52 protein-coding genes and 1 tRNA gene (2 of these 53 running past the window's edge) are annotated in these 56,756 nt (G+C 73.5%); 17 read left to right on the forward strand and 36 right to left on the reverse strand.

The genetic code is table 11. The annotated features are described in order from the left end of the window. A protein-coding gene (locus FHX75_RS29065; RefSeq protein ID WP_154943685.1) for an MMPL family transporter crosses the window boundary here: on the forward strand, positions 1 to 658 show its 3' portion. It extends 1,469 nt beyond the left edge of the window; the window shows 658 of its 2,127 coding nt (coding positions 1,470-2,127); its start codon lies beyond the left edge, outside the window; the stop codon is at positions 656 to 658. Between the two features lie 204 nt (positions 659 to 862). Here the strand turns inward: FHX75_RS29065 and FHX75_RS29070 are convergent, their stop codons facing one another. Then, positions 863 to 2,221, reverse strand: a complete 1,359-nt coding sequence (locus tag FHX75_RS29070) for a DedA family protein (protein WP_154943687.1) — start codon at positions 2,219 to 2,221, stop codon at positions 863 to 865. Positions 2,222 to 2,355: 134 nt separating this feature from the next. Here FHX75_RS29070 and typA point away from each other — a divergent pair, with 134 nt between their 5' ends. Further along, the gene (gene typA, locus FHX75_RS29075) at positions 2,356 to 4,224 is read left to right on the forward strand and encodes a translational GTPase TypA (protein WP_154943689.1); all 1,869 of its coding nucleotides are present in this window, start codon (positions 2,356 to 2,358) and stop codon (positions 4,222 to 4,224) included. Between the two features lie 82 nt (positions 4,225 to 4,306). On the opposite strand, the gene FHX75_RS29080 is transcribed toward typA, so the two are convergent. After that, on the reverse strand, positions 4,307 to 4,966 hold the full coding sequence (locus FHX75_RS29080) for a class I SAM-dependent methyltransferase (protein WP_154943691.1): 660 nt from the start codon (positions 4,964 to 4,966) through the stop codon (positions 4,307 to 4,309). A 71-nt stretch (positions 4,967 to 5,037) separates the two neighbouring features. Between FHX75_RS29080 and FHX75_RS29085 the strand changes: the two genes are divergently transcribed. After that, positions 5,038 to 5,904: a serine hydrolase gene (locus tag FHX75_RS29085; RefSeq protein WP_154943693.1), complete on the forward strand. Its 867-nt coding sequence runs from the start codon at positions 5,038 to 5,040 to the stop codon at positions 5,902 to 5,904. An 11-nt stretch (positions 5,905 to 5,915) separates the two neighbouring features. On the opposite strand, the gene FHX75_RS29090 is transcribed toward FHX75_RS29085, so the two are convergent. After that, positions 5,916 to 6,713, reverse strand: a complete 798-nt coding sequence (locus FHX75_RS29090) for a tyrosine-protein phosphatase (RefSeq protein ID WP_154943695.1) — start codon at positions 6,711 to 6,713, stop codon at positions 5,916 to 5,918. A gap of 44 nt (positions 6,714 to 6,757) precedes the next feature. On the opposite strand from FHX75_RS29090, the gene FHX75_RS29095 reads away from it, so the two are divergent. Beyond that, positions 6,758 to 7,855, forward strand: coding sequence for a mandelate racemase/muconate lactonizing enzyme family protein (locus tag FHX75_RS29095; protein ID WP_154943697.1), 1,098 nt, complete (start codon positions 6,758 to 6,760; stop codon positions 7,853 to 7,855). Positions 7,856 to 7,913: 58 nt separating this feature from the next. Then, complete coding sequence (locus tag FHX75_RS29100) at positions 7,914 to 8,828, forward strand: C40 family peptidase (RefSeq protein ID WP_154943699.1); 915 nt, start codon at positions 7,914 to 7,916, stop codon at positions 8,826 to 8,828. Between the two features lie 64 nt (positions 8,829 to 8,892). Here FHX75_RS29100 and FHX75_RS29105 read toward each other — a convergent pair whose 3' ends face one another. From FHX75_RS29105 to pnuC, 3 genes are all read right to left on the reverse strand, one after another. Further along, entirely contained in the window at positions 8,893 to 9,891 is a 999-nt protein-coding gene (locus FHX75_RS29105; protein ID WP_154943701.1) for a TerC family protein, read from the reverse strand. Between the two features lie 369 nt (positions 9,892 to 10,260). Further along, complete coding sequence (locus FHX75_RS29110) at positions 10,261 to 11,349, reverse strand: AAA family ATPase (protein WP_246158808.1); 1,089 nt, start codon at positions 11,347 to 11,349, stop codon at positions 10,261 to 10,263. 41 nt (positions 11,350 to 11,390) lie between these two features. Then, entirely contained in the window at positions 11,391 to 12,044 is a 654-nt protein-coding gene (gene pnuC / locus FHX75_RS29115; protein WP_154943703.1) for a nicotinamide riboside transporter PnuC, read from the reverse strand. A 103-nt stretch (positions 12,045 to 12,147) separates the two neighbouring features. On the opposite strand from pnuC, the gene FHX75_RS29120 reads away from it, so the two are divergent. Further along, complete coding sequence (locus tag FHX75_RS29120) at positions 12,148 to 12,441, forward strand: antibiotic biosynthesis monooxygenase family protein (protein ID WP_154943705.1); 294 nt, start codon at positions 12,148 to 12,150, stop codon at positions 12,439 to 12,441. 185 nt (positions 12,442 to 12,626) lie between these two features. On the opposite strand, the gene FHX75_RS29125 is transcribed toward FHX75_RS29120, so the two are convergent. The 4 genes from FHX75_RS29125 to uvrB form a co-directional block, all read right to left on the reverse strand. Next, the gene (locus tag FHX75_RS29125; protein WP_154943707.1) at positions 12,627 to 13,547 is read right to left on the reverse strand and encodes a helix-turn-helix domain-containing protein; all 921 of its coding nucleotides are present in this window, start codon (positions 13,545 to 13,547) and stop codon (positions 12,627 to 12,629) included. A 126-nt stretch (positions 13,548 to 13,673) separates the two neighbouring features. After that, positions 13,674 to 14,042 carry a VOC family protein gene (locus FHX75_RS29130; RefSeq protein WP_154943709.1) on the reverse strand — a complete coding sequence of 123 codons (369 nt, stop codon included), beginning with the start codon at positions 14,040 to 14,042 and terminating at the stop codon, positions 13,674 to 13,676. 24 nt (positions 14,043 to 14,066) lie between these two features. Further along, the gene (locus tag FHX75_RS29135; RefSeq protein WP_154943711.1) at positions 14,067 to 14,915 is read right to left on the reverse strand and encodes a helix-turn-helix domain-containing protein; all 849 of its coding nucleotides are present in this window, start codon (positions 14,913 to 14,915) and stop codon (positions 14,067 to 14,069) included. A gap of 11 nt (positions 14,916 to 14,926) precedes the next feature. Further along, positions 14,927 to 17,035 (reverse strand): excinuclease ABC subunit UvrB, encoded by a 2,109-nt coding sequence (uvrB, locus tag FHX75_RS29140; protein ID WP_154943713.1) that lies wholly within the window; start codon positions 17,033 to 17,035, stop codon positions 14,927 to 14,929. Positions 17,036 to 17,353: 318 nt separating this feature from the next. Here uvrB and FHX75_RS29145 point away from each other — a divergent pair, with 318 nt between their 5' ends. Then, a complete protein-coding gene (locus FHX75_RS29145) occupies positions 17,354 to 19,003 on the forward strand; it encodes a hypothetical protein (protein WP_211364636.1) in 1,650 nt (549 codons plus the stop codon). A 4-nt stretch (positions 19,004 to 19,007) separates the two neighbouring features. Here the strand turns inward: FHX75_RS29145 and coaE are convergent, their stop codons facing one another. Next, positions 19,008 to 20,189, reverse strand: a complete 1,182-nt coding sequence (gene coaE, locus FHX75_RS29150; RefSeq protein WP_154943933.1) for a dephospho-CoA kinase — start codon at positions 20,187 to 20,189, stop codon at positions 19,008 to 19,010. Positions 20,190 to 20,390: 201 nt separating this feature from the next. Then, positions 20,391 to 21,881, reverse strand: coding sequence for a 30S ribosomal protein S1 (rpsA, locus tag FHX75_RS29155; RefSeq protein WP_088961211.1), 1,491 nt, complete (start codon positions 21,879 to 21,881; stop codon positions 20,391 to 20,393). A 440-nt stretch (positions 21,882 to 22,321) separates the two neighbouring features. Between rpsA and FHX75_RS29160 the strand changes: the two genes are divergently transcribed. From FHX75_RS29160 to FHX75_RS29170, 3 genes are read left to right on the forward strand one after another with little or no spacing between them, the layout of a single operon-like run. After that, positions 22,322 to 23,125 carry a class I SAM-dependent methyltransferase gene (locus FHX75_RS29160; protein WP_154943715.1) on the forward strand — a complete coding sequence of 268 codons (804 nt, stop codon included), beginning with the start codon at positions 22,322 to 22,324 and terminating at the stop codon, positions 23,123 to 23,125. A gap of 58 nt (positions 23,126 to 23,183) precedes the next feature. Next, positions 23,184 to 23,405, forward strand: coding sequence for a hypervirulence associated TUDOR domain-containing protein (locus tag FHX75_RS29165; protein ID WP_154943717.1), 222 nt, complete (start codon positions 23,184 to 23,186; stop codon positions 23,403 to 23,405). Beyond that, entirely contained in the window at positions 23,392 to 23,826 is a 435-nt protein-coding gene (locus FHX75_RS29170; protein WP_154943719.1) for a DUF3140 domain-containing protein, read from the forward strand. Before FHX75_RS29165 ends, FHX75_RS29170 begins: the two co-directional genes overlap by 14 nt. 97 nt (positions 23,827 to 23,923) lie before the next feature. On the opposite strand, the gene polA is transcribed toward FHX75_RS29170, so the two are convergent. From polA to FHX75_RS29210, 8 genes are all read right to left on the reverse strand, one after another. Beyond that, positions 23,924 to 26,623 (reverse strand): DNA polymerase I, encoded by a 2,700-nt coding sequence (polA, locus tag FHX75_RS29175; RefSeq protein WP_154943721.1) that lies wholly within the window; start codon positions 26,621 to 26,623, stop codon positions 23,924 to 23,926. Positions 26,624 to 26,761: 138 nt separating this feature from the next. Beyond that, the gene (locus FHX75_RS29180; RefSeq protein ID WP_154943723.1) at positions 26,762 to 27,475 is read right to left on the reverse strand and encodes an ABC transporter ATP-binding protein; all 714 of its coding nucleotides are present in this window, start codon (positions 27,473 to 27,475) and stop codon (positions 26,762 to 26,764) included. Continuing rightward, on the reverse strand, positions 27,462 to 28,403 hold the full coding sequence (locus FHX75_RS29185; protein ID WP_154943725.1) for an ABC transporter ATP-binding protein: 942 nt from the start codon (positions 28,401 to 28,403) through the stop codon (positions 27,462 to 27,464). The genes FHX75_RS29180 and FHX75_RS29185 overlap by 14 nt, the downstream gene beginning before the upstream one ends. Beyond that, positions 28,396 to 29,553 (reverse strand): branched-chain amino acid ABC transporter permease, encoded by a 1,158-nt coding sequence (locus tag FHX75_RS29190; RefSeq protein ID WP_154943727.1) that lies wholly within the window; start codon positions 29,551 to 29,553, stop codon positions 28,396 to 28,398. The genes FHX75_RS29185 and FHX75_RS29190 overlap by 8 nt, the downstream gene beginning before the upstream one ends. Beyond that, positions 29,550 to 30,533, reverse strand: coding sequence for a branched-chain amino acid ABC transporter permease (locus tag FHX75_RS29195; RefSeq protein ID WP_154943729.1), 984 nt, complete (start codon positions 30,531 to 30,533; stop codon positions 29,550 to 29,552). Before FHX75_RS29195 ends, FHX75_RS29190 begins: the two co-directional genes overlap by 4 nt. Positions 30,534 to 30,597: 64 nt before the next feature. Then, entirely contained in the window at positions 30,598 to 31,746 is a 1,149-nt protein-coding gene (locus FHX75_RS29200; protein WP_154943731.1) for a branched-chain amino acid ABC transporter substrate-binding protein, read from the reverse strand. A gap of 251 nt (positions 31,747 to 31,997) precedes the next feature. Then, positions 31,998 to 33,170, reverse strand: coding sequence for a hypothetical protein (locus FHX75_RS29205; RefSeq protein WP_154943733.1), 1,173 nt, complete (start codon positions 33,168 to 33,170; stop codon positions 31,998 to 32,000). 54 nt (positions 33,171 to 33,224) lie between these two features. Further along, a complete protein-coding gene (locus FHX75_RS29210; RefSeq protein WP_154943735.1) occupies positions 33,225 to 33,845 on the reverse strand; it encodes an ANTAR domain-containing response regulator in 621 nt (206 codons plus the stop codon). A gap of 93 nt (positions 33,846 to 33,938) precedes the next feature. Between FHX75_RS29210 and FHX75_RS29215 the strand changes: the two genes are divergently transcribed. Both FHX75_RS29215 and FHX75_RS29220 read left to right on the forward strand, forming a co-directional pair. Next, positions 33,939 to 34,012, forward strand: a tRNA-Leu gene (locus tag FHX75_RS29215). Further along, a complete protein-coding gene (locus FHX75_RS29220) occupies positions 33,988 to 34,797 on the forward strand; it encodes a transcriptional regulator (RefSeq protein WP_246158810.1) in 810 nt (269 codons plus the stop codon). The genes FHX75_RS29215 and FHX75_RS29220 overlap by 25 nt, the downstream gene beginning before the upstream one ends. 71 nt (positions 34,798 to 34,868) lie before the next feature. Here the strand turns inward: FHX75_RS29220 and FHX75_RS29225 are convergent, their stop codons facing one another. Further along, a complete protein-coding gene (locus FHX75_RS29225) occupies positions 34,869 to 36,044 on the reverse strand; it encodes a trans-sulfuration enzyme family protein (protein ID WP_154943737.1) in 1,176 nt (391 codons plus the stop codon). 83 nt (positions 36,045 to 36,127) lie between these two features. Here FHX75_RS29225 and FHX75_RS29230 point away from each other — a divergent pair, with 83 nt between their 5' ends. Together FHX75_RS29230 and FHX75_RS29235 are read left to right on the forward strand one after the other, a co-directional pair. Next, the gene (locus FHX75_RS29230; RefSeq protein ID WP_088961197.1) at positions 36,128 to 36,607 is read left to right on the forward strand and encodes an Lrp/AsnC family transcriptional regulator; all 480 of its coding nucleotides are present in this window, start codon (positions 36,128 to 36,130) and stop codon (positions 36,605 to 36,607) included. 98 nt (positions 36,608 to 36,705) lie between these two features. Beyond that, positions 36,706 to 37,701: an LLM class flavin-dependent oxidoreductase gene (locus FHX75_RS29235; RefSeq protein WP_211364637.1), complete on the forward strand. Its 996-nt coding sequence runs from the start codon at positions 36,706 to 36,708 to the stop codon at positions 37,699 to 37,701. 180 nt (positions 37,702 to 37,881) lie between these two features. On the opposite strand, the gene FHX75_RS32065 is transcribed toward FHX75_RS29235, so the two are convergent. Continuing rightward, positions 37,882 to 38,082 (reverse strand): rhamnogalacturonan lyase family protein, encoded by a 201-nt coding sequence (locus tag FHX75_RS32065; RefSeq protein WP_425463546.1) that lies wholly within the window; start codon positions 38,080 to 38,082, stop codon positions 37,882 to 37,884. 20 nt (positions 38,083 to 38,102) lie between these two features. Here FHX75_RS32065 and FHX75_RS29240 point away from each other — a divergent pair, with 20 nt between their 5' ends. Next, complete coding sequence (locus tag FHX75_RS29240) at positions 38,103 to 39,536, forward strand: pyridoxal-dependent decarboxylase (protein WP_246158813.1); 1,434 nt, start codon at positions 38,103 to 38,105, stop codon at positions 39,534 to 39,536. Between the two features lie 377 nt (positions 39,537 to 39,913). On the opposite strand, the gene FHX75_RS29245 is transcribed toward FHX75_RS29240, so the two are convergent. From FHX75_RS29245 to FHX75_RS29295, 11 genes are all read right to left on the reverse strand, one after another. Next, positions 39,914 to 40,891: a sulfite exporter TauE/SafE family protein gene (locus tag FHX75_RS29245; protein WP_154943741.1), complete on the reverse strand. Its 978-nt coding sequence runs from the start codon at positions 40,889 to 40,891 to the stop codon at positions 39,914 to 39,916. Positions 40,892 to 41,009: 118 nt separating this feature from the next. Next, positions 41,010 to 41,480 (reverse strand): RrF2 family transcriptional regulator, encoded by a 471-nt coding sequence (locus tag FHX75_RS29250; protein ID WP_154943743.1) that lies wholly within the window; start codon positions 41,478 to 41,480, stop codon positions 41,010 to 41,012. Positions 41,481 to 41,537: 57 nt separating this feature from the next. Then, entirely contained in the window at positions 41,538 to 42,419 is an 882-nt protein-coding gene (locus FHX75_RS29255) for an acyl-CoA thioesterase (RefSeq protein ID WP_154943745.1), read from the reverse strand. After that, positions 42,416 to 43,864: a pyruvate kinase gene (gene pyk / locus FHX75_RS29260; protein ID WP_154943747.1), complete on the reverse strand. Its 1,449-nt coding sequence runs from the start codon at positions 43,862 to 43,864 to the stop codon at positions 42,416 to 42,418. The genes FHX75_RS29255 and pyk overlap by 4 nt, the downstream gene beginning before the upstream one ends. 227 nt (positions 43,865 to 44,091) lie before the next feature. Continuing rightward, positions 44,092 to 45,474 (reverse strand): FAD-binding oxidoreductase, encoded by a 1,383-nt coding sequence (locus tag FHX75_RS29265; protein WP_154943749.1) that lies wholly within the window; start codon positions 45,472 to 45,474, stop codon positions 44,092 to 44,094. A 108-nt stretch (positions 45,475 to 45,582) separates the two neighbouring features. Beyond that, on the reverse strand, positions 45,583 to 45,948 hold the full coding sequence (locus FHX75_RS29270; protein WP_154943751.1) for a YciI family protein: 366 nt from the start codon (positions 45,946 to 45,948) through the stop codon (positions 45,583 to 45,585). A 232-nt stretch (positions 45,949 to 46,180) separates the two neighbouring features. Beyond that, entirely contained in the window at positions 46,181 to 46,981 is an 801-nt protein-coding gene (locus FHX75_RS29275) for a lipase family alpha/beta hydrolase (protein ID WP_154943753.1), read from the reverse strand. Between the two features lie 214 nt (positions 46,982 to 47,195). Continuing rightward, positions 47,196 to 47,588: an effector-associated constant component EACC1 gene (locus FHX75_RS29280; protein ID WP_154943755.1), complete on the reverse strand. Its 393-nt coding sequence runs from the start codon at positions 47,586 to 47,588 to the stop codon at positions 47,196 to 47,198. A 13-nt stretch (positions 47,589 to 47,601) separates the two neighbouring features. Continuing rightward, positions 47,602 to 49,815, reverse strand: a complete 2,214-nt coding sequence (locus FHX75_RS29285; protein WP_170285503.1) for a M48 family metalloprotease — start codon at positions 49,813 to 49,815, stop codon at positions 47,602 to 47,604. A 463-nt stretch (positions 49,816 to 50,278) separates the two neighbouring features. Beyond that, positions 50,279 to 50,542, reverse strand: coding sequence for a DUF6244 family protein (locus FHX75_RS29290; protein ID WP_154943759.1), 264 nt, complete (start codon positions 50,540 to 50,542; stop codon positions 50,279 to 50,281). A gap of 114 nt (positions 50,543 to 50,656) precedes the next feature. After that, positions 50,657 to 50,902: a winged helix-turn-helix domain-containing protein gene (locus FHX75_RS29295; RefSeq protein ID WP_088961183.1), complete on the reverse strand. Its 246-nt coding sequence runs from the start codon at positions 50,900 to 50,902 to the stop codon at positions 50,657 to 50,659. Between the two features lie 453 nt (positions 50,903 to 51,355). Here FHX75_RS29295 and FHX75_RS31050 point away from each other — a divergent pair, with 453 nt between their 5' ends. Beyond that, a complete protein-coding gene (locus tag FHX75_RS31050; RefSeq protein ID WP_170285504.1) occupies positions 51,356 to 51,529 on the forward strand; it encodes a hypothetical protein in 174 nt (57 codons plus the stop codon). A gap of 202 nt (positions 51,530 to 51,731) precedes the next feature. Here FHX75_RS31050 and FHX75_RS29300 read toward each other — a convergent pair whose 3' ends face one another. Together FHX75_RS29300 and FHX75_RS29305 are read right to left on the reverse strand one after the other, a co-directional pair. Beyond that, positions 51,732 to 52,415, reverse strand: coding sequence for a hypothetical protein (locus tag FHX75_RS29300; RefSeq protein WP_154943761.1), 684 nt, complete (start codon positions 52,413 to 52,415; stop codon positions 51,732 to 51,734). Next, a complete protein-coding gene (locus tag FHX75_RS29305) occupies positions 52,416 to 54,953 on the reverse strand; it encodes an FtsK/SpoIIIE domain-containing protein (RefSeq protein WP_154943763.1) in 2,538 nt (845 codons plus the stop codon). It lies immediately after the preceding gene. A gap of 191 nt (positions 54,954 to 55,144) precedes the next feature. On the opposite strand from FHX75_RS29305, the gene FHX75_RS29310 reads away from it, so the two are divergent. Next, positions 55,145 to 56,557, forward strand: coding sequence for an alkaline phosphatase PhoX (locus FHX75_RS29310; RefSeq protein ID WP_154943765.1), 1,413 nt, complete (start codon positions 55,145 to 55,147; stop codon positions 56,555 to 56,557). A gap of 54 nt (positions 56,558 to 56,611) precedes the next feature. On the opposite strand, the gene FHX75_RS29315 is transcribed toward FHX75_RS29310, so the two are convergent. Continuing rightward, positions 56,612 to 56,756: the final stretch of a type 1 periplasmic-binding domain-containing protein gene (locus FHX75_RS29315; RefSeq protein WP_154943766.1), read on the reverse strand. It continues 2,534 nt past the right edge of the window; the window shows 145 of its 2,679 coding nt (coding positions 2,535-2,679); its start codon lies off the right edge, out of view — the gene reads right to left on this strand; the stop codon is at positions 56,612 to 56,614.

The raw sequence follows: 56,756 nt of genomic DNA on the forward strand, positions 1-56,756 counted from the left end.
GGTCGACGGCGCGGACGAGTTCGCCGGGGCGGTGGTCGGCGGTCCGGTGGCCGCCACCTACGACTCGACCGAGGCCGACGGGAAGGACCTGCGGCTGGTCCTGCCGATCATCCTGCTGCTCGTCGGCGCCGTGCTGGTGCTGCTGCTGCGGGGCCTGGTCGCCCCGGTGCTGCTGGTGCTCACCGTCATCGCGTCGTTCTTCGCCAGCCTCGGCGCGGCGTGGCTGCTCTTCGACCACGTCCTCGGGTTCCCGGCGCTGGACAGCGGCGTCCTGCTGATCGCGTTCGTGTTCCTGGTGGCGCTCGGCGTGGACTACAACATCTTCCTGGTCACCCGGGCCCGGGAGGACGCCCGCAGCGCGGGCACCCGGGACGGCATGCTCTCCGCACTCCGGGTCACCGGCGGGGTCATCACCAGCGCCGGCATCCTGCTCGCCGCGGTCTTCGCCGTCCTCGGCGTCCTGCCGCTGATCACGCTGACCCAGGTCGGGATCATCGTCTGCATCGGTGTGCTGCTCGACACCCTGCTGGTGCGCACGGTCCTCGTCCCGGCGCTGGCCTTCCTGCTGGGCGACCGGTTCTGGGCCCCGGGCCGCATCCACCGCGATCCGGCGCTCGACGCGCCGACGGAGCCGGAGCCCGTCGCCGCACGGCCCTGACCGTTTCCGAGGCCGGGGCGCGCGCCGCGTCCCGGCCCCGGAACGCTCAGGGCGGTTGCTGGTCGGGCCCGTGCTGCGCACCGACCGGGGAGCCGCCCCACCCCGGCGTCGCCGCCGTCACGAGGCACCGGACCGGCGGGAACGCGTGCCGGGTCGCTGCACCCCGACGCCGCCGTCGCGAGAAGCCGGGCCGCAGGAGCGCGGCTATCGGGGCGGTGGGGCGCCGGTGGCGCGTACCGCCCGGTCCCGGGTGGCCCAGGCGACCACGAACACCGCCGTCCAGGCCACCCCGAGCAGCACCGAGGTGACGGTCCCGCTGGCCGTGCTCCAGCCCAGGTAGAGGCGGGCCCCGCCGAGCACGGCGATGCCGGCCGCCGCCGCCGTCCAGGCGGCCACCGCCACCGGCCAGCGGGCGTCACGGGAGACCAGCCAGGCGAGCGTGCAGAGGCTCGCGGCGACCACCGCGTTCTGCGTCGGGAACATGACAGCCGCCCGGGCCGACGGGGTGGCGTCGGCGACCACCGCCAGCACCACCAGCGGCAGGAAGGCCCCGACCGTGCCGAAGACACTGAGCAGGTCCGCCCGCCAGGGCCGGTGCCGCCAGGCGAGCACCCCGGCCACCACCGCCACCAGCACGATCAGGAACGACCCCCGCAGCACGGAGACCGTGGTCAGGGCGGCCTGCACCGCGCCCGGGGTACGGCGGTGGGCGAACCAGTCCGCGATCGCGCCGTCGACCACGGCCAGCCCGCTGAAGCGGACCACCGCCTCCAGCAGCCACGCGACGGCGAACCCGGCCGCCGACAGCAGCAGCAGGCCGGCGCCGAGGTTGAGCAGCAGCGCCCAGCCCGGTCCGAGGTGCATGGCGATCAGGAAGAAGAGGATGCCGTACCGGCCGGTGACCCAACGCACAGGCGGCAGGGCGGCGGCCCGGGTCAGCAGCGCCCGCGCCGGGTCGGGATGGCGTCCCAGCCACCGCCCGGCCAGCACGATCGCGGCCAGCACGGCCAGCAGCACCAGCACCACCCCGGTGGCCCGGCCGAGCAGCCGGGAGACCGTCTCGTACGACTCGCCGGCCAGGTAGCCCAGCAGCACCGAGCCGCCCACCCAGGTCGTCACACCGGCCAGGTTCCACGGCGCGAACCGCCGGTACGGCAGGCCGGCCGCACCGGCCAGCCGGGGCACCAGGGTGCGGGCGAAGGCGATCCACCGGGCCGCGAACACCCCCCGCCCGCCCAGCCGGCCCAGCAGCGCGTCGGCCCGGGCCCACCGCTCGGGGCCCACCCGGGTACCCAGCCCACTGGCGCGCAGCCGGGGGCCGTACCGGCGGCCGGACCGGAACGCGAGTGTGTCTCCCATCACCGCCGCACCTGTCATGACGAGCAGCGCGGGAACAAGACGAAGCGTCCCCGCGTAGGCTAAGAAGCCGACCAGCAACAGGGTCGCCTCGCCCGGCACCAGCAGACCGAAGATCACCGCGGTCTCCCCCGCGACGATTGTCGCGGCGATCACATAGATCAGCAGGGACGGCAGGCCCTGCAGCGAGGTCAGCAGGTCATGCATCCGGTCCCCATGAACACGGGGGCCAGCATGCCAGCCGCGCGAATGGTCGGAACAGCAGTTCCGGCAGAGATCCGGGCCATCTGGGGGTGACCCCGACACGTGCCCCGGCAACCGTAGACAGGAGTATGGAGGGTATGCAGCTTCGCACCGACCTCCGCAACGTCGCCATCATCGCCCACGTCGACCACGGCAAGACGACCTTGGTCGACGCCATGTTGCGGCAGGCCGGCGCCTACGGCGCCCGTGGCGAGGTAACCGAGCGGGTCATGGACTCGATGGACCTCGAACGGGAAAAGGGCATCACCATCCTCGCCAAGAACACCGGCGTGCGGTACATGCCGGCGGACGGCTCCGACCCGGTCACCATCAACATCATCGACACCCCCGGCCACGCCGACTTCGGCGGCGAGGTGGAGCGGGGCCTCACCATGGTCGACGGGGTCGTCCTGCTGGTCGACGCCAGCGAGGGCCCGCTGCCGCAGACCCGGTTCGTGCTCCGCAAGGCGCTCAAGGCCCGCATGCCGATCATCCTGGTGATCAACAAGGTGGACCGCCCGGACGCCCGGATCAAGGAGGTCGTGGACGACACCTACGAGCTCTTCCTGGACCTGGACGCCGACGAGGAGCAGATCGACTTCCCGATCGTCTACGCCTGCGCCCGCGACGGCATCGCCTCGCTGACCCAGCCGGCCGACGGCTCGGTGCCGGACGACAGCAGCTCCCTGGAGCCGCTGTTCCGCACCCTGCTGGACACCATCCCGGCGCCCGCGTACGAGGAGGGTGCGCCGCTGCAGGCGCACGTCACCAACCTCGACGCCTCTCCGTTCCTGGGCCGGCTGGCGCTGTGCCGGGTCCGGCAGGGCACCATCCGCAAGGGCGAGTCGGTCTCCTGGTGCCGCACCGACGGCAGCACCCAGCGGGTGCGCATCTCCGAGCTGCTGATGACCGAGGGCCTGGAGCGCAAGCCGGCCGACTCGGCGGGCCCGGGCGACATCATCGCGGTCGCCGGCATCCCGGAGATCATGATCGGTGAGACGCTGGCCGACGCGGAGAACCCGACCCCGCTGCCCCTGATCACCGTCGACGAGCCGGCCATCTCGATGACCATCGGCACCAACACCTCGCCGCTGGTCGGCCGGGTCAAGGGCGCCAAGGTCACCGCCCGGATGGTCAAGGACCGGCTCGACAAGGAGCTGGTCGGCAACGTCTCGCTGCGGGTACTGCCGACCGAGCGGCCGGACGCCTGGGAGGTGCAGGGCCGCGGTGAGCTGGCGCTGGCCATCCTGGTGGAGCAGATGCGCCGGGAGAACTACGAGCTGACCGTCGGCAAGCCGCAGGTGGTCACCAAGGAGATCGACGGCAAGGTCTGCGAGCCGGTCGAGCGCCTGACCATCGACGCCCCGGAGGAGTACCTCGGCGCGATCACCCAGCTCCTGGCGACCCGCAAGGGCCGGATGGAGCAGCTGGTCAACCACGGCACCGGCTGGATCCGGATGGAGTGGCTGGTCCCGGCGCGCGGCCTGATCGGCTTCCGCACCGAGTTCCTCACCGACACCCGGGGCACCGGCATCCTGCACCACGTGTTCGAGTCGTACGAGCCGTGGTTCGGCGAGCTGCGGACCCGGCAGAACGGTTCGCTGGTCGCGGACCGGGCCGGCGCCGTCACCTCGTTCGCCATGATCAACCTTCAGGAGCGCGGACAGCTCTTCGTCGAGCCGACCACCGAGGTGTACGAGGGCATGATCGTCGGGGAGAACTCCCGCTCCGACGACATGGACGTCAACATCACCAAGGAGAAGAAGCTCACCAACATGCGGGCGTCGACCTCCGACGAGACCGAGAAGCTGATCCCGCCGCGCAAGCTCTCCCTGGAGCAGGCGCTGGAGTTCTGCCGCGAGGACGAGTGCGTCGAGGTCACTCCGAGCGCGGTCCGCATCCGCAAGGTGGTGCTGGACCAGACGGCGCGCGGCCGGGCCGCCGCCCGTCGCAAGCACGCCGGCTGACCCACCGCCCGGCACACCACCGGAGCCCGGACCGCCCCTGCGGTCCGGGCTCCGCCCGTTCCCGCTCCTCACCGGCCGTCGGTCACGACCGGACCGGTCTGACGGCGAGCAGGGCGAAGAGGTCCGGCACCGGGCCGGACCCGGACTCGGTGGTCCGGGTCAGCGTGAGGCCGGCGGCGGTGACCGCGTTGAGCAGGTCGGCCAGGGGTACGTGCCAGGCGCCGACGCGGGCCCGCACCCCGTGCGTCGACCAGACCCGGAAGCTGCGGTCCCGCTCGGCGTAGCCGCCGTCGACGACGATCCGCCCGGGGTCGGACCGGTCGGCGAACGGGCCGATGAAGCACGGGTGCACGCCGACGTGGACGAAGCGCCCGCCGGGCGCCAGCACCCGGGCCGCCTCGGCGATCACCGCCCGGTAGTCGGGCACGTCGGTGTGGGCGAGCACGCAGGCCACCGCCGGCAGCGCCGAGTCGGCGACCGGCAGCGCGGCGGCGTCGCCCCGGGTCACCGGCAGCCGGGCGCGGGCGTGCCGGAGCTGCCCGCCGGAGAGGTCGACGCCGACCGGCTCCCAGCCCAGCCGGCGCAGCTCGGCGGCGTGCGCGCCGGTGCCGCAGCACAGGTCGAGGCAGCGGCCGGGGCCGGGGCCGAGCAGGTCGGCGAGCTGCCGGCGGACCCGGGTCATGTAGTCGGAGGCGAACTGTTCGTACCAGTCGGCGTGGGCGTCGTACGCGGCAACCGTCATGTCGGCACGGTAGGCGCCCGGACCGGGGTCGCGCTGTCCCGCGCCGGCGATGATCGGCTACGGTCACCGGCATGATCTGGGATGATCTCGACGCGCGGCTGGAGCGGGTGCCCGGCACCGTCTCGGCGTACGTGGGGCGGCTGGGCGCGGAGCCGACCTGGACCCGCCGGCCCGACGCCACCCACTACGCGGCCAGCACCATGAAGATCGCGGTGCTGCTCGCGCTGCACCGGGCCGCCGAGGCGGGCGAGCTGGACCTGGACGCGCCGATCCCGGTGGTCAACGGATTCGACTCGGCGCAGCCCGGGACGCCCCGCTTCTCCTGCGCCCAGCACTACGACAACGACGACGCGGTGTGGGCGCGGGTGGGCGGGACCGCCCCGCTGCGCTGGCTCGCCGACCGGATGATCACCCGGTCCAGCAACCTGGCCACGAACATCGTGCTCGGCCGGGTGGGCCTGCCGGCGGTGGCCCGCGCCTGGGCGCTCGCCGGGGCCCGACACAGCGTCACCGGCCGGGGCATCGAGGACTTCGCCGCCCGCGACGCGGGCATCACCAACCTGGTCACCGCCGCCGACCTCGCGGCGCTGCTCGGCGGGCTGATCACCGGGGCCGCCCGCCCCGGGCCGCTGGCCTCCCCGGCCGCCTGCGCGGCGATGACCGACGTGCTGCTGGCCCAGGAACACCGCGAGGACCTGGCCGCCGGGCTGCCCGAGGGCACCCGGATCGCGCACAAGAACGGCTGGGTACGGGGAGTCCGGCACGGCGCCGGCGTGGTCCTGCCGGACGACGCCCCGCCGTACGTGATCGTCGTCTGCACCACCACCGACCTCGCCGACGGCGGCGCGACCGGTGAGGAGGTCGAGGACGACGCCTGCCGGCTGATCGCGGAGATCTCGGCAACGGTCTGGGCGGCCCGGCACGACCTGGCCGGCTGACCCCGGGCGGGTCACTCCAGCAGGTTGTCCCGCAGCGCGTCACGCACCTCGTCGGTGACGCCCAGCCCGTCACGCAGGTACGCGTCGAACGAGCCGTGCACCCGGCGCACCTCGTCGTAGGCGGCGTCCAGGTACTCCGGGCGCACCTCCAGCACCGGGCGCACCGTCTCCGGGTCCAGCGCCGGTTGCCGCCCCACCATCGCCTCCAGCAGCACCTCGCGCAGGCTCACGGTCAGCTCGTTGTGGCACAGGTAGTCGGCGCGGATCGCCGCGGGGTCCACGTCCAACACGGTGAGCAGCAGCACCGCCAGCCAGCCGGTGCGGTCCTTGCCGGCCGAGCAGTGGAACAGCAGCGGCAGGTTGTCCGCGTCCGCCGCCAGCCGCAGCGCCGTGCCGAACCCCGCCCGGGCCGCCTCCCCGGTGACGAACCAGCGGTAGATCGCCGCCATCGCCGCCGGGGTGCCCTCCCGGGCCAGCTCGTCGTATGCCTCCAGGTCGTGGCCGAGCAGCAGCGCCGAGACGTACGTGAAGACCGGGTGCGCCGGGTCGAGGACCGGCAGGTGCACCACCCGGGGCTCCCCCACCAGCCGGTCCGCCGGGGCGACCACCATCTCGGAGGCGTCCCGCAGGTCCACCACGCAGGCCGGGGCGAGCTTGCCCAGCACCGGCAGGTCGGCGTCGGTCAGCCGGCCCAGCGCCGGGGTGCGGATCAGCCGTCCGGCACGCACCCGGCGCCCGTCGGCGGTGGGCAGCCCGCCCAGATCACGCGCGTTCGGCGCGCCCACCAGCTCCCAGTCCCGCCTGCCCATTCGGCCTCCCCCTGCGCTGCCCGTCTCCGTATAGGGTGCCGCACATGACGATCGCCGCGGTACGCACCCACCGGCTTTCCGCGCCCCTGCACACCCCGTTCGTCACCGCGCTGCGCCGCACCACCACCGTGGACACCCTGGTGGTCGAGGTGATCGACTCCGACGGGCGGTCCGGCTTCGGCGAGGCACCGCAGGTCTGGAAGGTGACCGGCGCCTCGGTCGCCGGCGCCGAGGCCTGCGTACGCGACATGCTGGCCCCCGCGGTCGCCGGCCGGGACGCCGACGACCTGGTGGCCCGCTGCGCCGAGGTGCGCACGGCGGTGACCGGGAACGAGTCGGCCAAGGCGGCGCTGGACGTCGCGCTGCACGACCTGGCGGCCCGGCGGCTCGGCGTACCCCTGGTGCGGCTGCTCGGCGGCACGACGCTGCGCGTCCCGACGGACGTCACGCTGGCCGCCGGCGACGCGGTGGAGCTGGCGGCGGCGGCCAAGCAGCGCCGCGCCGAGGGTTTCGACGTGCTCAAGCTCAAGGTCGGCACGGACGCGGCGACCGACCTGGACCGGGTCCGCGCGGTGCGGGCGGCGGTCGGCCCCGGGATGCGGATCCGACTGGACGCCAACCAGGGCTGGACCCCCCGCGAGGCGGTGCGGGTGATCCGGGGCATCGTCGACGCCGGGCTCGACGTCGAGCTGGTCGAGCAGCCCGTGTCCCGGTGGGACCTGGACGGCCTGGCCTGGGTCAGCGACCGGGTGGAGGTGCCGATCCTGGCCGACGAGTCGGTCTTCGGCGTCCGCGACCTGGTCGAGGTGATCCGCCGTCGGGCGGCCGACATGGTCAACGTCAAGCTGGCCAAGTGCGGCGGCCTGCACACCGCCCGCACCCTGCTCGACCTGGCCCGCGCCCACGACATGGGCACCATCGTCGGTTCCATGATGGAGAGCGCGGTGGGCATCGGGGCGGCCGCCAGCCTGGTCGCCGCGTACCGCACCACCGCCGTGTCGGACCTGGACGCCGCCTGGTGGCTGGCCTGGTCGCCGGTGCGGGGCGGGGTCCGGTACGAGGGCGCCACCGTCGTGCTGCCGGACGCGCCCGGGCTGGGCATCACCTCCGTCACTGAAGCAAAAGTGCAGCACCGTGGTTGATGATCGTTGGTTTTTTTCATAGGGTCCGGATAGGCGCCCGCCCGAACCGGAGGTCGACGTGAAGCTGCAACCGGGCCGCGAGGCCGTCGTCCGGGTCGCCGTCGCGACGCTCTGGGCCACCCCCGAGGCGGTACGCCCCGTCGACCGCCCCGCCCTCGCCCCACGCACCGACATCCCGGCCTGGGTCGCCGGGATGGACACCGACCAGCGGGTCGGCGAGTGCGTGCTGACCCAGCTGCTGCTCGGCGAGCGGGTACTGGTCACCGAGCTGCGCCCGGACGGCTGGGCCCGCGTGGTCGCCGTCGAGCAGCCCGCGGCGGAACTCGACCCGCGCGGCTACCCCGGCTGGCTGCCCACCGCCCACCTGGCCCTCGCCGGCCCGGCCGCCCCCGCCGGCGAGCCGCTGGTGGTCGACGCCGGCGTCAGCGCCCTGCACGCCGCGCCGGACGGCCCGGTGGTCGTGCCCGGCGTCGTCCTCGGCACCCGACTGACCCCGACCGGCGGCCCGGTCGACGGGTGGCGTCCGGTGCACGCCCCCGGCCACCCGGGGCCGCTGTGGATCCCCGAGGCGGACGTGGTCCCGCTGCCCACCGGCCGGCCGGAGCCCGGCGAGGTGCTGGCCGTCGCGGAGCGCCTGCGCGACGTGGTCTACATCTGGGGCGGGGTCTCCAGCCACGGCATCGACTGCTCCGGCCTGGTGCACCTGGCCTGGCGCCGGTTCGGGGTGACCCTGCCCCGCGACGCCGACGACCAGGCCGAGGCCACCGCGCCGGTGCCGCTGGGCGAGGAGCACCCCGGCGACCTGTACTTCTTCGCCCGCCCCGGGCGCCCGATCCACCACGTCGGCATCGTCACCGCCGAGCCCGGCGGCGACCGCCGGATGCTGCACGCCTGCTACCGGCAACGGCGGGTGCTGGAGGAGCAGCTCCCCGCCGACCGGACCGCCACCCTGGTCGCCGTCCGCCGGGTCTGACCCGTACGCGAAAGGGGCACCCCGGCGAACGGGGTGCCCCTTTCCCCGCGTACGCGGCTGAGGCTCAGCGCCGGGCGTCGGCCAGCTCGCGGCGCCGGTCCCGGGACGACTTGACCAGGCTGGCGGCGGTGGCCACGGCGAGGGTGCCGAGGATGACCGTCAGGGAGAGCCAGATCGGGATGTGCGGGGCCCACGCGACGTGCTCGCCGCCGTTGATGAACGGCAGGGTGTTGTCGGCCAGGGCCTCCAGCACCAGCTTGACGCCGATGAAGCCGAGCACCACCGCCAGGCCGTAGCTGAGGTAGATCAGCCGGTCCAGCAGGCCGCCGAGGAGGAAGTAGAGCTGCCGCAGCCCCATCAGCGCGAAGACGTTCGCGGTGAAGACCAGGTACGGCTCCTGGGTGATGCCGAAGATCGCCGGGATCGAGTCCAGCGCGAAGATCAGGTCGGTGGTGCCGATGGCGATCATCACGATCAGCATCGGGGTGAACAGTCGCCGGCCGGCCTGGTGCGTGGTCAGCTTCGCACCGTCGTAGTCCTTGGAGATCGGCAACGCCTTGCGGCTCCACCGGATCAGCATGTTCTCGCTGAACTCGTCCTCGTCCGGCTCGCCCTGCCGGGCGAGGTTCACCGCGGTGTAGATCAGGAACGCGCCGAAGATGTAGAAGACCCAGGAGAACTGGGAGATCAGCGCCGCCCCGGCGGCGATGAACCCGCCCCGCATGACCAGGGCCAGCACGATGCCGATGAGCAGCACCTTCTGCTGGTACGGCCGGGGCACCCCGAACCGGGCCATGATGATCACGAAGACGAAGAGGTTGTCCACCGAGAGGCTGTACTCGGTGAGCCAGCCGGTGTAGAACTGGCCGGCCGCGCTCGCTCCGGAGGTGAGCCAGAGCCCGGCACCGAAGATCAGGGCCAGGGCCACGTAGAAGCCGACCCAGAGGCTCGACTCGCGGACACTGGGTTCGTGCGGTCGTCGACCGACGATGAGAAGGTCGACGAGCAGGACCGCCGTCATCACGACGAGGGTCCCGGCCCACACCACTCCGGACACGTTCAATGCATTCCTCCGGCAGACACGCGACGTCGGGCACACCGTAACGCCGGTTGGCGGCGAGACGAGCGGCGACGCGGACACTGGTGACTGTCGGAGGTCTCTTCCGCCAGCGACCCGCGGGCGGGACGATGACCGACGGAGCCGGGTCGGGCCGCCAGGTTCGGCGGTCGACCGTGCTGACGACTCCGTCGCGGGGGAATACTCCCCTCCTCGCGGGCCATTGTTCCCCATCCCGGCCGGCCACCGCATCTCCAGGTACCTGGATTGCCGGCAGTATCACCTTCCGACACGATCCGTGGCACGTTCCCTACGCCGTCCTAGGAGGCTAGGTGCCATCCAAGTGGTCGGCGCGGCCGGCCGTGGATGCGCTGGTCAGCCGGGTGGCAGGAGCGGATCGGCGAGCGACCAGCCGGCGGCCAGCAGCCCGTCGCAGGCCGCCACCGCCCGGGCCAGCCGCTCCGGGTGCGGCCCGGTGAGCTCGATCACCGGCACCCCGCAGCCGGCCAGCTCGGCCCGGAACCGCTCGGTCATCCAGGCCCGCAGGTGCGCGCCGTCGCGCAGCCCGTCGTCGGAGAACGGCACGCCGACGTGGTCGGTCAGCAGGTAGAGCGCGGGCCGGCGGGCCGCCGCCCGGACCGGCTCCGACGCCGAGCCCAGGTAACGCTCCTCCCACACCGCGGTCGCCCGGGCGTCGGTGTCGCAGACCAGCAGCGGGCCGCTGGACCGGGCGGCGGCGTCCTCCGCCGCCTGCTGGGCGCGGACCACCTCGACGAAGTCGTCCCGGTCCCAGGTCACGTCGAAGACCGTCGCCGCCGGCCGCCCGGCGCGCAGCCGGGCCAGCTTGCGGGCGGTCAGCTCCCGGCCGTACTCCGGCACCCAGGCCGTGCCGTAGTGCGCGGCGAGGGCGGCGGCCATCGTGGTGGTGCCGGTGGACTCCGCCCCGACCACCACCACCCGCCGCACGAACCAGGCCCGCACCGCCGGGCTCAGCCGGTCCCAGTGCCCCGCCGGGTCCGCCCGTACCGCCGTGCCGGAGACCGGCACCACCCGCCGGTCCGGGTCCACGCAGACCGCCGTGGCGTCGAACCGCCGGGCCAGTTCCCCGCCGTACGCCTCGGAGGAGAACACCGCGTCCACCGGGCGCCCGCCGAGCGCGGCCCGGAAGACCCCGCAGTGCGCGTCCCAGGCCGCCGGGTCGGCGTAGTCCACCGGGTGGTCGTCGTAGCGGCCGACGAACCGGACCCAGGGGGTGTGCGCGTGCGCCTCGCGCAGCCAGTCCAGCCGCAGCTCGAGCGGGATGGACTCCCGGCGCGACGGCGCGACCACCACGGTCACCGCCGCGCAGCGGCCGGCGGCGGCCTCGATCAGGGCGTGGTGCCCGGCGTGCGGCGGGTAGAACTTGCCGACCACCATGCCGTGCCGGAACTCCGGCCGGGCCGGGCCGGCGGGCGGCCCGCTCACGCGGTCGTCCTCCAGCCGGGCCGGTCCGGCGGGCGACCCGCTCACGCCGCCGCCGGGGCCGGACCGGCCGGCACCACGGTCGGGACGCCGGCCGTGCGCAGGTCGGCCCGCCAGGCCCGCAACCCGAGTACGCAGAGCGCCAGGAAGATCAGGTAGAGCGCGCCGGTGAGCCAGAGCCCCTTGTAGGCGTAGAGCGGGATGTAGACCAGGTCGGCCACGATCCAGGGCCACCAGCTCTCCACCAGCTTGCGGGTCTGCCCGTAGGTGGCCAGCAGCGACAGCGCGGTGGTGAACGCGTCGGCCAGCGGCACGGTGGAGTCGGTGGCCCGGTCCAGCAGCGCCCACAGCCCGCCGGTGAGCAGCACCCCGGCGACCGCCAGCCCGGCCCACTCCCGGCCGCTCGTCCGGCTGACCGCGAGCCGGCTGCGCCGCTCGCCGCCGAAGAGCCAGTGGTACCAGCCGTAGAGGCCGAGCAGCACGTAGACGACCTGGAGGCCGGCATCGGCGTACAGGCCGGCGGTCCAGAACAGCACCATCAGCAGCAGCACGTTGGCGATGCCCACCGGCCAGTTCACGATGTGCTGCCGGGCGACCAACCAGACGTTGAGCACGCCGGTGGCGAAGCCGAGCAGCTCCGCCCAGGTCGTTCCGACGTCCCCGACGGTGAACGCCACCGTGGTCAACCAGTCCAGCATGATCCGCCCCTCCCCTGGCCCGAGCGATCACCCTAGGGCCGGGGCGGCCGGCGGAGAAGACCCCTCCGTCCGGTTCCACCGCCGGGCGTGCGAGGCTTCGGTCATGGTGCTTGAGGTCGCGCTCATCGACGTACTGCCCGGACACGAGGACGAGTTCGCCGCCGCCTACGCGCAGGCGCACGGGATCATCACGGCCGTCGAGGGCTGCCGGTCGGTCCGGATGACCCGGGGCATCGAGACCCCGACCCGGTTCGTGCTGCTGGTCGAGTGGGACTCCGTCGAGGCGCACGAGCAGAACTTCCGGGGCACCGAGGCGTTCGACAAGTGGCGGGCGCTGATCGGTCCGCACTTCGCCGGCCCGCCCCGGGTCGAGCACTTCGTCGACGTCCCGGCCTGATCCGGCGGATCCACACCCGTCGTTGTCGTACCCCCCGGTTACCGTGCGACGCACGCGCGGCACACCGGCCCCGACGCGTTCGGGGGTGCCGGGTCCGGTGGCCGCGCGGCGTCCTGCCGGCCTACCGCTGACCGGCCAGGTGATCGACCCGGCGGGCGGCTTCCCGCGGCACCGCTGAGCGGCGCTCACCCGCCGGCCGAGCGACCCGCCTCCCCCTCGGCGCCGCCGGGGCGCGCGCCGTTGGCGACCTCGCCGGCCCGGTCGCGCAGCAGCGCGGCGGTCTCCTCCGCGCTCAACGCCACCGCCGACAGCCAGCCGGTCATCCGCTCGTAGCGGGCGACGTCGGCGTCGGTAACCAGCCGCACGTCGTTGCTGAGCGTCTCCAGCATCACCGTGCGCGGGTCGGCCGGGTCGGGGAAGGAGTAGCAGGAGTAGGCGGTCAGCGCGTGCACCGCCCCGGGCGGGGCGGCTGTGCGGGGCACCACCCGGATCGTCACGTTCGGCAGGTCGGCCAGGGCGAGCAGGTGCGCCAACTGCTCCTGCCAGATCTCGACCGGGATTCCGGCCGGGTCGCAGACCCGTTCGTCCAGCAGGCCGGTGTAGTGCGGCGGGTCGGGGCGGCGCAGCACCTCCTGGCGGGCCAGCCGCGCCCGCACGTCGGCCTCCACGTCGACGTCCGGGTGCAGCAGCCGGCCGGCGAGGACCCGCAGGCGGGCGTACCCGGGGGCCTGGAGCAGACCGGGTACGACGGCCGGCTGGTACTCCACGATGGCCGCCGCCCCCGCCTCCAGCTCGGCGTACGTGCGCTGCCGCTCGTGCATCTCGCCGAGCGCCTTCCACCAGCCACGGCTGGTCGCGGCGTCCCGGGCGATGACGATCAGCGCCTCCCGCTGCGGCGACGGCACCTGGTAGACGTCCAGCAGGTCGAGCACGTCGGCGAGGTCGGGCCGGCTCTGCCCCAGCTCGATGCGGGACAGCTTCGACGTGGAGGCCCAGCCCAGCAGCCCACACACCTGTTCCAGGGTGAGCGCCTCCCGTCTGCGCAGCTGGCGCAACTCGGCGCCGAGGCGCGCACGGCGAATGACAGGACTCGATGACAACGGCATCCCGGCCTCCCCACGACGGAGGGTACGCAGGACCGTCACCCAGGGCAATACCTCGCTTGCGCACCGCAACCGCCCGGCGACCCCCCGTCGAGTGCGACACCCGCGCCGCCGGGCGGAGCGCACCGGTCAGGGCCGGTACGTGCCGAACGACCAGACGTTGCCGGCGAGGTCGCGGGCGGTGTAGTCGCGGGAGCCGTAGTCGGTGTCGAAGGGCTCCCGGACGATCTCCGCGCCGGCCGTCCTCGCCCGGCCGTGATGGGCGTCGACGTCGTCGACCGCCACGTAGACGACGTAGTCGTCGTCGGCCGGCCGGACCCGGGGACCGCTCCCGGTGGCCAGCATGAGCAGATCGCCGCCGTAGCCGAGTTGGGCGTGCGCGACGGACCCGTCGGGCGCGTCGTGCACCTCATGGACCTGGAAGTCGAACGCCGCGCAGAGCCAGTCGATCGCGGCACGGGCGTCGGGATACCGGAAGACCGGGTAGATGCTTCGCATGGCCCGAGTCTGCCGCCGGCCCGGTCAGCCGGGATTGGACGAAAGCGATCCGGAGCGCGCCAGCGCGGCCGGCGTCGTACCGGCGAACTCCCGGAAGTCCCGGATCAGGTGCGACTGGTCGTAGTAGCCGCAGCGGGCGGCCAACTCCGCCCAGCCGCCCGGGCCCCTGAGGGCATCGGCGCCCGGCCGGGGGACGAGGTCGCGGGCCAGCGTCGCGTACGCCCGCTGGAAGCGCAGCAGCCGGGCGGTCGCCTTCGGCGTCAGCCCCAGCTCCGCGCGGAACCGGACGGCGAGGTGCCGACTGCTCCAGCCCAGCTCGTCGGCGAGCGCACCGACGCCGATCCGGCCGCCGGTGCCGGCGAGCCGGCGCCACGCCCGGCCCAGCGTCGGATCGAGCGGAGCGGAACCGGCCAGCCGCGCGCCGAGCGCCGCGTCGAGCAGGGCGAACCGGCGCGGCCAGTCCGGCGCGTCGGCCAGCCGGCAACGCAGCCTGTCCAGCCACCGGTCCGGCAGGTCGCCGACCGGCACGGCCCGGTTGGTCAGCTCGCCGAGCGGCAGGCTGAGGACCCGGCGGGCCGCCGGTGGGGTGAGCACCAGTTGCACGCCGAGCCCCACGCCCAGGGTCGAGGTGGTGCAGTGGCCGTCGAAGGGCCCGGCGACGAACGAGTCCACCCCGTACGCCCCGCGCCCCGCCGCCCGCGGGTCGACCACGTCGAGGGGGGCGCCCCAGCCGAGCACCAGCACCACGAACGCGCCGGCCGCCTCGCGGCGGACCAGGGGCAGCGGGGCGGGCTCGCGGTAGCCGAGGTACCGGTCGACGAACGGGCGCAGGCAGGGGTCGGGCAGACCGACGACGGCCTCGATCCCGCCCATCCCCCGCTCCCCTACTTCACGCCCGCGGCGTCCATCCCGCGCAGTTCCTTCTTGAGGTCGGCGACCTCGTCCCGGATCCGGGCGGCCAGCTCGAACTGCAGCTCCCGGGCGGCGGCCAGCATCTGGTCGTTGAGCTCCTGGATGAGCTGCGCCAGATCGGCGCGGGCCATCCCCTCCCGGGACGGGCCGGCCGCGCCACCCCGACTGCGGCTGCGGGTCTCCTTGACCGGGGCCTTGCCCCGGGAGAGCTGGCGCACCGCTCCGCCGACCCGGCTGTTCTCGGTGTCCTCGGCCTCGCGGTAGATGTCGTCGAGGATGTCGTGGATCTTCTTGCGCAGCGGCTCCGGGCTGATGCCGTGCGCCTCGTTGTGCGCGATCTGCTTGGCCCGGCGCCGGTCGGTCTCGTCGATCGCGTCCGCCATCGACGGAGTGATCTTGTCGGCGTACATGTGCACCTGGCCGGAGACGTTCCGGGCGGCGCGGCCGATGGTCTGGATCAGCGACCGGCCGCTGCGCAGGAAGCCCTCCTTGTCGGCGTCGAGGATCGCGACCAGGGACACCTCGGGCAGGTCCAGGCCCTCCCGGAGCAGGTTGATGCCGACCAGCACGTCGTACTCGCCCTTGCGCAGCTCGCGCAGCAGCTCGACGCGGCGCAGCGTGTCGACCTCGGAGTGCAGGTAACGCACCCGGATGCCGTTCTCCAGCAGGTAGTCGGAGAGATCCTCGGCCATCTTCTTGGTCAGCGTGGTGACCAGCACCCGCTCGTCGCGCTCGGTGCGCAGCTTGATCTCGTGCATCAGGTCGTCGATCTGGCCCTTGGTGGGCTTGATCACGACCTCCGGGTCGATCAGCCCGGTCGGGCGGATCACCTGCTCGACGAACTCACCCTGCGCCTGCTCCAGCTCCCACGGACCGGGGGTGGCGGAGAGGTAGACCATCTGGCCGACCCGCTCCAGGAACTCGTCGAAGCGCAGCGGCCGGTTGTCGGCGGCGCTGGGCAGCCGGAAGCCGTGGTCGATCAGCATCCGCTTGCGCGACGCGTCGCCCTCGTACATGCCGCCGATCTGCGGGATGGTCACGTGCGACTCGTCGACCACCGTGAGGAAGTCGTCGGGGAAGTAGTCGAGCAGGCAGTGCGGCGGGCTGCCGGGCAGCCGCCCGTCCATGTGCATGGAGTAGTTCTCGATGCCGGAGCAGAAGCCGACCTGGCGCATCATCTCGATGTCGTAGGTGGTGCGCATCCGCAGCCGCTGCGCCTCCAGCAGCTTGCCCTGCCGCTCCAGCTCGGCCAGCCGCTCGCCCAGCTCGGTCTCGATGTCGCGGATCGCCCGCTCCATCCGCTCCGGACCGGCCGCGTAGTGGGTGGCCGGGAAGATGACCAGCTGGTCGACCTCGCGGACCACGTCGCCGGTGAGCGGGTTGAGGTAGTAGAGCTTCTCCACCTCGTCACCGAACAGCTCGATCCGGACCGCCAGCTCCTCGTACGCCGGGATGATCTCCAGGGTGTCGCCGCGGACGCGGAAGGTGCCCCGCTGGAAGGCCATGTCGTTGCGGGTGTACTGGATGTCGACCAGGCGACGCAGCAGCTGGTCCCGGTCGAGCTCCTGCCCCGCGGCGACCCGGACCGCGCGGTCCAGGTATTCCTCCGGGGTGCCCAGGCCGTAGATGGCGGAGACCGTGGCGACCACGATCACGTCCCGGCGGGTGAGCAGCGACATGGTGGCCGAGTGGCGCAGCCGCTCGACCTCCTCGTTGATCGAGGAGTCCTTTTCGATGTAGGTGTCGGTCTGCGGGATGTACGCCTCGGGCTGGTAGTAGTCGTAGTAGGAGACGAAGTACTCCACCGCGTTGTGCGGGAGCAGCTCGCTGAACTCCTTCGCCAGCTGGGCGCAGAGCGTCTTGTTGGGCGCGAGCACCAGGGTGGGGCGTTGCAGCCGCTCGACGAGCCACGCCGTGGTGGCGCTCTTGCCGGTGCCGGTCGCGCCGAGCAGCACGGTGTTGCGGTCTCCGCGCCGGACCCGACGCTCAAGCTCGTCGATGGCAGCCGGCTGGTCGCCAGCCGGCTGGAACTCGCTGACGACCTGGAAGCGGCCGTCGAGCCGGGGAATGTCGAGCGCCATGACACCAACGGTACGCCGAGGGTCCGACACTCCGTCGCGACTACGGGCGGTCCGTGATCGGCTTCGATATTCCCATTGTGGGCCACATCCCACCGCGCTAGCCTGAACACCGTAGGCCGCTCGCGGCGGCCGACCGGGCAGGTGGCCGGGCCCTCACGAGGCTCCCGCCCCCGGCACAGGAGGGTCGCAGCACCCGGACATCGCCGGCGTGCGCACCCGACGTGGTCGCGCCCATGGCGCAGACCGGCCGCCGCGAGCGCCCCTGCCTCGGCACCGTCTCCCTCGTCACCCTCGCCGCCGCCGGGCGTTCAACCACTCGTGGAGACCTCCCCCGACCGGCCGCCGCCCCCGTCCACCCCGACGGGTCCGCCCCCCGACATCCCCGTCGCCGCGCGGCGGCCCACCCGTACCCCCGGCGGCAACCGGGTGGCCGGCCACGGCACCGGACGCCGACGGTCGGGCCGGCGCCGGCGCGACTCCGCCCGGCACGCGCTGCGCACCCCGCCGGTCCTGGCCGCCGTCGCCGGCTCCCCGGAGGAGCCCGCCCGCCGGCGCACCACCCTGGTCGCCCTCGGTGTGGTCGCCGCCGCCTCGGCCGCGGCGCTGATCGCCGGCCTGCTGAGCTGGGCGCCCGCCCCCGGAGAGCCGGCCCGGGCGCTGACCGCGGCCGAGGCCGAACGGCTGGCCGCGACCCGGGTCACCAACCTCCGCGACGTGCGTGCCGGGGTCCGGGTGACGATCGGCACCGGCGCCGCCCGCACCGACCTGGTCGGCTGGATCGACTGGGCGCGGCCGCTGGCCTACCTCGACGTGGGCGGCCCGGGCGCGGGCGCCGACCGAGGGCTGGTGCAGGCGACGCCCTCGGTCGTCGTGCTCCGCCCCGACCCCGCCGCGGTCCCCACGCCGGCGTCCCCTCCGCTGGTGCCGCCGACGGACCGCTGGCGACTGCGCGACCTGCCCGCCGGCCGGCCACTCGCCGGGGCGCTCGACGTGCTGTTCGGGCTCAGCGCGGACCGGGCGGAGCCGGCCGATCCGCTGCGCCACGGCGCGGGGCGGTGGGTGGGACGGGAGAAACTCGCCGGCGAGCCGGTGGACGTCCTCCAGGCCCCGCTGCCCAGACCCACCACCGCCGCCGACCCGACCGCCCGTCCGCCCGCCCCGCCGGCGGCCGGCGACGGCGACCCCCGCTGGTGGGTCGACGGGGACTCCCGGCTGCACCGGTGGGAGGGACGGCTGCCCGGCGGACAGCCGGCCGCCGTCGAGCTGGAACGCAACGACCGGCCCACCATCTGGCCGGTGGACGCGCTGGGCGGCCGACCCGGGCTGCCCCGCGCGCTCACCGACGCCGAGGCCGAGCGGCTGGCCCGGCTGCCCGCAAGGCTGCGGGCCCAGCCGGGTGCCGCGGTCAGCGTCGCCGTCCCGCTCGGCACCGCCGCCAACCTGCGCGGCTCGGGATGGTTGAGCTGGTCCGGCGGGGTGGCGTACCTGTCGGTGGCTGAGCTGGACACCCTCGGCCGACGCACCCTGCTGCGGCGCGACCGGGGCGGCTTCGCCCGCGCGGAGGTGCCGGTCGAGCCGGGCGCCGGCGCCACCGGGGCCGCCAACGGCCCGCCGCTGCCACCACCGGCCGGGGCCGGCTGGCGGACCGGGGCCCGCCCGTTGGACGACCTCGACCTGCTGGTCGACGCGGCGCTGCGGGCGGACACCGCGCCCACCCGACCCGCGGCCGCCGTGCGGCTGCGCACCGACCGGGTCGCCGGGCGGGTGGTGGACGTGGTCGAGCTGCGCGTCCAGGGCATGCGGCTGCGCTACTGGCTGGACCGCACCGGCCTGCCCCACCGGCTGGAGCTGCGCACCCGGGCCGGCGCCTGGGCCCAGCTCGACCTCACCCCGGCGCCGGTGCCGGCCGGGATCGTGCCGCCCGAACCGACCACCAAGGCGCCGGCCGGCACGGCGGGCCGCCGCTGACCGGTCAGGGCCGCCAGCCGGTCTGCGCGGCCCACTCCTCGGCCCGCAGGTGCTCCTCGTCGAACCACGGGTCCTTGGCCGTCGCGTAGGCGCCGCTGTCCGGCGCCGAGGCCGCCAGCTCCCGCTTCAGCAGCAGGTAGGCGGCCCGCTGGTCCGGGTCGGCGCGCAGGTGGTCCCGCATCAGCAGGGCGTACCGCCAGCCGGGCGAGTCGGCCACCCGCAGGTGCAGATAGGCCGGGCGCCCCGGGTCGGCGCTGCCGTGGAACCGCTTGGCCCACCGCCCGCTGCCGGCCGGGCGTGGGCTGTCCCACCAGTCGCCGGGCAGCCGCGGGAAGCCGGCCCGAGCGAGCCGCTCGGCGAGCGGCCCGTCCGCCTCGTCGAGCGACGACACGGTCACCTGGATGTCGATCACGTCCTTGGCCGCCAGGCCGGGCACGGCGGTCGAGCCGATGTGGTCCACCCGCAGGTCCGCCGGGGCGACAGCGTGCCGGATCCGGGCGGCCAGCCGGGCGTACTGCTGGGGCCAGGTCGGGTCCGGCTCGGTCAGCAGGACCCGCTCCGGGCGGGCCGCCCGGCCCGCACGGACGTTGCGCTCGTAGGGCAGCAACCGGTCCCGCCAGAGGGCGTCCACGGCGGCGTGCAGCTCATCGAGGGCGCCGTCGTTGCTGAGCACCACGTCCGCCGCCGCGCGCCGGCGGGCGTCATCGGCTTGCGCGGCGATCCGCCGCTCCGCCTCCGCGCGGGGCATCCCCCGGTCGCGTTCCAGTCGTTCCAGCCGGGTGGCGACGGCCGTCTGCACCACGACCACCAGGTGGTACGTCGGCGCGAGCCCCACCTCGACCAGCAGCGGCACGTCGTTGACCACCACCGCGTCCGAGGGCGCGGCGGCGGCCAGTTCGGCGGTACGCGCCCGCACCCGGGGATGGGTGATCGCCTCCAGTCGCCGGCGGGCCACCTCGTCGCCGAAGACCACCGCGCCCAGCGCCGCCCGGTCCAGCGCGCCGTCGGCGTCGAGCACCCGGTCGCCGAAGGCGGCGACGATCTCCGCCAGCCCTGCGGAGCCCGGGGCGACCACCTCACGGGCGATCCGGTCGGCGTCGATGACCACCGCACCCCGCTCGGCCAGCCGGGCCGACACGGCGCTCTTGCCGGAGCCGATCCCTCCGGTCAGTCCCACCATCAGCACCGGACCAGTCAACCGGATCACCGCCCCCACCACAAAACCGCGTGGGCGGGGCGGCGAGGGGGAACGGTCCGGAGACGCGCGAGGGCCCCGCCCCCGACGATCCGGTGGCTACCGGATCGCGGGAACGGGGCCCGTCGTCGTCAGTGACGGCTCCAGGTCGCTGCGCGGCGTCAGCCGCGCCGAGCTGGAGTTGTCACCGGGTCACTTGCCGCCGGCGAGCTTCTCCCGCAGAGCGGCGAGCGCCTCGTCGGTGGCCAGGGTGCCGGCCGGCTCCTCGGCCTGACGGCTCGGGGCCGTGGTGGTCGTGGTGGTGGTGCCACCGGTGACCGCCGGAGCCGGGTTGGCAGCGGCCTCGGCGTCGGCCGCGCGAGAGGTCTGCACCTGCTTGGTGTGGGCCTCCCAACGCTGACGCGCCTCGGCGTACTGGTTCTCCCAGGTCTCGCGCTGCTTGTCGTACCCCTCGAGCCACTCGCCCGTCTCCGGGTCGAAGCCCTCCGGGTAGATGTAGTTGCCCTCGGCGTCGTACGTCGCGGCCATGCCGTAGAGGGTCGGGTCGAAGTGCTCCTCGCCCTCGACGAAGCCCTCGTTGGCCTGCTTGAGCGACAGCGAGATGCGGCGGCGCTCCAGGTCGATGTCGATGACCTTGACCATGACCTCGGAGCCGACCTGCACGACCTGCTCCGGGATCTCCACGTGGCGCTCGGCCAGCTCGGAGATGTGGACCAGGCCCTCGATGCCGTCGTCCACCCGGACGAAGGCGCCGAACGGCACCAGCTTGGTGACCTTACCCGGCACGATCTGCTGGATCGCGTGGGTGCGGGCGAACTGCCGCCACGGGTCCTCCTGGGTCGCCTTCAGCGACAGCGAGACCCGCTCGCGGTCCAGGTCGACGTCCAGGACCTCGACCTCGACCTCCTGGCCCACCTCGACGACCTCGGACGGGTGGTCGATGTGCTTCCAGGACAGCTCGGAGACGTGCACCAGGCCGTCCACGCCGCCCAGGTCGACGAACGCGCCGAAGTTGACGATCGAAGAGACGACGCCCTTGCGGACCTGGCCCTTCTGCAGCTTGTTGAGGAACTCGGTGCGCACCTCGGACTGCGTCTGCTCCAGCCAGGCCCGGCGGGACAGGACCACGTTGTTGCGGTTCTTGTCCAGCTCGATGATCTTGGCCTCGAGCTCGCGGCCGACGTACGGCTGCAGGTCGCGCACCCGCCGCATCTCGACCAGGGAGGCGGGCAGGAAGCCGCGCAGCCCGATGTCGAGGATGAGGCCACCCTTGACCACCTCGATGACCGAACCGCGGACGACGCCGTCCTCGTCCTTGATCTTCTCGATCGTGCCCCAGGCCCGCTCGTACTGCGCCCGCTTCTTGGAGAGGATCAGACGACCCTCCTTGTCCTCCTTCTGGAGGACCAGGGCCTCGATGTGGTCACCGACCGAGACGACCTCGGCGGGGTCCACGTCGTGCTTGATCGACAACTCCCGAGAGGGAATGACGCCCTCGGTCTTGTAGCCGATGTCGAGCAGGACCTCGTCCCGATCGACCTTGACGACGGTGCCTTCGACAATGTCGCCGTCGTTGAAGTACTTGATGGTCTCGTCGATCGCGGCGAGGAAAGCCTCCTCGGAACCGAGATCGTCGTGGGTGACCCGGGTGGCGCTCGAGGGGGCCTCGATGCTGCTCGTCATGTGGGCGGTTGCTCCGGTCGGATGGGTTGTCACAGCAGGCGTGGTGTCGCGGTGACCATTTCGCGCCAGCGGATCCGCCTCCGGGGCACACCGAACGATCGCCAAGTGAAGATCATTAGTGGCTCCGGTGACCGCGCACCTGCTCCCTGCCGAGGCACACGATCCGCGAGCGCATCGTCTAGCCTACCCGCTGCATTACCACAGCGTGCAAGGCCTCCCGTGTCCTCGCGACCTCGTCAGCTGCGAAAGCGGAGATTTCGGTGGAAAAGCGTCTCGACTGTCTCCTGCGTCACAGCCGTCCCACCACGCAGAGAAGGTAGCGCACCGCGGCGGCGCCCGCAGACCGCCCTCACCCTCCATTCGCCTGCCGTACCGATCGCGGCCGTTTCCGCCGGCCGGTCGCCGTCGGCGTCGACCCGGCCAGGGCCTAGCGTGAGCGGGTGGACGACGACAGGGTGACCCGACGGCGGGTCGGCGACGCGGAGACCCGCCGGGCCAACCGGGGCTGGTGGGACACCGACGCCGACGACTACCAGGCCGAGCACGGCGCCTTCCTCGGCGACACGGACTTCGTCTGGTGCCCGGAGGGCCTGCGCGAGGCCGACGCCCGACTCCTCGGTGACGTCGCCGGCCGCCGGGTGCTGGAGGTGGGCTGCGGCGCCGCGGCCTGCGCCCGCTGGCTGGCCACCCAGGGTGCCCGGCCGGTCGCCTTCGACCTCTCCGCCGGCATGTTGCGGCACGCCGCGCAGGCGGCCGACCGCACCGGGGTACGCGTGCCGCTGGTGCAGGCCGACGCGTTGGCGCTGCCGTTCGCCGACCGGGCGTTCGACATCGCCTGCACCGCCTTCGGCGCGATCCCCTTCGTCGACGACTCGGCCGCGCTGATGGCCGAGGTGCACCGGGTGCTGCGCCCGGGCGGCCGGTGGGTGTTCTCGGTGACGCACCCGATGCGGTGGATCTTCCTGGACGACCCGGGCGAGGGGGGCCTGACCGCCGTGCACTCGTACTTCGACCGCTCCCCCTACGTCGAGCAGGACGACTCGGGCGTGGCCACCTACGTCGAGCAGCACCGCACCCTCGGCGATCGGATCCGCGAGCTGGTCGGCGCCGGGTTCCGGCTGCGGGATCTGGTGGAGCCGGAGTGGCCGGCGGGGCACGAGGGGATCTGGGGGCAGTGGAGCCCGCTGCGCGGGCGGCTCTTCCCCGGCACCGCCATCTTCGTCACCGACAAGCCGGCCGGCTGACCAGGCCGCACGCCTAGGGGCGTCGTTTCGGGGCATCGACGGCGGGTACCCGCCCGGCATGGCCGAGCAGAGGGAATTCCGCGAGGGTGACCACGTCTCCTGGGCCAGTCACAGCGGCCGGGCGTACGGCGTGGTCAAGGAGAAGCTGATCGATCGGACGCACGTACGCGGGCACGCCGTCAACGCGACGGAGGACGACCCGCAGTACCGGATCCGCAACGACGACTCGGGCCGCGACGTGGCCCACCGACCGGAGGCGTTGCGTCATGAGCAGAGGTGACGACGGCCGGGACACGTACCAGGAGTTCACCGAGGCGGTGAACATGAAGCCCCGTGAGATCTCCTCCTGGCTGGAGACCGACGAGTCGAAGCAGGTCGGCTGGCACAAGGGCGGCCGCTCCGGGGGCGGCGAGTCGGTGGGGCACGAATCCGGCCGGAAGATCATCGACCTGTTGCGGCGCAAGCGCGGCGACCTGTCCGAGGGCGACTACAAGCACATGCGCAAGGTGGTCGGCTACGTCCGCCGGCACATGGCCCAGCGCCCCTCCGGCGACGTGCGCGACACCAAGTGGCGCTGGTCCCTGATGAACTGGGGTCACGACCCCCTCAAGGGTCCGCTGCCGCCCCCGGGCGGCCCGTCCCGACGGGCCCTCGAGCGGCACGGCACCCCGCCGAAGGAGCGCCGGGGACCCGGACGCTGACCCGCGCCCGTCCGCCGGCCCGGCGACCGGAGCGGAACTCCGGAGGCCGCGAGGCGCTGCCTCGCGGCCCGGCGGACCCGGCCCGGCCGAGGCCCGGTCAGTGGTCGGCGCTGTTCCAGTCCCGCCCCTCGCCGACCGACACCTCCAGCGGCACCGACAGCGGGTACGCCGCACCCATCTCCCGGCGCACCAGCGCCTCCAGGGTCTCCCGCTCGCCCGGCGCCACCTCGAAGACCAGCTCGTCGTGCACCTGGAGCAGCATCCGCGAGCGCAGCCCGGCGTCGCGCAGCGCGGTGTCGACGTGCAGCATGGCGACCTTGATGATGTCGGCCGCGGAGCCCTGGATCGGGGCGTTGAGCGCCATCCGCTCGGCCATGTCCCGGCGCTGCCGGTTGTCGCTGACCAGGTCGGGGAGGTAACGCCGGCGACCGAGGATGGTGGAGGTGTAGCCGTCCTGCCGGGCCCGGGCCACCACCTCGTGCAGGTAGTCCCGGACCCCGCCGAACCCGGCGAAGTAGTTCTCCATCAGCCCGCGCGCCTCCTCGGCGCTGATCCCGAGCTGCTGGGAGAGACCGAACGCGCTCAGCCCGTACGCCAGGCCGTAGTTCATGGCCTTGATCTTGCGGCGCTGGTCGGGGGTGACCTCACCGACCGGCACGCTGAACACCGACGACGCGGTGGCGGCGTGGAAGTCGTGGCCGGAGTTGAACGCCTCGATCAGCGCGTCGTCCGACGACAGGTGCGCCATGATCCGCATCTCGATCTGGCTGTAGTCGGCGGTGAGCAGGCACTCGTAGCCCTCCCCCACCACGAAGGCCCGGCGGATCCGCCGCCCCTCCTCGGTGCGGATGGGGATGTTCTGCAGGTTGGGCTCGGTGGACGAGAGCCGACCGGTCGCCGCCACCGTCTGGTTGAAGGTGGTGTGGATCCGCCCGTCGTCGGAGACGGACTTGAGCAGGCCGTCCACGGTCGACTTGAGCTTGGCGACGTCCCGGTGGCGCAGCAGGTGCTCCAGCACGGGGTGCGGGTTCTGCGCGTAGAGCCACTGCAGGGCGTCGGCGTCCGTGGTGTAGCCGGTCTTGATCTTCTTGGTCTTGGGCAGGCCCAGCTCGCCGAAGAGGATCTCCTGCAACTGCTTGGGCGAGCCGAGGTTGAACTCCCGGCCCACCGCCTCGTACGCGCCCTGCGCCGCGGCCTTCACCTCGGCGGCGAAGTGCGCCTCCAGTTCCGACAGGTACTGCGTGTCGGCGGCGATGCCGATCCGCTCCATGCCGGCGAGCACCCGCATCAGCGGCAGCTCCACCCCGGCCATCAGCCGGTTGGGCTGCTCACCGTCGCGGGAGAGCTCCGCGTCGATCGCGTCGGCCAGGTCGAGGGTGGCCCGGGCCTGGAGCATCAGGTTCTGCTCGACGACGCCCTCGTCGCCCAGCCCGTCGAGGGTGAGCTGGCCGGTCTCCGGCGCGTCGACCCGCAGCTCGCGGTGCAGGTAGCGCAGCGCCAGGTCGGTCAGGTCGTAGGAACGCTGGTCGGGGCGGGCCAGGTAGGCGGCGATCTGGGTGTCCCGGGCGATGCCCTCCAGCGACCAGCCGTGCGCGGCCAGCGCCAGCACCGCCGGCTTGCTGTCGTGCAGCACCTTGGGGCGCTGCGGGTCGGCCAGCCAGCCGGCGAGCGCCGACTCGTCGCCCGGGTCCAGCCCGGCCGGGTCGAACCAGGCCGCCGCGCCGCCGGCGGTGGCGAGCGCCATGCCGGTGACCGAGGCGGTGTGCCGGCGGTTCGGGCCGGTGTCGAGCTTGACCGCCAGCCCCACCGGGGTGCCGGCCGGGGCGTGCGTGGCCAGCCAGCCGGCCAGCGCGCCCGGCTCGGCCAGCACCTCGCCGGCCAGGTCGAACCCGGCCTCGGCCTCCGGCTCGACGGCCTCCAGGTACTGGTAGAGGCGGTCGCGCAGGATGCGGAACTGGAGGGTGTCGAAGACCTGGTGCACGGCCTCCCGGTCCCAGCCGGTCCAGCGGGCGTCCTCGGGGCGCAGCGGCAGATCGAGGTCGGAGACCAGGCAGTTGATCTCGTAGTTGCGGATCACCCGGGACAGCTGGGCCCGCAGGTTGTCGCCGGCCTTGCCCTTGATCGCGTCGGCGCTGGCGACCACACCGTCGACGCCGCCGTACAGGTTGATCCACTTGGCGGCGGTCTTCGGGCCGACGCCGTCGACGCCGGTGAGGTTGTCGCTGTCCTCGCCGACCAGCGCGGCCAGGTCCCGGTAGCGCTCGGGGCCGACGCCGTACTTCGCCTCGACGGCGGCCGGGTCCATCCGGGCCAGGTCGGAGACGCCCTTGCGCGGGTAGAGCAGGGTGACCCGCTCGCCGACGAGCTGGAGGGCGTCCCGGTCGCCGCTGCTGATCAGCACCTCCATGCCCTGGTCGCGGGCCTGGCAGGCGAGGGTGGCGATGACGTCGTCGGCCTCGAAGCCCTCCTTCTCCACCACCGGGACGCGCAGCGCGTCGAGGACCTCCTTGATCAGGCTGACCTGGCCCTTGAAGTCGGTCGGGGTCTCCTTGCGGCCGGCCTTGTACTCGGCGTACTTCTCGGTGCGGAAGGAGCGGCGGGAGACGTCGAAGGCGACGACGATGTGCGTCGGCTGCTCGTCGCGGAGCACGTTGATCAGCATCGAGGTGAAGCCGTAGACCGCGTTGGTCGGCTGCCCGGTGGTGGTGGAGAAGTTCTCCACCGGCAGGGCGTGGAAGGCCCGGTATGCCATCGAGTGTCCGTCGACGAGGAGCAGGCGCGGGGTCGTAGCTGTCACGGCAGCGACTCTAGTCGCAACGCCCGACATCTCCGGGCGGCGGCACCGCGCTCGGAGGAGGGAAACCGACATCCGGGCAGACGCCGGACGGCCGCCCGCCCCTTGGGGGACGGACGGCCGCCGACGCTACGACGCGGCTCAGGCCACGCCGAGGTACGCCTCCTTGACCGCCGGGTCGGTGAGCAGGTCCTGACCGGACCCCTCCTTCACGATCCGACCGGTCTCCAGCACGTACCCCCGGTGCGCCCGGGAGAGCGCCTGCTGGGCGTTCTGCTCCACCAGCAGGATCGTGGTGCCCTGCTGGTTGATCTCCGTGATGATGTCGAAGATCTGCCGGATGACCATCGGGGCCAGACCCATCGACGGCTCGTCGAGCAGCAGCAGCTTCGGGCGGCTCATCAGCGCCCGGCCGACGGCGAGCATCTGCTGCTCACCGCCGGAGAGCGTGCCGCCGGCCTGCTTGCGGCGCTCGGCCAGCCGCGGGAAGAGGGTCAGCACCCGGTCCAGGTCGGCGGCGATGCCGGCGGAGTCCCGCCGGGTGTACGCCCCCATGTCCAGGTTCTCCATGACGGTCATGCCGGGGAAGATCTGCCGACCCTCGGGCGACTGGCACAGCCCTCGGACGACCCGCAGGTCGGCCCGGAGCTTGCTGATGTCCTCGCCGTTGAAGGTGATCCGGCCACCGGACAGCGCCCGGGTCCCGGAGATGGCCCGCATGGTGGTGGTCTTGCCGGCGCCGTTCGCGCCGATCAGGGCCACCACCTCGCCCTCGTTGACGGTCAGGCTGATGCCGTGCAGGGCCTCGATGCGGCCGTACGCGACGCTAATGTTCTCCAGCTCAAGCAGCGTCATCGGCGGACTCCCCCAGGTATGCGGCGATCACCTTCGGGTCCCGACTGACCTCGGCGGGCGCCCCTTCGGCGATCTTGCGGCCGAACTCCAGCACCACGATCCGGTCGGTGACCCCCATGACCAGGCGCATGTCGTGCTCGATGAGCAGCACGGTCAGCCCCATGTCGCGGATCTTCCGGATCAGGGTGAGCAGTTCCTCCTTCTCCGCCGGGTTGAAGCCGGCGGCCGGCTCGTCCAGGCAGATCAGCTTCGGCTCGGTGGCCAGCGCCCGGGCGATCTCCAGCCGACGCTGGTAGCCGTAGGGCAGGTTGCGGGCCTCGTCGTTGGCCCGGTCGGCGATCCCGACGAAGCGCAGCAGCTCCAGCGCCTTGGCCTCGGCGGCCCGCTCCTCCAGGATGTGCCGGGACAGCCCGAAGGTCTGCGCGCACGACCGGCGCAGCTGCTGCCACGACCGCTTGATGCCATCCGGTGCGGTGACCTGCGGGACCTCGTGCGGCTTCGGCTTGAACCTGGGCAGCCGGAACAGCGCTCCCGGCACGCTGGTCTTGTGCCTGGAGTCGGTCCCGACCATGACGTTCTCCAGCGCGGTCATCTCCGGGAACAGGCGGATGTTCTGGAACGTCCGCGAGATGCCCATCCGGCTGATTTGGTGCGGCTTGCGCCCGGTGACCCGCTCGCCGCGGAACCGGACCGCGCCCGAGGTGGGCTTGTAGACGCCGGTCATCACGTTGAAGCTGGTGGTCTTGCCGGCGCCGTTCGGCCCGATCAGGCCGAGGATCTCGCCCTCGTAGATCTGAAAATCGATCTTGTCGAGGGCGACCACGCCGCCGAAGCGGAGCGTGACGTCGTCGACTTCGAGCAGCACCGTCCGGGGACCCGGCTGGGCCGGGATCTTCGGCGTCGCGGTGCTGGTGGTCTCGTCAGACATGAGCGGGCGCCTCCTCTGCCTCCGCCGCGCGGTCCTTCAGCTCACGGGCCCGTCGCCGGCTGGGGACGAGGCCCTGCGGGCGCAGGATCATCACCAGCACCATGGCCAGGCCGAAGGCCAGCCACCGGTAGTCGGCGATCTCCCGGAACCGCTCCGGGAGGTAGGCCAGCAGCACCGCACCGAGCGAGACCCCGACCATGTTCCCCGAGCCGCCGACCACGACCATGGCGACGAAGAGGATGGAGAGGTTCGCGTTGAACTGGGTCGGGTCGATGAACGCGTTCCGGCTGGCGAAGAGGAACCCGGACAGGCCGCCGAGCGCCGCGCCGATGGCGAACGCCCAGAGCTTGAACTTGAACGGGTAGACCCCCATCACCGCGGCGGCGTCCTCGTCCTCGCGGACGGCCAGCCAGGCGCGGCCGACCCGGCTGCGCTCCAGCCGGCGCACCGCGAAGACCATCAGCAGCACCACGGTGATCGCCAGCCAGTACCACGGCTTCGCGTCGATCAGACCGAAGACCTCGTTCTCCGCCGAGGGCGGACCCTCCGGGCCCGGGATCGCGGAGATGCCCTGCGGGCCGTTGGTCACCCCGTTGGCGTTGCGGGCCACGATCCGGATGATCTCGCCGAAGCCCAGCGTGACGATCGCCAGGTAGTCGCCGCGCAGCCGCAGCGTCGGCCAGCCCAGCAGCACCCCGAAGACCATGGTGAGCACGATCGCCAGCAGCAGGCAGATCGACCAGGTCACCGCCCAGGTCGGCGGCAGGTCGAACTCGCGCTGGATCCACTTCACCACCGGCGAGTTCACCGAGCCGAACAGCGCCACGCTGTACGCGCCGACGGCGAAGAAGCCGATGTAGCCGAGGTCGAGCAGGCCGGCCAGGCCGACCACCACGTTCAAACCGATCGCGACCAGCACGTAGATGGCGCACACGAAGAGCACGCCGGCCCAGTTGTTGCCACCGGCGATCGAGTCGGTGCGCAGCCAGGTCAGGCCGGGGATGCCGAGGTACGGCAGGTAGTAGAGGAACGCCACTAGGGCGACCAGCGCCGCGATCTGCTGCCACTTCGGCAGCGCCCTGAAGCGGTCACCGACGGAGGTCAGCATGCCGACCCGACGGCGGTCTGCGTTCCGGATCTTGTCGATCATGCGCGGGCCCTCCCGAGCGACTCACCCAACAGGCCGGTCGGGCGGAACATCAGCACCACGATGAGGACGATGAACGCGATGACGTCCTCCCAGTTGGAGGCGAAGAGCGTGGCGCCGTAGACCTCGACGATGCCGAGGAACAGACCACCCACCAGCGCGCCCCGCAGGTTGCCGATACCGCCCAGCACCGCGGCCGTGAACGCCTTGAGGCCGAGCACGAAGCCGATGCTGTTCTGGGTGAAGCCGAAACGCATGCTCCACAGCAGCGCGGCCGCGCCGGCCATGATCCCGCCCAGCACGAAGATCAGCATGATCACGCGCTCCTGGTTGACGCCCATCAGCGCGGCCGTCTCCGGGTTCTGCGCCACCGCCCGCACGCCCCGGCCGTAGCGGGTGCGGTTGATGAACCAGTCGAGGAGGGCCATCATCACCACGGCGGAGACGAAGACGATCACCTGGATGTTGGTGATCGACGTGCCGCCGATCTGGAACAGGGTCTCCTGCTTGATGATCGTCGGCATGCCGACGATCTGCCGGGCCCGGCCGAACAGCGACGGCAGCGCGCCGCCCGCGACGTCGGGCAGGAGCAGGCCGAAGACCTCGACCAGCACCAGGGAGAGGCCGATCGCGGTGATCAGGAAGATCAGCGGCGGCGCGTTCTTGCGCCGCAGCGGGCGGTACGCGATCCGCTCGATCGCCAGGGCCGTGCCGCCCGAGGCGACCGCCGCGGCGATCAGGCCGAGCACCAGGAACAGGATGGCCTGGCCGGCCGGCGGGTTATTTTCCACCCCGAAGGCGGTCCACACGCCCAGCACCGCGAAGGTGCCGACCATGAAGACCTCGGAGTGGGCGAAGTTGATCAGTCGCAGTACACCGTAGACGAGGGTGTAGCCCAGGGCGATCAGGGCGTAGATCGCCCCCTTGGACAACCCGTCGACGGTGTGCTGGCCGAGGTGGCCGAAGAGTTCGTCGAAATTCACCGGGGTCTCCTTGCATCGAGTGCGGCCGGGGACGACACCCCGGCCGCACTCCAGTGCCATGACGTCAGCTGAGCTTGAGCTCCTGCAGAGCAGTGATCTCCGTGCCCTTGATCTGGTACGCCCAGATGACGACCTTCGACGGGTCGACATCGCCCTTGTCGTCGAACTTGATGTACTTCGAGACGCCCTGCTTGTCGTAGGACTTCACGTAGGCGAGGATGTCGGCCCGGCTCTTCTTGCCGTCCTTGAACGCGTCCAGGTAGATCTGGGCCGCGTCGAAGCCCTCAGCGCCGTAGGAACCCGGCGCCTGGCCGAACTCCTTCTGGTAGTCGGCGGAGAAGGTGCCGCCGGCCTTGTCGGCCGGGAGGCAGGGGCAGGTGATGATGGCGCCCTCGGCGCCACCCGACGCGCCCTGCGGGAACGCCGGGTCGTACAGACCGTCCGGGCCGACGAACTTGGCCTGGACACCGGCCGCGCGCATCTGCTTGACCAGCGGGGCCGCCTCACGGGTGTAACCGCCGTAGAAGACGAAGTCCGCCTGCGCCGCCTTGATCTTGGAGATCGTCGCGTCGAACTGCGACTGCTTCTCCTGGATCTTGTCGGTGCCGGCCAGCGTCGAGCCGAGGTTCTTGCCCAGCTCGGCGGTGATGCCCGCGCCGTAGGCGCTGCCGTCGTCGATGGCGAAGACCTTGGCCGCGTTCTGCGACTTGAGGTAGGTCGCCACGGCGCCCGCCTGGGTGCCGTCGTTGCCGACCACCCGGTAGAAGGACTTGTTGCCCTTCTGGGTCAGGTCGGTCCGGGTCGCCGACGGGCTCACCATGGCCAGGCCGGCGGCCTGGTAGATCGGCATGGTGGCGTCGGACTCGCCGGAGAAGTGACCACCGATGACACCGAGGAACGAGTTGTCACCGGCGATCTGGTTCGCGAAGGGGGTCGCCACCGCAGGGTCACCCTGGGTGTCGAACTCCTGCATGGTGACCTTGCAGTCCTTGTTCTTCTCGTTGAACTGCTTGACGGCGAGCTTCGCGCCGTTCAGCGACGGCAGGACCAGGCCCGCGTTGTCACCGGTGAACGCGCCGAAGATAGCGATCTTGCCACCGCAGTCGCCGGACGCGGTGCCGCTGCCACCGCCAGAGTCCTGGCAACCCGCGGCGCCGACCATCGCCGCGGCGATTGCGGCGGCCCCCAGCACCCGTACATAGCTACGCCTCACGGCTTCCTGACCTCCTCCAGAAGCAAAAGGCGACTACCCCGAGAAGGCGGCGACAGCACAGCCCGCACCACCACCTACCCGGCAGGGACGCCCCCTGCGTTACGGCTCGTGATGGCGGAGCGTACCCACACTCATACGGCACGGGAAGGGCTTGGGCCGTGGTCTGCAAAACCGTTACGAAGACGTGCGCCATTGCCCCGGAGCCCGTAACAGGCCGATCCCTGACCGGTCCTTAAGCAGGCCGGCTGCGGTCAGCCCGCCACGACGGGCACCACTGCGGACCACGCCATCGACCGGGTGCCGTCGTCAACGAAGATCCACAGCCGCTCCCCCACCGCCGCCAGCGCCACGTCCCGGTCCGCCCCGGCCGGCACCGGACCGGGCAGCTCCACCCGCCGCCACGACCCACCCCGGTCGACGGACGTCCAGACCGAACGGGACTTCCCGTCGGAAACCGCCGCCACCAGCCGCCCACCCGCCGCGACCAGGCCGTCCACCGACGGCACCTGCGACGGCGCCGCCCCGCCGAAGCCGCCGGCCGCCGCCCACCGGTCACCGTCGCGCCGCCAGGCGCCGAACGCCCCGCCGCGCAGCCCGACCGCCACCGCCGCGCCGTCGACCAGGACGACCCGCTGCAACTCCTCGTAACGGTCGGTACCGGGCAGCACCGTCCGCCGCCAGGTGCGGCCGTCCGCCGACGACCAGGCGACCGGGTCGCGGTCGATCCGGCCCGCCGGCAGCACGCCGCCCACCGCCAGCCACCCCCCGGGTACGCCCACCGCGTCGAACGCCCAGCTGACCCCGCGCCCGTCACTGGCCAGCTCCGGCGCCCCCTCCACCAGGGCGAAGTCCGCCGCGTCCGGCGACACCCAGGCCGCCGCGCCGCTGGACCGGTTGCCGACGATCAGCCAACCGGCCGGGCCGCCCGTCAGGCGGGACACGTTCACCGCCTTCGGCCCGCCGTACGTCTCGAACGAGGCGGACACCTCGACCAGCCCACCGTCGGGGCGCTGCCGCCAGGTGCTCACCCGGGGATAGCCGTGCGCGCCGCCGACCTTCGCGCCGATCACCGCCAGCGCACCGTCGCGGCAGCCGGCCGAATAGAGCACGTTCTGCTTGCCGTAGAAGGAATCCGCGGCGATCGGCACGACCGTCCAGTTCGTACCGTCCCGGCTCGACCAGGCGGCCGGGCTGGTGCCGCCGGCGGCGTCCGCGACGCCGCCCACCGCGTACCACCGGCCCGCGCAGGCGGTCGCGTCGCGCAGCAGCGCACGGCCCGGCGGACCCGGCGGCGCCGGCAGGGTCAGCGCCTGCCAGGCCGGGCGGACCGGCTCCTCGGCAGGGCGTGGCGCGGGCGCCGGATCACAGGCGGCCAGCAGCACGGCGAGGACGCCGAGCACCGCGAGCACGCGCCGAGTGGACACGCGTCGATGCTAGCCACCGAAGGTCATTTCCGGGACCCGGCGGGCCGACCAGTGTCAGGCGGTCGGCTGGGCGACCTCGCCGCCGGCGGTCTCCGCGAGGATCCGCTCGGCGACCTCCTTCATGGTCATCCGGTGGTCCATCGCCGTGCGCTGGATCCACTTGAACGCCTGCGGCTCGGTCATCCCGTACGTGGTCATCAGCGCGCCCTTGGCCCGTTCGACCGTCTTGCGGATCTCCAGCCGGTCGGTGAGGCCGGCGACCTCCGACTCCAGGGCGGCGATCTCCGAGTAGCGCGACAGCGCGATCTCCACCGCCGGCACCAGGTCGCTCTTCTGGAAGGGCTTCACCAGGTACGCCATCGCGCCCGCCGCCCGGGCCCGCTCCACCAGGTCGCGCTGGCTGAACGCGGTCAGGATGATCACCGGGGCGATGCGGGCGCCGGCGATCCGCTCGGCGGCGGCCAGCCCGTCCATGATCGGCATCTTGATGTCGAGGATGACCAGGTCCGGCTTGAGCTCCTCGGCCAGCCGGACGGCGGTCTCGCCGTCGCCGGCCTCGCCGACGACCTCGTAGCCCTCCTCGACCAGCATCTCGGCCAGGTCCAGCCGGATGAGCGCCTCGTCCTCGGCGATCAGTACCCGCCTGCGCTCGGCGTCCGTCTGCGTCTCGGCCACGAGCCACTCCCACCAGTCTGTGCTCGACACCCGCGGTGCCGGGTGTCGCCGCCCATAGCGTAATGGGTAACCTGGTGGGGCCGAACTACAGAAGCCCCTGTAGCCCAACCGGCAGAGGCGCGATTCTCAAAAGATCGACAGTGTGGGTTCGAATCCCACCGGGGGCACCGAGATTGTCGTACGGGCGTTCGAAGATGGCCCTGTGCATTCGCTTGAGATCCGCTCCCGCGCCCGTGAGCAGTATCTGGCCGGTAGCACGGTCGCCGAGGTCGCTCGCCGGTTCGGCCTGCCGTATCCGACCGTTCGTCACTGGTGCACAGATCGGCAAGACCCGAAGCGGCACGCCACCCAGGCGCGCTGCTTCCGCTGCCGGGCCGACGTCGACAATCCGACAAAGCCCGCCGCCTACGCGTACCTCCTCGGCCGCTATCTCGGTGATGGCCACCTGGTCACCACAGCCCGTGTGCCGGTGCTGCGGATCTACTGCGCCGATGCCTGGCCAGACCTGATCACGCTCTGCGACAAGGCGATGCGGGAGGTGCTGGCGGGTTCGGTCCAACGGGTGCAGAAGCAGGGTTGTGTCACTGTGCAGAGCTACGGCGTGCACTGGCCATGCCTGTTTCCGCAGCACGGGCCGGGCAAGAAGCACGAACGGCCGATCGCCCTGGCCGACTGGCAGCGCCAGATCGTCGAGGGCCACCCGGGTGACTTCCTGCGGGGCCTCTTCCACTCCGGCGGCTGCCGGGTCAGCAACCGGGTCACCGTCCGCGGCAAGGCCTACGTCTACCCGCGCTACATGTTCACCAACGAGTCCGCCGACATCATGGGTCTCTGCCAGTGGGCCCTCGACCTGCTCGGCATCGCCTGGAGGATGAACCGCCGCAACTCCGTGTCCGTCGCCCGACGGGAGGCGGTCGCGGCCCTCGACCAGCACGTCGGCCCGAAGTCATGAGCCCGACATGACGGCCCCCAGGCGAGGCACCGGCCAGGCGCGACGAGTGCGACAGGAACGGCGAGCGCCGGTCAGATCACCCCGAGCGCCCGCTCCAGGTCGGCCCGCAGGTCCTCCGGGTCCTCCAGCCCGACGGAGATCCGCAGCAGCCCGCCGCACGGCTTGGCCTCCCCCGCCACCGGCCGGTGGGTGAGCGAGGCCGGGTGCTGGATCAGGGTGTCCACCCCGCCGAGCGACACCGCGTGGGTGATCAGTTCGCAGGCGCCGGCGACGGCCGCGGCGGCGGGCGCGCCCCCGCGTACCTCGAAGGCGAGCAGGCTGCCGGTGCCGGCCATCTGGCGGCCGACCAGGCCGACCGGGTCGTGGACCGAGGGGTGGTGCACCCGCACGACGGCCGGGTGGCCGGTGAGCCAGCTGGCGAGCTTCTCCGCGCCGGCCTGCTGGGCGCGGACCCGCAGCGGCAGCGTCTGCAGGCCCCGGTGCAGCAGGTACGCGCCGAGCGGGTGCAGCACGGCTCCGGTGACGGCGCGCACCTGGCGCAGTCGGGCGGCCCAGTCGGCGTCGCAGGCGACGACGCCGGCGAGCACGTCGCCGTGGCCGCCGATGCTCTTGGTGGCGCTGTGCAGGACGAGCGCGGCGCCGTGCCGGGCGGGCTGCTGGAGGACGGGGGTGGCGACGGTGTTGTCGACGAGCAGCGGGACGTCGCCGGCGGCGGTGGCGAGCGCGGCGATGTCGACCAGGTCGAGGGTGGGGTTGGCGGGCGTCTCGACGATCACCAGGGCGGTGTCGGGGCGGACGGCGGCGGCGACCTCGTCCGGGCGGGCCCAGGTGACCTCGGTGCCGAGCAGTCCGGTGGCGAGCACGTGGTCGGTGCCGCCGTAGAGGGGGCGGACGGCGACGATGTGCCGTTTGCCGTCCCCGGTGGCGGCGAGCAGCGCGGCGGTCAGGGCGGCCATGCCGCTGGCGAAGGCGACGGCCGCGGCGGTGCCTTCCAGCTCGGCCAGGGCGGTCTCGAACCGGGCCACGGTGGGGTTCCAGAGCCGTTGGTAGACGGCGCTGGCGCCGGCCGGGAGGGTCCCGCCGGTGGCGAGCAGCTCGTACGCGTCGCCGCCGCCCTCGACCGAGGGCAGCGGGTTGGTGGTGGAGAGGTCGATCGGCGGCACGTGGACGCCGAGGCCTGCGAGATCGTCGCGGCCGGCGTGCACGGCCCGGGTGTCCACGGTCGTCATGCCGGAAGCGTCGAACAATAGACTGTCTCCGGGCAATAGGATCGAAGATGATTCTGTAGAGGTCGCTTTCGTTGTCGCAGCATTCGCGGAAGGATGTTCACATGCCCCCTGCGCCGAATGATGTGCGGCCGTTCGCCGCGCTGGACGACGTCGACCGAGCGATCCTCACCGAGCTGGCCGCCGACGGCCGGCTGCCGAACAACGCCCTCGCCGAGCGGGTGGGGGTGGCCCCCTCGACCTGTCTGACCCGGACCCGGGCGCTGCGCGACTGCGGGGCGATCCGCGGCTTCCACGCCGAGGTGGACCCGGCCGCGGTGGGGTTGCCGTTGCAGGCGCTGGTGTCGGTCCGGCTGACCGCGCACGAGCGGGCCGCGGTGGACGCCTTCCGGGCCCGGTCGGTCCGGCTGCCCGGAGTGGTGTCGGTGTTCCACGTGGCGGGCGCGGAGGACTACGTGCTGCACGTGCGGGCGGCGTCCGGCGACGCGCTGCGCGACTTCGTGCTCGACCACCTGGCGGTGGACCCGGCGGTGCAGCACACCCAGACCAGTCTGATCTTCGAGCAGGCACGCGGCATGGGCTGACCGGCGGGTGCCGACGGAATGGACCGGGTCACCCGTACCCGACGAGGGGAACAAATCCGGCGCGCGGCGGGTTGGCCACAGCCGTGATCGACGTACCGATGTCTGTTCTTGATCTTGCGCCCGTTGCCCGTGGGGCGTCCGCCGGGGAGGCCCTGCGGGCCACCACCGAGCTGGCCCGCCGCACCGAGGAGCTGGGCTACCGCCGGTTCTGGGTGGCCGAGCACCACAACATGCCGGCGATCGCCAGCTCCGCGCCGGCGGTGCTGCTGGCGCACCTGGCGGCGCACACCTCGACGATCCGGCTGGGCTCGGGCGGGGTGATGCTGCCCAACCACGCGCCACTGGTGGTCGCCGAGCAGTTCGGCACCCTGGAGGCGCTGCACCCGGGCCGGATCGACCTGGGCATCGGTCGCGCGCCGGGCACCGACCAGGTGACCGCGCTGGCGCTGCGCCGGACGATGGAGGGGCTGTCGGCGGAGGGCTTCCCCCGCGAGCTGGCGGACCTGATGAACTACTTCAGCGGCGACGAGCCGGGGCAGATCACCGCCAACCCAGGGCTCGGCCAGTCCCCCGCGGTCTGGCTGCTCGGGTCCAGCGGCTTCAGCGCCCAGCTGGCCGGGCTGCTCGGGTTGCCGTTCTCGTTCGCGCACCACTTCAGCGCGCAGAACACCCTGCCCGCGTTGCAGCTGTACCGGCAGAACTTCCGCCCGTCGCGCTGGCTGGAGCAGCCGTACGCGATGGTGGCGGTGAACGTGGTGTGCGCGGAGACCGACGAGCGGGCCGAGTGGCTGGCCGGGCCGAGCGCGCTGTCGTTCCTGAAGCTGCGCTCGGGGCGGCCGGAGCCCCTCGCCACGCCCGAGGAGGCGGCGGCGTACCCGTACAACGAGGTCGAGCGGGAGTTCGTGCGGCAGCGCCGGGACGGGCAGGCGATGGGTTCGCCGGAGACGGTCCGCCGGCAGCTGGGCGACCTGCTGGCGCGCACCGGCGCGGACGAGCTGATGATCACCACGATGGTGTACGACGTGGCTGACCGGGTGCGCTCCTTCGCGCTGGTCGCCGACGAGGTGGCTGGCGGGCTCACGCGGAATGCCTGAAACACGCTCTTCATACCCACGTCACCCCCGCGTCGCGTGCCGCGCCTAACTTGGTGATCGGTGGTGGTACGGCACTCCCGGTCGGGACGGGTCGGGGGTGCTGCGGTGTGGAGCACCGGGTCGCCAGCGGTCGGATTCCGCAGCTGGCGACCCGGTGCCTACCGGGTCGGGGCCTCGGCCTCAGCGCAGGTAGATGTTCGGCGTGGGCGGGGTGCCCATGCCGTCGCCGATGAAGTAGCCGGTGTGCGGCGGCTGGTTGTAGGCGGTGTTCTGCCAGGCCACCGAGACCCGGTACTGCGGGTCGTGCATCAGGGTGGGGATGCGCAGGCCGGTCGGGGTGGGCGTGCTACGACAGCCGGTCGGCCCTTGCCCGCGCCGGATCGGTTTGGTCGACTCGTCGGATGGCTGAGCACATGGACCCGGACGAGTTCCGCCGCGCCGGGTACGCGGTGGTGGACTGGATCGCCGACTACTGGACGATGCTCGGGAAGCGTCCGGTCACCTCGCAGGACCCGCCCGGCACGGTGGCGGCGGCGCTGCCCGCGAGCCCGCCCGAGCACGGCGAGCCGGTCGAGGCCGTGCTCGCCGACCTGGACACCCTGATCACTCCCCGGCTGACCCACTGGCAGCACCCCGGGTTCTTCGGCTACTTCCCGGCCAACACCTCCGGCCCGAGCGTCCTCGGTGACCTGGTCAGCTCCGGGCTCGGCGTGCAGGGCATGCTCTGGGCCACCGGCCCGGCCTGCACGGAGCTGGAGACGGTGATGCTGGACTGGCTCGCCGGGATCATGGACCTGCCGCAACGGTTCCGCTCCACCGGTCCGGGCGGCGGGGTGATCCAGGACTCGGCCTCCTCGGCCACCCTGGTCGCCACCCTCGGGGCGCTGCACCGGGCCAGCGGCGGCCGGTGGCGCGCGGTGGGCATCGACCGCCGGTACCGGGCGTACACCTCCACCCAGGGGCACTCCTCCATCGAGAAGGCGGCGCGGATCGCCGGGCTGGGCGAGGACGGGGTCCGTCCGATCGAGGTGGACCCGGAGACGCTGGCGATGCGCCCGGCGGCGCTGCGGGCAGCGATCGAGGCCGACCGGGCCGCCGGGGACGTACCGGCGATCGTGGTGGCCACCATCGGGACGACCTCCACCACCGCCGTGGACCCGCTGCCGGAGATCGGCGCGATCTGCGCCGAGTACGGCGTCTGGCTGCACGTCGACGCCGCGTACGCGGGGGCGGCGGCGGTCTGCCCGGAGCTGCGCTGGTCGCACGCCGGGCTGGAGCACGCCGATTCGTACTGCTTCGACCCGCACAAGTGGCTGCTCACCGGTTTCGACTGCGACGCGTTCTGGGTGGCCGACCGGGGCGAGCTGATCGAGGCGCTCACGGTCATGCCGGAGTTCCTGCGCAACGCCGCCACGGAGTCTGGAGCGGTGATCGACTACCGGGACTGGCAGGTGCCGCTGGGACGGCGTTTCCGGGCGCTGAAGCTCTGGTTCGTGCTGCGCTGGTACGGCGTCGAGGGGCTGCGCGCGCACATCCGCACGGGCGTCGCGCTGGCCGACCGGTTCGCCCGCCGGGTGGCGGCCGACGACCGGTTCGACCTCGCCGCGCCGCACCCGTTCTCGCTGGTCTGCTTCCGGCTGCGGGCCGGCGACGAGGCGAGCGCCGCGCTGCTGGCGCGGGTCAACGGCACCGGGCGGGTGCACCTGACGCACACCCGGGTCGGCGGGCGGTACACGCTGCGCCTGGCGGTCGGCTCGCCGCTGACCGCCGAGGAGCACGTCGACGAGGCGTGGGAGCTGCTGGCGTCCGCGGCGAGCGACGTGCTCGCCGGCTGACTCCGCCGGCCCGCCGGCACCCGCCGTCGCCACGGCCAGGTCACCGCACGAGCGTGATACCTCAGAGGTATCGAAATACCTCTGAGGTATCACGCTCATCGTCGTGTCGCCCCGCCCAACCTCACACCGCGTCACCGCGCGGACGACAGTGGCGGCCGGGAACTGGGCGGTCGCCCGAGCCTGGCGGCTCACCGGCGACAGGACTCGGGAGGGGCAGGACTCCGGCGGACGGTCGCGGGAGCCCTCCGTTCAACCCGCCGACGTCGCCGACCGCTGCCCACGAGCAGGCGCACCCGGTGGGCGAAGGTCAGCGTGGGCCCGTCAGGAGCCGCGGGCAGGCACGAGGGTGCGGGCTTGCGGCGTACCCGCCGGGGTGGTCAGCGGTCGGCGGCGGCGAGCCGGGGCACGGCCTCGACCGGCGCGGTTACCGCCCGGGCGGTCGGCCCGGTCGCGGGGTGGGTGGTCGCGGACAGCGCCACGTCGACGGTGCTGCGGGCCCGACGGGTACGCCGCAGCGCGCGCACCGCCAGCGCCAGCGCGACCGCCCAGCCGACGGCGAGCAGCGCGTAGACCGCCGGGCGGGCGGCGCCGCCCAGCTCGCCGGCGCGCATCAGGGTGCGGGCGTTGGTCAGCACGATCACGCCGCCGATGGTCGCGCCGAGCAGTTGGGCCGGGACGATGCGCACCAGCCAGGCGGCGACCGGCGCGGCGATCAGGCCGCCGACCAGCAACGCGGCCACGGTGGGCAGCAGGAAGCCCTGGCTGCCCAGGCCGATCAGGAAGCCGATGCTGGCCGCGCCGGCGACCACGAACTCGGCAGTGTCGACGGAGCCGATCACCTTGCGCGGCTCCAGCCGGCCGGAGACCAGCAGCGCGGGCGTGGCCACCGGGCCCCATCCCCCGCCGCCGGTGGCATCGACGAAGCCGGCGACCAGGCCGAGCGGGCCGAGGAACCGGCCGCGCAGCCCACCGGCGCCGGCCCGGGGACGCAGCGGCCGGGAGAAGCGGACCAGCAGGTACGCGCCGAGCGCGAAGAGGATGCCGGCCATCCACGGCGCGGCCGACTTGGTGGAGATGGCGCTGAGGAAGGTGGCCCCGGCGAAGGCGCCGAGCGCGCCCGGGACGGCGATCCGGGCGACCACCCGCCAGTCGACGTTGCCGAAGCGCCAGTGCGCGACGCCGGCGGCGAGCGTGGTGCCGATCTCGGCCAGGTGCACCGAGGCGGAGGCGGCGGCCGGGGCGACGCCGGCGAAGAGCAGCAGGGTGGACGAGGTCAGCCCGTACGCCATGCCGAGCGCCCCGTCGACGAGCTGGGCGGCCAGCCCGACCAGGGCGAGGACCAGAAGCTTGCGCACGGGCGCCCCTCCGAACTTTTCGGCATCTCCTATCGACTTGGTCGACAATGCGGCACGACGGGGGCTGGGTCAAGCCCCCTATCGGTGGGTGGGACGGCACCGGACGGTGCGGCCGGGCTCAGCTCCAGGCGCGGGGGTCGGCGGCCAGCTCGGTGATCCGGCCCGGCAGCTCCCCGGCGGCCACGTCGGCGATGCTCACCTGCTCCAGGATCTCCCGCTCGCTGGCCCGCAGCGCGATCCAGACCTCCTGCAACGCCCGGGCGGCGCCGAGGTAGCCCAGGTCCTCGGGGCGCTGCCCGCGCACGTGGGCCAGCGGACCGTCGATGACCCGGATCACCTCGGCCAGGGAGATCTCCGCGGCCGGCCGGGCCAGCCAGTAGCCGCCCTCGGGCCCGCGCTGGGCGTGCACGATGCCGCCCCGGCGCAGCTGGAGCAGGATGCTCTCCAGGAACTTCGGTGGGATCTCCTGGGCCCGGGCGATCTGCTCGGCGGTGACCGGCCGGGACCGCCCCGCACTAGCGCCGTCGGCGACCGAGGCCAGCTCGGCGGCCGCACGGAGGGCATAGTCGACCCGGGCGGAGAGACGCATGACCGCAAGGTTAGTCGGCAGGTCAGCCGCCCGGCCTGCCGCCCCTCACCCTTTTGATCACTGGCCGACGCGGCGGAGCAGGCCCTCCTGCACGGCGCTGGCGATGTGCCGGCCGTCGGTGGTGAACATCCGGCCGGTGGCCAGGCCACGGGCGCCGGAGGCCGACGGGCTCCAGCAGTCGTAGAGGAACCACTCGTCGGCCCGGAACGACCGGTGGAACCACAGCGCGTGGTCGAGGCTCGCCCCGACCACACCGCCCGGGCCCCACACCTCGCCGTGCACCGAGAGCACCGAGTCCAGCAGGGTCAGGTCGGAGGCGTACGTCAGGGCGCACGCGTGCAGCAGCGGGTCGTCCGGCAGCTTGCCGTCGATGCGCATCCAGACCCGCTGGTACGGGTCGGCGGGGCGGTCGCCGGGGCGTACCCAGCCGGGCTCGCCGACGTAGCGCACGTCTATCGGGCGCGGGATCTGCCCCCAGATGCCGAGCCGCTCCGGGTAGCGGGAGAGCCGGTCGGTCATGGTGGGCACGTCGTCCGGCCCGGGCACGTCCGGCGGGGTGGGAGCCTGGTGGTCCAGGCCCTCCTCCTGCCGCTGGAAGGAGGCCGACATGAAGAAGATCGGCTTGCCGTGCTGGAGGGCGACCGAGCGGCGCACCGAGAACGACCGGCCGTCGCGGACGTTCTCCACCTGGTACTCGATCGGCTCCACCGGGTCGCCGGGGCGCACGAAGTAGCCGTGCAGCGAGTGCACGAAGCGCTCCGGGTCGACGGTACGGCCGGCGGCCACCAGGGCCTGGCCGGCGACCTGCCCGCCGTACACCCGCTGCGGGCCGACCGGCGGGCTCATCCCCCGGAAGGTCATCTCGCCGGTGTTGTCGAGGTCGAGGACCTCCAGCAACTGGTCGACCGCGGCCTGCCCGGCCACCTGGCGCTCGGTCACTGCAGGGCCCGCGCGGACGCCGCGTCGACCAGCGAGCCGAGCTGGTGCACCCGCAGGGTGTTGGTGGAGCCGGGGGTGCCGGGCGGGCTGCCCGCCACGATCACCACGTAGTCGCCGGGGTTGGCCCGGTTGAGGCCGAGCAGCGCCTGGTCGACCTGGCGGAACATGTCGTCGGTGTGCTCGACGAACGGCATCAGGAAGGTCTCCACGCCCCAGCAGAGCGCGAGCTGGTTGCGCACCTCGGGCACCGGCGTGAAGGCCAGCAGCGGCAGGTCGCAGTGCAGCCGGGAGAGCCGCTTGACGGTGTCGCCGGTCTGCGAGAAGGCGACCAGCGCCTTGGCGCCGATGGCCCGGGCGATCGAGGAGGCCGCGACGGTGAGCGCGCCGCCGTGCGTGCGCGGGTCGTGCTGGAGCCGGGGCACGCCGATCGAGCCGGACTCGGTGGTGGTGACGATCTTCGCCATGGTGCTGACGGTGAGCACCGGGTACTTGCCGACGCTGGTCTCGCCGGAGAGCATCACCGCGTCCGCGCCGTCGAGCACCGCGTTGGCGACGTCGGAGGCCTCGGCGCGGGTCGGGCGGGAATTCTCGATCATGGAGTCGAGCATCTGGGTGGCCACGATGACCGGCTTGGCGTTCTCCCGGCAGAGCTGCACGGCGCGCTTCTGCACCAGCGGCACCTGGTCCAGCGGGAGCTCGACGCCCAGGTCGCCGCGGGCGACCATGACCCCGTCGAAGGCCAGCACGATCGCCTCGAGGTGGTCCACCGCCTCGGGCTTCTCGACCTTGGCCAGCACCGGGCGGTGCACGCCCTCCTCGGCCATGATCGCGTGCACGAGCTTGATGTCGTCGGCCGAGCGGACGAAGGAGAGCGCGATCATGTCGACCCCCAGGCCGAGGGCGAAGCGCAGGTCTTCCGCGTCCTTCTCGGACAGGGCCGGGACGCTGACCGCCACGTTGGGCAGCGAGACGCCCTTGTTGTTGGAGACCGGGCCGCCCTCGGTGACCAGGACGCGGATGTCGTTGCCGGTGACGTCGCTGACCTCGACGGCGACCCGGCCGTCGTCGATCAGCAGCCGGTCGCCCGGCTTCACCTCCTGCGGCAGCTTGCGGTAGGTGCAGGAGACCCGCTCCTTGGTGCCCACGATGTCGTCGCCGGTGATCACGACGGAGTCGCCGGTGCGCCACTCGTGCGGGCCGTCGGCGAACCGGCCGAGGCGGATCTTCGGGCCCTGGAGGTCGGCCAGGACGGCGACCGGGTGCCCGGCGGCGTCGGCCGCCTCCCGCACCAGCCGGTACACCGACTCGTGGTCGGCGTGACTGCCGTGGCTGAAGTTCAGCCTGGCCACGTTCATGCCCGCCTCGACGAGCCCCCGGATCCGCTCCGGGGACGAGGTGGCAGGGCCAAGAGTGCAGACGATCTTCGCGCGGCGTGTCACGCCCATCAGGCTAGTCTCTCCTCCGGGTCGGCCGGGCCGACCCCTTTCGGACTGCGGAACAGTTGTCCACCGACGCGACCGCAAAGGGCGCGTGGCCGGCGGGCGCGGAGCCGCACCGGGGGACGTCGTGAGTGGCGGGCATCGGCGACCGCGCGCCGGGAATCGTACCGCCCGCCCGCATCCGCCGACGGGGCCGCTCCCACGCCCGCGCCGCGCGCCCACCCCGGCGCCACTCACCCACCGCCGGTGGTCGCCGGCAGCGTGGGTACGGCGGAGAAGACCCCCGTCGGGTCGTACCGGTGCTTGGCCCGGCGCAGCCGGGCCCAGTTGTCGCCGTACGCCAGCCGGACCCGGTCGGTCTCCTCGGGCGCGAGCAGGTTCGGGTAGCCGCCGGGCAGCGCGAGCCGGGCGAGCGCGGCGCTGGTGCGCTCGGCCCAGTCGCGGTGCGCCCCCGGCTCGTCGCCCGGCGCCCAGACCGCGATCACCTCGGCCAGCAGGTGGTCGGCGCGCAGCCCGAACGCGGTGTCGCCGGCGCCCACCCGGCTCGCCGCGCCGTGGAAGTGGTGCAGCGCGATCGCCGAGTACGGCGAGCCGACCTCGCGGGCGGCGTCGACCAGCACCGACACCGCGTCGGCGGTGAGCCGGGGCAGCCACCGGGTACGCAGCAGGTAGTGGTTGCCGTCGACCATTCCGCCGTCGAACATCCGCAGCACGTCCTCGTACGGCAGCGGCGCCACCTGGTCGACCAGCGGGGTGCCCAGCGCCCGGACCCGCGCGACGTGGCGCTGCCCGGCGGCGAGGTCGTCCCCGCTGTACACGGGGCAGACGAAGACCAGCGGCTCCCCCGCCGGTCCGGGCAGGAAGCCGGCCATCACGGTCAGCTCGTCCGGCGCGTCGGCGAGCAGGTCACGGTAGCCGAGCAGCACGTCGACGGCCTCGTCCAGGGCGAACATGACCATCCCGGCGAGGGCCGCGGGCAGCCGGTGCGCCCGGTAGGTCAGCCGGGTCACCACCCCGAAGTTGCCCCCGCCACCGCGCAGCGCCCAGAACAGCTCGGCGTCGTGCTCCGGGTCGGCGGTGACCCGGCGCCCGTCGGCGAGCACCACCTCGGCGGCGAGCAGGTTGTCCAACGCCAGCCCGTGCCGGCCGCAGAGCGGGCCGTACCCGCCGGCGAGGGTGAGCCCGGCCATGCCCACCGCCCGGACCACGCCGGTGGCCACCACCAGGTCGTACGGGCGCAGCGCCGCGACCACGTCCGCGGCGGTGGCGCCGCCGGCGACGGTGACCGTCGCGGTGGCCGGATCCACCTGGACGTCGCGCATCCCGGTCAGGTCGAGCACCAGGCCGCCGTCGCGCAGCGCCCGACCGGCCCAGTCGTGCCCGCCGGCGCGGACGGACAGCGGCACCCGGCACCGCCGGGCGATCCGGAGCACCCCGGCGACCTCGTCGGCGTCGCGGCAGCGGGCGACCAGCGCGGGCGCGCGGTCGACGGCGCCGTTCCAGACCCGGGTCGCGGCGGGGTAGTCGGCGTCGGCGGGCCCGAGCAACCGGTCGCCGAGCAGCTCACGCAGGTCGGCGGCGGCGCGGGGAAGGTCGGGGGTGGCGGCGGAGGTCATCGGGGCTCCTCGCCCCGGCCCGGCGGCGCCCGGCGCGCCCGCCCCGGACAGGGACCTCCCAGTGGACACCCGCGCGGCGGCCCGCGCCGTCACCCTGGCGACAGTCGCTCAGCCCTGGGCCTTGACCAGCGGGAACTCCAGCGAGCCGGCCGGGCAGAGGAAGGTCAGCACGTCCACCTGGTAGAGCCCGGCCTGCACGGCCGGGTCGGCCTCCATCACGCTGCGCACGTCGTCGACCGAGCCGGTGCGCGCCAGGCCGATGCCGATCGGCGGGGCCGGCTCCCGGGCGGGGCCGTCGATCGACCCGGAGACCAGCACGATCCCCCGGCGCTGCAACGCCTGCATGTGCTCGAAGTGCTCGGCCTGCAACCGCTGCACGGTCTCGCTGGGCAGGGCCCGACCGGCCGGCCCCGGATAGATCACGATGCACTCGTACGTGTCGAGCGCGAAGTCCAGCTGCGGCATACCCGTCATGGCGCCCCCTCCCACGCTGCCGGCGTCGGCACCGCGCCGGCCTCCCCCGACTCGGCACAGCGTCGCACGCTGCGGCGGGCCGCAGCGGCCGCTCGGGTCAACTGCCCCGCCGACGTACCCGGTTGCCGACCGGCTGGGTCGTTCGTCCAGCCGGTCATCACCGGCGACGATGGCCCGGGCGGCCGGACCGCACGACGGGCGGACGGGGTGCTCCCGTCCGCCCGTCGTTGGTTCACAGGGCGAAGCAGTTGGGGCGAACCGGGGCGTCGGTGAGCACCTGCCGGACCACGGTGTAGGTGGTCCCGTCGAAGATCAGGCTGAGGTGACCGACCAGCCGCAGCGGGCACCGGCTCTGGATCAGCACGTTGTTCGCGCCGTCCGACAGCGCGGCGTTGCCGATCGGCAAGACCAGCTCGTCCTGCCAGGTCCGCACGGTCGCCCAGCGGATGGCGCCCGGGGTGTCGTCCCCGCCGTTGAGGGCGGCGAGCAGGTCCGAGCCGATGGACATCTGCTGGCAGGCGACGATGCCGGCGCAGCTGCCGAGGCCGATGAACTTGAGGATGTTGGCGGCGTAGGTGCCCTGCTGGGGGCTGCCCAGGCTCACGTACCGGCCGACGGCGTCGGCGCCGCCGAGGAACTTGACGTACCAGCGGGACACCAGGCCGCCCTCGGAGTGGGCGACCAGGTCCACCTTGGCCGCGCCGGTGCTGGCGCGGACCTGGTCGACGTACGTCTTGAAGGCGCGGGCGGACTCGCGGATGTCGCCGAAGCCGAGCCCGGGTATCTGGAAGATGGAGACCCGGAAGCCGTCGGCGCGCAGCCGGGCGGCGATCGGCTCGTACGCGATGGAGACGCCGATCAGGCCGCCGACGACGATGACCGGGTTGGAGTTCGCGTTGGCGGCGGCGGTGGTGGACGTGGCCGCGGTGGCAGCGGTGGTGGTGGTGCGCTCGGGGGCGGCCGCGGCGGCGGTGGCCGGGACGAGCAGTGCGGCGACGGCGGTGGTGGCGGCGAGGATCGTTCGGAGCAGCATGGCTGCACCTCCGGTGGGAGGTTCCCGGGGAGCCGGGACGGCGGGTGAGGGATCCGATCGATCGGTGGGACGATGATGCGGGTCACAATTCACACACGTCAATGGCAAGTTACGGACCGGTAACCTGATGTCGCACGGAAGGTGTCTTCCGGCAAAGCGGGCGAACCACGACGGGGCCGACCGCGAACGCGGTCGGCCCCGGTCGGGTCCCTGGTCAGGCGGTCGGGCCGGCCTCCCCGTCCGCCGCCTCGCGCAGCGCCCGGGTGGCCTGGTCGAGCAGCTTGGTGGGATCCGTCCGGCCGTTCACCTGGATCTCCGCCTCGGCGTCGCCCACCTGGATGCGGATGCTCACCTCGGTGCGCTGCTGGTCCACCCAGGACTGCACCAGGTTGAACAGGCCGGGCAGCAGTCCCTGGGCCACCACCGCGATGATCACCGCGTCGCTGAAGCCGGGCCGACCGCCCTGGCCGGCGGCGTCGCGCACCGCGGCGCGGAACTCCGGCCTGCGGTGGATCCAGGACAGCAGCGGCACCCGGGGCGGCCGGGCGGTACGCGGGGTCAGCACCATCCGCACGGGTCGCCCCGGCCGGGTGGACGGTTCGGTCATGTCGGGCTCTCCCTTACTCGCCGCCGGGCCGGAACGTCAGCTTGCCGTCCACCACGGACAGCAGGCCGACCACCTGGATCTCCTCGTTCTCGGTGAACGGGGTGGTGCCGAAGAAGCCGGTGGTGGTGCCGGTCGCCTGGGCCGACCCGCGGCCCTCGAACGGCGTCGACACCTGCGCCGAGGTCGGGCCGGTCAGGGTGAGCTGCACCGTCGGGTACCGGGTGATCTTCCAGGCGATCTTCTTCACCGTCTCCCCGGTGTAGTACCGGAACGGGCACCCCTGCGGCGCGGCCACCGTCTGCGCCGCGCAGGCGTCCAGGTACGCCTTGACGCTCTCCTCCGCCGAGGCCTGGGCCGCCGGGGCCAGCGTCGGCGTCAGGTCGGGGGTCCCCGCGCTCTCCTGCCCGGGCAGGACGTAGACGACCTGCGACGGGGTCTCGCTGAGGGCGTTGCGCTGGCCGCCGACCGTGTACGCGCCGGGCAGCAGCGCCAGCTCGACGCCCTCGGGAGCCGCCGGCGCGGGTTGGCCGTTGACGGTCAGGCCCGCCGCACCGGGCAGGCTGAGCCGCGCGGGTGGCGCGGCGACCTGCCACCGGTGGAACAACCCGAGGGTCGCCGACTCGTCCCGGCGCAGCGGCAGCTCGGCGCTCAGCTTCTGCCCGGCCAGGGTGTAGGCGACCTTGGCGACCGCCTCGTCGCCGTCGCGCTCGACCGACGTGACGTCCACGTCGGTCGGCGGCTGGTAGCCCTCCCCGCCGACGATCCGGGCGAGCTGCTCGCCGTCGCCCGCCGCCGCCCTGGCGTCCGGGGTCAACGCCGCCAGGGCGGCCCGGCCGTCCCCGTCGTCCAGCGCGGAGAAGTAGGCGTCCACCGCCGCCTGCGGGCGGAACAGCAACCACTGCGCGGTGGTGAGCGCGCCGCCGCCGAGGCAGCCGATCAGCGCCAGCGCGCCGACCAGCAGCCAGGCGCGCCGGGAGCCGACCAGCCCCGGCCGTCCGAACAGCTCCTCGGTGCCCACCCGGGCGGGGCTCCCGTCGGCGGCCGTCGCCTCGTCGGCGGTGGCGGGCGTGAGCCGCTCGAGCCGGTCGAGCCGCAGCTCGGACGGCGGGTGGGTGGCGCAGACCGCCTCGTCCCACCCGCTGCGGCCGGTCTCGAAGGACCGACGCCGTTCCAGCATCGACCGCATGCCGGCCGCGTGGCCGGCGAGGACCGCCCCGGCGTCGGCCCGGTACTCGGCGGCCCGGACGTCGCGGCGGTGGCAGGGCAGCACCACGAACCGCATGGTCAGCAGCACCGGCCAGAAAACGATGAAGACCAGCAGGTCGGTGGCCGGGTGCGGGAACCGGCGCATCAGCCAGGTCGGCACCGCGTGGACCAGCACCAGCGGCAGCCCGACCCCCCGGACGAACGCGCTGGTCACCTCGTCACCGGTACGCCAGTGCACCAGCTCGTGGCTGAGCAGCGCCGCGACGTCCTCGTCCGGCTCGTCGAGCAGGCTGGTGGTCACCACGATGTGCCGGGCGTAGGCCCGGGCGTTGGTGAGCACCGGGTCGTCCTCGATCAGCAGCCGGGGCACGCTCGGCAGGCCGAGCCGGGCGGCGCACCCGGACAGGATCGGCCGCAGCCGCTCGGCCTCCCGCCGGCTGAGCTGACGCGCGCCGGAGACGCTGAGCAACCACGGCTCCAGCAGCACCCGGCCCAGCGTGTAGGCCAGGCCGACCAGGGCGGCGGCCACCACCATGCCGACCAGGCCGGTGAACAGGTTCGCCGGCTCGTCGAAGGCGTCCCGCCAGGGCAGCACCAGCACGACCAGGAAGCCGGCCAGGAAGCCGATCGCGAAGCCGGCGAAGCCGCCGACCACGCCGCCGGACCGGTTGAGGAAGGCGTCGAGCAGGGGACCGACCAGCGGCGCGTCGCGCACCACCGACGGCAGCGCGTCGCCCGACTGGGTGCCCCCGGCGACCAGCCCGAGCACGCCCAGCGCGAGCCCGCCCCACACCGCGGCCAGCAGCGCCAGCGGCACGTAGAACCAGGTGGCCAGGAAGCTGCCGAGCACACCCCGCCAGTCGCGCAGGATGCCGGCGCGCAGCCACACCAGTGCGTTCGGGTATCCCGGTGGCCGGTCGGCCAGCCGCCGGTCGAGTCCGCCCGGTCCGGCCGGGCGCGGCTCGGTCGGCCGCTGCTCGACCGGGGGTCTCACCTGCGGGTCAACGTCCGGGTCGCTCACGGGAGACTCCTCGACGACAGACGCCACCCCCCGGGACGGCGAAGGGGCGCACGTTTCACGGGCACGGCGCATCGGACGGCGGCCGGGCCGACCGTCGACGGTATGTGCGCGGGCAGGAATGCGGTGCCGAAATCGATCAGTGGATTTCGACGTCGCAGGACATTACCCGCCGCGAATGGATATCGCCACCACTAAATCAGCCTGGCCCGCTGCCGACAGCACGCCGCGATGGCCCGATTCCCCGTTTCACCAGGGCGTTCGCCGCTCTACGCCCGGGTCGCTGGCGGCATCGATCGATGCGAAAACAGGGGTTGGCGGAGGCCTTCGGCGAATTGGCCGGGAAACCGCGCTGATTGGTCGCGAACCCGCCAGGATATGCACAGGAGTACAGGCGGTACCGCCCTGTTCCGGATCAGCTATCCGACACCGGGACGCGGCATCGCCCCGCTGGGCGGGGCCGGGCTCAGCTGCCCAGCGCCCGGACCTTGGCGATGGTCTCCTGGACCTGCTGGGTGGCCGGCCCGGCACCCTGCGCCGCCTGGGTCAGCGCCTGCCGGTAGGCGTCCAGCATCCCGATCAGCGGTCCGGCCGCGACCCCTTCCAGGGCACCGGCGACCAGTTCCCGCGCCTCGGCGGCGTCCTGCGCCGCGGCGGCGGTCTTCGCCTTCGCCTCGTCCAGCTTCTGCGCCGCCGCCGCCAGCCTGGCGATGACCTGTGCTGCGCTCACGCGCCCTCCCCTGGTCGTTCCGCGTCGATCCGCGCGGCCACCGGCATGGACCACAATGGAGGGTACGAGATAACCTGCCCTCCGGCGATCACACGACGACGGACCGATTGTCGACTACCGCTCGGCGACGAACACGCCGACGCCGCCGACTCCCTCGACGAGCCCTTCGATCTTGAGCGCGTTGATCGCCTGCCGGACGACGATTGCCGAAACGCTGTGCTGACGGCACAGCTCGGACGTCGACGGCAGCTTGTCTCCCGGCGCGAGTTCGCCGGACTGGATCTGAGCGCGGATGCCATCGGCTATCTGCGCCCACTTGGCTTTGGCGGGCATTGGTGTCTCCCAGGTCTGCACCGCCATTTGATCACGTGAAACTTTGTATAGCAAGCAATGTCTGGTCCACTGCTTGCCCTTGCATGACCTGTTATATATGCTCTGTCTCGGCCGGCTCCCAGGTCTGCAAACCGGAGTTGGTCCTTCCCCACCGCGCAGAGCGCCCGGTCGGCCGGTCCCCCTGGACGGCCGGGCGTGCCGTGGCCTGCCCGCAGGCAGCGCCCAGGCTGAAGCGAACCCCACCAAGGAGACGCCACCGGACGGGAGTACCCGATGCACGACCAACCCGAAGAGAACCGCTCGATGAACGGGGACGAGGACGGGACGGGTGGAACACCATGGGTGTCAAGCGGGTCCGGTGACACCCATGGTGTTCCACCGGCCGGCCGCGCCCGTCCTGCACCCGTGGACCGGGACGACCGGGCGGGGCGACCGGGCGATGACCAGCCAGCCGGGCGGCCCGGCGGTCCGGTGCCGCTGGTGTCCGCACAGGACGTCGAGGACGCCGACGACATCCTCTTCGCCCATCCCCCGCGGGTGGTCACCCGGTGGCTCTGCGGCTGCGGCGAGGACTACCCCTGTCCCGACGTCCGCTTCGCCCGGCTGGTCAGGGCCGTCCACGCCACCGACACCGGCGTCGACGACAGCCGGTGAACGCCAGCGACCTGCGCAGGTACGCGGCCGAGCAGGCTGCCGACGCGCGGCGGACCAGCTCCGCGCACCGCACGGAGGCGTACACCGGGGTCTGTCGGACGTGCGGACGGTCCGGGCCGTGCGACGAGCAGTGGGCGGCGCGGACCCGGCTGGCGCACCACGACGGCACGCTGGACGCCCTGCGCGCGCGGGCCGGGCGCGGTCAGCGCAGGAAACGGACGAGCAGCAGGCTGGCGCAGTACGCGGTCGGCACCAGCGCGACGCAGATGACGAAGCCGAGCGGGACGAACCGCGGCGGCTCCACGGTGGCCAGGGCGGGCCGCCCCCAGCGGCCGAGGATCAGCCAGCCGGCGGCGAAGGAGAGCACCGGCAGCCCGGCGCAGATCCAGGCGCCCAGGGTGAAGCCGCTGACCAGCCCCACGCCGGAGGCGACCACCAGGACCAGCATGAGCAGCACGCCGGCGGCGGCGCAGGCGACGTAGACGGCCACCGCCCGGGCCGCCGGCGACCAGGTCGGCAGCAGCTCCGGCCGGGCGGCGAGGGCCTCGACCTCCCGGGTCCGCAGGTCGGCCTCGTCGACCAGCCGGCGGGCCTCCTCCAGCACGACGCCCGGATCGGCGTCGGGGTCGACAGCGGCGGTGGCGACCGGGGGCCCGCTGGCCGCGTCCGGCCCGTCCGGAACGGCCGCGGTGGCGGGCGGGAGACCGATCGCCTCGCCGAGCTGGTCCAGCCGCTGGCCCTGGGCGGCGAGCCGCTGGCCGACCTGGGCCACCCCGGCGTGCAGCCGCCGCCGGCGCTCCGCCTCGGCGGCGGCGCCCCGCTCGCCCTCGCGTACCTGCACGGAGAGCTGGCGCACCGCGGCGGCGTACTCGTCGAAGGTGGACACTCAGCGCTCCTCGTCCTCGGGCCGGTACCCGGGGCGGACGAACGGCACGATCAGCGCGGTCCGCTGCGCGTGCCGGTCCACCAGCAGCGCCCGGTCGGCCCGTGGGGTGTACGCCAGGTCGGTGACGCCGAGGTGCAGGCCGAGGTCGGCGCCGGGCACGTTGAGCGCCACCAGGCAGGCCACGTCGTCGCGGTTCTGCGAGCCGCCGAGGTCGTCGGCGAGCCGGCGCAGCCCGCGCCACCAGCCGAGCAGGTGCACCCCGTGGCCGGGGCCCTGGCGCAGCAGCGCCCGCAGGTCGTCGTGACCGGAGCGGAAGGTGTCCGGGTCGGTCCGGGCGAGGGTGGCGCCGGCCGCGTCCACCCCGAAGACCACCAGGTACGTCCGGCCCCGCTGCCCCGGATCGGCGGCCAGCTCGCCGATTCGCGCGCGCAACCCCGCCGCGTCGACCACGGTGACCGGGTGCCCGGCCGCCTTGATCCCGGCGGCGGTCTCGTCGGCCAGCTCGTCGGCGGCCTCGACCAGCGGCGCGAGCACGAACTCCGCCTCGCCCGGGGCGTGCTGGCGGGCCAGGCTCAGCGCGGCGGCGCGCAGCACGTGCGCCCCGGTCGCCGCGGTGCCCACCACGGCCAGGTGCCGCCCGGGGCCGGCGTCCAGGGCGAACCGGGCCGGGCTGCCCGCCACGTCGACCGTGCGGCCGACCAACGCCGACGGGCGGCGCGCGCCGGGCCGCAGCGCCGCGGCGGCCGGCTCGTCCTCCAGGTGCGCCGGCTCGTAGCCGCGGAAGACCGCCGGCGGCGGCCAGCCCTCCGGCCGGTCGTCCCAGAGCTCGTAGCGCAGCCGGGCGACCTGCCGGGCGTCGGCGTGCGCGTCGGGGAACCGGACCAGCAGGTCCGCCCCGGGCGCGCCGGCGGCGGTGTTGACCACGGCGGTGCCGACCGTGCCAGCGGTGACGGTCGCGGCGCGGGGACCGAGCACGGCCTCGCCGCCGGGCAGCGCCACCCGCAGCGCGAACTGCCCGAAGAGCGTCTCGGCGCGGCCGTACAGTGCCTCCACGCCGGTGGTGCTTTGGCTGGCCAGCACCAGGTGCACGCCGTACGAGCGACCCTTGCGGGCCAGTTCCTCCAGCAGGTCGACGGCCTCCCGGGCCAGCCGGTCGTTGCCGGCGAGCAGCACGTGGAACTCGTCCACCACGGTCACGATCCGGGGCACCGCCGCGTCCGCCGGCAGGTCGGCGAGCTTGGTGATCCCGTGCCGCTTGAACTCCTCGGCCCGGCGGCCCAGCTCCCGGCGCAGCTCGCGGAGCACGGCGAGGCCGTACTCGCAGTCGGACTCGACGCCGACGGTGCGGGCGTGCGGCAGGAACGACGGGTCCCGTTCGGTGGGTACGAACTCGGTGAAGCTGACGCCCTCCTTGAAGTCGAGCAGCCAGAGCTGGAGGTCGGCCGGGGAGTACCGGGCGGCCAGTCCATAGAGGACGTCGACGAGGAAGACGGTCTTGCCGGCGCCGGTGCGCCCGCCGACCAGCCAGTGCGGGGTGGCGTCGTCGAAGGCGAGGGTGATCGGCTCCCGCCCGGCCCGGCCCACCACCGTGCGCAGCCCGGCCCGCGCGGACTCCGTCCAGCGCCGCTCGGGCAGCAGGTCCGCGACGTGCAGCGCCGTGTCGCGCCGCACGGCCGCGGCCAGCCGACCGGCGAGCGAGCGTACGGCCTCCTGCGGCGGGTCGCCGTCGAGCAGCACGGGTACGGCCAACCCGTTGCCGTCGTCGCCGAACGGGTACCCGGGCGGGTCGCCGACCCAGGCGTACCGCTCGTCGAGCCGCAGCGTGGTGGTGGCGCCCAGCGGTGGGGCCTGCCCGGGCGGCGCCCCCGGGTGGCCGGCGAGCAGTACGCAGACCGCGGCGGCGGGCCCGGCGTGGGTGAGCGCGGCGAGCCGGGCCAGCTCGCGCGGGGCCGGCACCGAGGCGGCCACCACCAGCAGCAGCTCGTGGTCGTCGCGGTCGGCCTGCTGGGCGGCGCGGGCGTGCGCCTCGGCGGCGTCGAGCAGCGCGCCGATCTCGGCCTCGGTGGTGGCGGTCGCGCCGAGCACGCCGGCGTCGCGCAGCGCCCGCAGCGGCAGGAAGGTGGCGCCCAGCGCGGCCGGGTCGATGCCGACCACCCGGACGGCGCCCGGCGGGGCGGTGGCCAGCAGCCGCAGCACCAGCACCCGCAGCAGCACCGCCACCCGGGGGTCGCGGGCGTCGGCGCTGATCGCCAGGTGCCGGCCGGCGCCCAGCGGCAGCAGCAGCGGGAACCGGCCGTCGGCGGTGGTGGCGTCGCCGACGCGCACCGGCGCGGGTTCGCCGGCCGGGCGGGTCGCCGGTGCGGTGGGAGCGGTCAGGCCGGCGGCGAGGCGGCCGAGCCGGGCGACGAGGTCGACGGTGCGTTCCGGCACGGGCTGCCCGGCCAGCCGGTCGAGCAGCGCCCGGGTCCGGGTCCACCGGTCACGGGCCCGCCGGTGGGCGGTGACCGCCTGGCCGTACGCCGACGCGAGCCTGCCCACCGTCTGCTCCCCCACCACGTCCGTCCGGTCGAGGGAACCCTAACGGAGCCGGGCCGGTGACGCACCAGGCGTCGCGGGCGAGCCGTTGGTCCACTGTTCACCTGCCGGTCCGCCGCCGCGCCGCCCGGTGTTCCGCCGGTCCGGATTGCCTGCTGGCGGACGACACGGTGAAAGAACTGGAAGGTGACCACGTGACCTCCTCCCCCATCTCCCGCCGCAACCTGCTGCGCAGCGGCGCGGCCGGCGGCCTCGGCATCGTGGTGGCCGGCAGCCTGGAGGCGATCGCCGGACCGGCCGCCGCCCGGGCCGCCTGCCGCCCGGCCGTCGGCTACGGCGAGCTGGTCCCGGACCCGGCCGGCCTGCTGGCGCTGCCGCCCGGCTTCTCGTACACGATCGTGGCGCAGGCCGGCAGCACGCTGCTGGAGAGCGGCCACCCGACCCCCAGCGACCCCGACGCCAACGGCTGCTTCCGGTCCTCCACCGGGTCGGTGCTGGTGAACAACCACGAGATCGGCGGCAGCGAGCCCTACCCGGTGCCGGCGCTGCCGGGCCTCACCTACGACCCGGGCGCCCGGGGCGGCACCACCACCATCGAGGTGGACGGCGCGGGGCGGCGGCTGCGCGAGTACGTCAGCGTGGCCGGCACCCACAACAACTGCGCCGGCGGGATCACCCCGTGGGGCACGTGGTTGACCTGCGAGGAAACCGAGCAGCGGGCCGGTGGCAGGTTCCTCAAGGACCACGGGTACGTCTTCGAGGTCGACCCGCACGACCGGGAGCAGAACCGCGACCCGGTGCCGCTGACGTTCCTCGGCCGCTATGCCCACGAGGCGGTGGCGGTCGACCCGTACACCCACTCGATCTTCCTGACCGAGGACGCGGGCGGGCCGAACGGCCTGTACTTCCGGTGGACGCCGCCGTCGGGCTTCCGCGGCGGCAAGGGTGCGCTGCGCGCCCTGGCCCTGCGCCCCGACGGCGGCACCGCCGGCGAGCTGCAGGCGATGAACTGCTTCCAGGACAGCCGGCACATCGCCGACCTGTCCGAGGCGACCACCCCGGGCACCCGCTACAAGGTGCGGTGGATGGACGTGCCGGACCGGGACGCGAAGACCGTCTCGGTGCGCAAGCAGTTCACCGACGAGCAGGTGACCCGCAGCCGCAAGCTGGAGGGCGCCTGGTGGGCCGACGGGGGCGCGTACTTCGTCGCCAGCTTCGCCCGGCATGCCGACGGCAGCGTCAACGAGCACGACGGCCAGGTCTGGTTCTACGACCCGCGCTCGGAGACGGTCACCCTGAAGACCATCTTCGGGGTCAACCCGGACCCGTCGGTCGCGGGCGGCTACGACGGCCCGGACAACATCACCGTCTCGCCCTACGGCGGGGTGATCCTGGCCGAGGACGGCGACGGGCTGTCCCACCTGGTCGGGGTGACCGCGCAGGGCAAGGCGTACCCGCTGGCCCGCAACGAGCTCAACGACAGCGAGTTCGCCGGCCCGACGTTCAGCGCGGACGGCACGGTGCTGTTCGCCAACATCCAGTCCCCCGGCTACGTCTTCGCCATCACCGGGCCGTGGGGGCGGCCGAGCAACGCCGACCCGGCCTGATCCCGGCGGCTGCTGCGGCCGGCGTCCCCGACCGGGACGCCGGCCGCCCGGCCCTCAGGCGGGACGGCACGCCGGATCGGGCGGGCCGTCGGCGGCGCCGCAGTGGTACACCTCCACCGGCTCCGCGTCCACGTCGGGCACCTCCGCCACCCGCAGCAGCGCGATCCGCTTCGCGACCGGCTCACCGGAGTCCGGGGCG

Source organism: Micromonospora palomenae, from assembly GCF_007829925.1.
GTDB classification, from domain to species: Bacteria; Actinomycetota; Actinomycetes; order Mycobacteriales; family Micromonosporaceae; genus Micromonospora; species Micromonospora purpureochromogenes.

Bases quoted from the DNA above. Each gene is read 5' to 3' on its own strand.
- FHX75_RS29095 (WP_154943697.1), top strand. From the start codon at position 6,758: ATGACGATCGCCGCGGTACGCACCCACCGGCTTTCCGCGCCCCTGCAC.
- FHX75_RS29295 (WP_088961183.1), bottom strand. From the start codon at position 50,902: ATGGCGGTGCAGACCTGGGAGACACCAATGCCCGCCAAAGCCAAGTGG.
- FHX75_RS29235 (WP_211364637.1), top strand. From the start codon at position 36,706: ATGTCTGTTCTTGATCTTGCGCCCGTTGCCCGTGGGGCGTCCGCCGGG.
- uvrB (WP_154943713.1), bottom strand. From the start codon at position 17,035: ATGGCGCTCGACATTCCCCGGCTCGACGGCCGCTTCCAGGTCGTCAGC.
- FHX75_RS29070 (WP_154943687.1), bottom strand. From the start codon at position 2,221: ATGCATGACCTGCTGACCTCGCTGCAGGGCCTGCCGTCCCTGCTGATC.
- FHX75_RS29250 (WP_154943743.1), bottom strand. From the start codon at position 41,480: ATGCGTCTCTCCGCCCGGGTCGACTATGCCCTCCGTGCGGCCGCCGAG.
- FHX75_RS29185 (WP_154943725.1), bottom strand. From the start codon at position 28,403: ATGTCTGACGAGACCACCAGCACCGCGACGCCGAAGATCCCGGCCCAG.
- FHX75_RS29080 (WP_154943691.1), bottom strand. From the start codon at position 4,966: ATGACGGTTGCCGCGTACGACGCCCACGCCGACTGGTACGAACAGTTC.
- FHX75_RS29280 (WP_154943755.1), bottom strand. From the start codon at position 47,588: ATGACCGAACCGTCCACCCGGCCGGGGCGACCCGTGCGGATGGTGCTG.
- FHX75_RS29085 (WP_154943693.1), top strand. From the start codon at position 5,038: ATGATCTGGGATGATCTCGACGCGCGGCTGGAGCGGGTGCCCGGCACC.
- FHX75_RS29165 (WP_154943717.1), top strand. From the start codon at position 23,184: ATGGCCGAGCAGAGGGAATTCCGCGAGGGTGACCACGTCTCCTGGGCC.
- FHX75_RS29275 (WP_154943753.1), bottom strand. From the start codon at position 46,981: ATGCTGCTCCGAACGATCCTCGCCGCCACCACCGCCGTCGCCGCACTG.
- FHX75_RS29270 (WP_154943751.1), bottom strand. From the start codon at position 45,948: ATGACGGGTATGCCGCAGCTGGACTTCGCGCTCGACACGTACGAGTGC.
- typA (WP_154943689.1), top strand. From the start codon at position 2,356: ATGCAGCTTCGCACCGACCTCCGCAACGTCGCCATCATCGCCCACGTC.
- pyk (WP_154943747.1), bottom strand. From the start codon at position 43,864: ATGGGCGTGACACGCCGCGCGAAGATCGTCTGCACTCTTGGCCCTGCC.
- rpsA (WP_088961211.1), bottom strand. From the start codon at position 21,881: ATGACGAGCAGCATCGAGGCCCCCTCGAGCGCCACCCGGGTCACCCAC.
- FHX75_RS29125 (WP_154943707.1), bottom strand. From the start codon at position 13,547: ATGCCGTTGTCATCGAGTCCTGTCATTCGCCGTGCGCGCCTCGGCGCC.
- FHX75_RS29135 (WP_154943711.1), bottom strand. From the start codon at position 14,915: ATGGGCGGGATCGAGGCCGTCGTCGGTCTGCCCGACCCCTGCCTGCGC.
- FHX75_RS29090 (WP_154943695.1), bottom strand. From the start codon at position 6,713: ATGGGCAGGCGGGACTGGGAGCTGGTGGGCGCGCCGAACGCGCGTGAT.
- FHX75_RS29240 (WP_246158813.1), top strand. From the start codon at position 38,103: ATGGCTGAGCACATGGACCCGGACGAGTTCCGCCGCGCCGGGTACGCG.
- FHX75_RS29190 (WP_154943727.1), bottom strand. From the start codon at position 29,553: ATGATCGACAAGATCCGGAACGCAGACCGCCGTCGGGTCGGCATGCTG.
- FHX75_RS29130 (WP_154943709.1), bottom strand. From the start codon at position 14,042: ATGCGAAGCATCTACCCGGTCTTCCGGTATCCCGACGCCCGTGCCGCG.
- FHX75_RS29120 (WP_154943705.1), top strand. From the start codon at position 12,148: ATGGTGCTTGAGGTCGCGCTCATCGACGTACTGCCCGGACACGAGGAC.
- FHX75_RS29265 (WP_154943749.1), bottom strand. From the start codon at position 45,474: ATGACCTCCGCCGCCACCCCCGACCTTCCCCGCGCCGCCGCCGACCTG.
- pnuC (WP_154943703.1), bottom strand. From the start codon at position 12,044: ATGCTGGACTGGTTGACCACGGTGGCGTTCACCGTCGGGGACGTCGGA.
- FHX75_RS29230 (WP_088961197.1), top strand. From the start codon at position 36,128: ATGCCCCCTGCGCCGAATGATGTGCGGCCGTTCGCCGCGCTGGACGAC.
- FHX75_RS29170 (WP_154943719.1), top strand. From the start codon at position 23,392: ATGAGCAGAGGTGACGACGGCCGGGACACGTACCAGGAGTTCACCGAG.
- FHX75_RS29180 (WP_154943723.1), bottom strand. From the start codon at position 27,475: ATGACGCTGCTTGAGCTGGAGAACATTAGCGTCGCGTACGGCCGCATC.